Raw genomic sequence first — 51,712 nt, 5'->3', positions numbered from 1 at the left:
TAAAGAAGACTGAATCAGCACTTCAAGGCTGCTTCAACCCGGACTTTTTCAACACAATCGACCCACCCCTGCCGTTCGTGCTTGGATTAAGGAACGGCAGGGTCGAGCCTAAAATGCGACATCCGCCAGCCCTGCAATGAATGGCCGCTTCGCGCCACAATCTCGGCCGTCTGGCGTCTGTCGCCCGGTCTAAGAAGCCGCCGTCCGTTCACGTCGCGGTGGGGTGTGTCGGGAGGCCGGGGGTCGTTCATGCGCACTTCAAAAACCGATTGCAAGATAAGATCAGTTGATATAGCTTACAACCGGTTGCATAATGCAATCATCATCGCGGATGCGCCGCGTGAGGAAAGGAAGTGGCATGGCCGAGCTCGTGTTCGGAATGAACCAGTCCCTGGACGGCTACGTCGACCATATGGCGTTTGAGCCAAGCCCCACGCCCTTTCGCCACTTCATCGGGGACATGCGCGGCTTGGCCGGCAGCGTGCAAAAATGTTGACGGAGATGAAAAAGACGAACGCCTGCGCCTCAATCACCATCACGCCAATCCTCGTTGCCGACCTGCTCGCCGAGGGCGAGCGGATGCCAGTCTACGTGCACGTCATCGACCATCCCGATGCGCGCATACTGGTCGACACCGGCATGACGGAGCTGCACCCGGCGGTGGCCGACCTCGATCCCCGCCTCCATCCACTGAGCAAGCAGGACTTCGACCTCGCCGGCATCGACATCGTCGTCAACACACACATGCACGCCGACCATTGCGGCGGCAACCACCTCTTCGCCGGCAAGCCGATCTACGTCCAGCGTCGGGAGCTCGACGACGCCCACAGCGAGGACGACTACACCATTCGCGAGTGGGTCGATGCGCCCGGCGTGCGGTATGTGCCAGTCGACGGCGAACTCGAGCTGCTTCCCGGGCTCCGGCTCGTCCCGGCGCCGGGCCACACAGCCGGCATGCAGGTCGTGGTCGTCGAGACTGGCGGGCGCCCGGTCGTCGTTGGCGGCGACGTGGCGGTTTGGTTTGGCGAGCTTGACGAGCCGCACACCGAAGGCCAGCTGCGGGTGCGCGCGCTCGACCCTGAACTGGTCTGGCTCGCGCACGAGCACAAGCCGTGGCGACCCCGCACCGTATAAGGCATCGCGCCGGCGCTCCGGGCGGCCGGGACAAGCACATCTGAAATCCATATTGCATTGCGCCTCGATCGCGCGGCGCTTGGGAGGAGAATGAACGTATGGCCAAGCTCGTGTTCGGAATGAACCAGTCCCTCGACGGTTACGTCGACCACATGACGTTGCCGGGCCCTAGCCCGACGCTCTTCCGCCACTTCATCGAGGAGGCCGAGGGACAGGCGGGCAGTATCTATGGCCGCAAGATGTATGAACTCATGCGCTATTGGGACGATGACCATACCGACTGGGAGCCGGAGGGAGCGGCCTTCGCGGCCGCGTGGCGCAAGCAGCCCAAATGGGTCGTCTCGCGGACGTTGAAGGAGGTCGGCCCTAACGCAACGCTCGTCAAGGGCGATCTCGAGAGGGCGATCCGCGAGCTGAAGGCCGAGCGCGCCGGGGAGATCGAAGTTGCTGGCCCGAATTTGGCGCAAAGCCTCACTGAACTTGGCCTGATCGATGAGTATCGAATCTACCTGCACCCCGTCGTGCTTGGTCACGGCAAACCATATTTCGCTGGACCCCAGCCGCCTCTCCGCCTTGTGACTAATGATCGGATTGGCGAGGATGTGATCAGGTTGACCTACGTTCCTGCTTGATTTCGCGACTCGCCGGATGGAAATCGCCGCTGAATTCCGGTCTCGGGTTGGGCCCAAAGCGACGGGAACGGCCCGCTTTGGTGGCGAACCCCGACGAGATGGCGCGTGCATAAAGGGCAGCTATCCCACCAACCCTCCGGAACCTGCCGGTCGGCAGACGGTCGAAATGCTGTCATCCCGGAGCATGCCTCCGACCGGCCGCTTTGTCCGCCTTACGGTCGTTCCGCGTGCCAGCCTTGGGTGACTGCTCACCACCAACCCAGAGCCGACACTGCCAAAACTTCCCCTAGTATGTCTGGTCATTGCAGCGCGCCGCCAGCCCAAAGTGAACAAATCTCGTCCCCGTTCCTGCCCAACCGAAGAAATATCCTTTGCAGATCAAAGGGATGTAAGATTCTTGAAGAATCTTCGCACCCTTGTTTATCCACATCCCCTGCCGCCTCCCGCATACTCCATCCCGGCAGCTTGCTGGTGGGAACGGGTGTGCACGACCGGCATCCAGGCAAGTGTGGCGCCGGAGATGACTCCCGCATGGTCGCGCGGGGCGCTCCGGCCCCGGGTCGCGCTTGTGCGCCCGCGCTCCGTCCCAGAATACCGGGACAGGGCGATGGGCCGGGAGCGGCAAGGGGAGAAAACGCCGGCGGCGCATGGCAGCGCGTCAACTCATTAAATTGATTAGGCGTGGTTGCCATGCGCCGCTTCCCACAATGGCCAGACGCGAGAGCGGGCGTGGCAACGGAGAAGTGCGGGCGGAAAAAGTAATAAACTGTCCCTTGCGGCAAACCGGAAAGGAATGCGTTAACGCCCCCAACACCCGCATACACCGCATTGACGTTCCGCCAGCTTCGTCTAGTTTTCTCAGTCGCGGTGTCCGGCGGCGGCGAGACAATGCGTTGGGAGGTTGTGGCATGATCCTGGTCAGCCTTGCTCTGCTCGCACTTGCGCTTGCCTATGCGGCTTTCGCCCTGCTGCAGAAGCTGCGCCTTGGCCTCACCGTGCATCAGGCGCTGCTCTACGCACCGCTGAAGCTCGCCTATCGCATCGAGGACCAGGCGATGCGCGAGGCCCACAAGGCGCCCCGGCCGGTTATCTATGTGGTGACGCACCAGTCGCGCCTCGACCCGGCGCTGATGCTGGCGCTCCTGCCCGAAAACACGCTGCACATCCTCGACGAATGGTCGGCGAAATCGCCCTGGCTGGAGCCGTGGCGGGAGCTTTCCCGCACCATCGCCTTCAATGCCGAGCATGTTTTCGTCAGCCGCCGGCTCGTGCGCGTCTTGAAGGGCAATGGCAGGCTCGCGGTCTATATCCCCGACAATATCGAGCCGGACGTCAAATCGTTCCGCCTCTACCGCGCGGTGGCGCGCATCGCCATGCAGGCCGACGCCCGGATTGTGCCTGTCTTCGTCGCCGGCGCGCGGCATCTGCCGTTCTCGCTGACGCCAGCCGAAAAAGCGCCGCGCCGGCTGTTTCCGCGCCTCTCTATCACCACGCTGCCGCCGATGACCATCGCCGAACTGACGGTCCGGTCGGGCGCGCAGTCGGCGTCCGCTTCGACCGCGCTTTTCGACCGCGTGGCGGAGGCCCGCTTCGCCGCCGCCGATCTCGACCGCACGCTGTTCCTGGCGATCCGCGACGCCGCCGACCGTTACGGATTGGCCCATCCGATCGTCGAGGACGTGGTCAGCGGCTCGATGAGCTACAAGCGCCTGTTCATTGGCGCGCGTGTGCTCGGCCGCCGCCTTTCCGCTTCCACCGCGCCCGGCGAAGCCGTTGGAATCCTTCTGCCCAACGCCAACGGCGTGGTGCTGTCGCTGCTCGCTTTGACGTCTGCAGGCCGCGTCGCCGCGATGATCAACTATACGGCCGGCCCGGCCAGCGTCACCACGGCGGTGCGCACGGCGCTCATCCGGACCATCGTGTCTTCTCGCGCCTTCATCGACAAGGCCGGGCTTGCCGATATCGTCCAGGCCGCCGAGGCGGGCGGCGCGACATTCGTCTGGCTGGAGGAGTTGCGCGACAGCGCGACGCCGCTTGAGAAACTCACCGCCGCCTTGCAATGGCGGCCGCCGCTCGCCCCGCAGGAGAATTCCGGCAAACCGGCGGTGATCCTGTTTACCTCCGGCTCCGAGGGGGCGCCGAAAGCCGTCGTGCTGTCGCACCGCAATCTGCTCGCCAACGCCGCGCAGGTAGAGGCGCGGATCTCGATTTCGCCGCAGGACAAGCTTCTGAACGTGCTGCCGGTCTTCCACTCGTTCGGGCTGACCGGCGGGACGATCCTGCCGCTCGTCAGCGGCGTAAAACTGTTCCTCTATCCCTCGCCGCTGCACTACAAGCTCATTCCGGAAGTCGCGGCAAAGGCTCGGCCAACCTTCATGTTCGGCACCGACACCTTCCTGTCGGCCTATGCCAGGACCGCCGGCGACGGTGATTTCTCGAGCCTGCGCTTCGCCGTCTCCGGCGCCGAAAGCGTCAGAAGCGAGACCCGCCGCATATGGCGCGAGCGCTTCGGCGCGGAGATCCTTGAGGGCTTCGGGCTGACCGAGGCAGCGCCCGTCGTTGCCGTCAATTCGGCCACGCACAGCCGCGAGGGCACGGTCGGCCGGCTGCTGCCCGGCATGCGCATGCGGCTGGAGCCGGTGAAAGGCGTCGCGGAGGGCGGCCGGCTGTTGCTCAGCGGCCCCAACATCATGCTCGGCTACATGACCGCCGACCGGCCCGGCGAATTGCAGCCGCTGGCAGGCGACTGGCACGACACCGGCGACATCGTCTCCGTCGACCGCGACGGCTACATCACCATTCGCGGCCGCGCCAAGCGCTTCGCCAAGATTGCCGGCGAGATGGTCTCGCTGGGCGCGGTCGAAATGCTGGTGCAGTCGCTGTGGCCGGAGGAGCGGCATGCGGTCGTCTCCGTGCCCGACAAGCGCCGCGGCGAGCGCATCGTGCTGGTCACAACGGCGGGAGACGCCGATCCCAACGCGCTACGTCAATACGGCAAGAAGGCGGGTGCTGCCGAACTGATGGTGCCGCAGGACATCGTCAAGGTCGAGGAAATCCCGGTGCTCGGATCTGGCAAGACCGACTATGCGTCGGCGCGGCATCTGGCGCTCGAGCGGCTGGGGCTCAGCGCCGCGGCATAAGCATGGCCAAAAGGAACGATCACTCCGCCGAAGGCTTGGCGGCCTTCGCCTCTTCGAGCTTCGCCCGCCGCGAATAAGCGCGCGCGCTGAGCGGCAGGAACAGCAGATAGGCGATCACCGAAACCGCCAGCGTCTCCCAGGTATAGGTCGACAACAACAACACGAAGAACACCACGGCCAATATCCCCGGCAGCACCTTGTCGCCGGGAATCCTGAATTTCTTGCCGGAGTAGATCGGCAGCCGGCTGACCAGCAGGATGGCGATGAGGACGGTGAATCCGGAACTGATGAAAGCAACCATGCGACCGGGCTCGATGGCGCCGATGAAGACCAGATAGATTGGAAGAAGCACGACCACCGCCCCCGCAGGAGCCGGCACGCCGACGAAATATTCGGCCTGCCAGGCCGGGCGGCTCAAATCCTCGTCGAGCACATTGAACCGGGCGAGCCTCAGGCCGCAGGCGATGGCGAACAGCAATGCCGCGATCCAGCCCGGCGAGCCGGCCTGATCGAGCAGATAGGCGTAGAGAACCAGCGCTGGGGCCACGCCGAAATTGACGATGTCGGCCAGCGAATCCATCTGCGCGCCGAACTTCGATGTCGCCTTGAGCATCCGCGCGACGCGGCCGTCTATGCCGTCGAGGAAAGCGGCGATCAGCACCATCGCAACCGCCGTCTCGAAGCGGTGCTCGAAGGCCAGCCTGATCCCGGAGAGGCCGGCGCAGATCGCCAGCACTGTGATCAGGTTGGGCAACACCATGCGCAGCGGGATTTCGCGGATGCGCGGGCCGCCCCGGCCATGCGGCTCGAATGGCTGGAAGGGAGCGGCCACCGCTCAGGAAACCCGCACAAGCGGCGTGGCCGCGCCGCCGCCGAACTCAGCGACCACCGTTTCGCCAGCAATTGCGGTCTGCCCGACCGCCACGCGCGGCGTCGCATCGAGCGGCAGGAACACGTCGACGCGCGACCCGAAGCGGATCAGGCCGATGCGCTCGCCGACCGCGACATTGCCGTTCGCCTCGGCGAAGCAGACGATGCGCCGTGCGACCAGCCCGGCGATCTGCACGGCGGCGACGGTGCCGTTGGGGCTTTCGATGACGAGGCCGTTGCGCTCGTTCTCGCTGCTCGCCTTGTCCAGCTCGGCGTTGAGGAACTTGCCCGGCCGATGCTCGATGCGGGTGATGCGGCCACGCACCGGCGAGCGGTTCACATGGCAGGAGAAGACATTCATGAACACGGAAATCCGCGTCATCTCGCCCGTTCCGAGGCCAAGTTCGCGCGGCGGAACCGCCGGGCCTACGGCCGAAACCACGCCGTCGGCGGGGCTGATAACCAACCGGTCGTCGACCGGCGTGACGCGTTCGGGATCCCGGAAGAAGTAGGCGCACCAGCCGGTCAGGATGAGGCCGATCCAGAACAGGCTTGTCGAGAACAGGCCAAGGATCAGCGCTGCGCCCGCGAAAGCGCCGATGAAAGGATAGCCTTCGCGGTGTATCGGCACGAAAACGTTCTTGACGGTGTCGACGAGGCTCATCGCGCGCGGGCGGCTCCGGTTGAATGCGGTCTGCTTAGCCGAAAGCACCGCCCGCCGCAACGCGGCAATCCGGAACCGCTTGTCCGGCGCTCAGAGCTCGGCTGTGCGGCGGCGAACCACCACACCGAACTCGTCGGCTTCCCTGGCGATGCGCAGGCGCTCCTCGGCCTCGGTGGCTTCGCGCTGGCGATCCCACATGGAGGCGTAGAGACCCCTTTGGCGCAGCAAGTCGGCGTGAGTGCCGCGCTCAGCGATCTGCCCGTCCTTGAGCACGATGATCTCGTCCGCGGAAATCACCGTGGACAGGCGGTGGGCGATGACGATGGTCGTGCGCCCGCGGCTGACCATGTCGAGCGCGGCCTGGATCTCCTGCTCGGTATGGGTGTCGAGCGCCGAGGTCGCCTCGTCGAGCATCAGGATCGGCGGCGCCTTGAGGATGGTGCGGGCGATCGCCACACGCTGCTTCTCGCCGCCCGACAGCTTCAGCCCGCGCTCGCCAACCATGGATGCGTAGCCGCCCGGCAGGCTCTCGATAAACCCGCCGATCTGCGCGAGTTCTGCGGCCTTCTGCACCTCTTCGTCGGTCGCGTCGGTTCGGCCGTATCGGACATTGTAGGCGATGGTGTCGTTGAACAGCACCGTATCCTGCGGCACCATGCCGATGGCGGCGCGCAGGCTTTCCTGGGTCACATCGCGAATGTCCTGCCCGTCGATCAGGATCGCACCGCTCTGAATATCGTAGAAGCGGAACAGGAGCCGCGAGACCGTCGACTTGCCCGCCCCGGACGGCCCGACGATGGCGATTGTCTTGCCCGCAGGAACTTCGAAGCTGACACCCTTCAGGATCTGCCGGTTGGCATCGTAGGAGAAATGCACGTCGCGAAACTCGACCTTGCCTTCGCTGACGACAAGCGGCTTTGCTCCCGGCCGGTCGACCACCTCCTGCTTCACGTCCAGAAGGTCGAACATCTGCTCTATGTCAGTCAGGCCCTGGCGGATTTCGCGGTAGATGAAGCCGATGAAGTTGAGCGGCACCGAAAGCTGCATCAGCATGGCGTTGATGAAGACGAAATCGCCGATCGTTTGCGTTCCGGCCATGACTTCGAGGGCGGAAAGGCACATGACAATGACCATGCCGCCGCCGAAGATCACGCCCTGCCCGAAGTTCAGCCAGCCAAGCGAGGTCCAGGTTTTGGTCGCGGCAGTCTCGTAGCGCGCCATGGAGCGGTCGAAGCGCTGCGCTTCCATGTGCTCATTGTTGAAATATTTCACCGTTTCGAAATTGAGCAGCGAGTCGATCGCCTTGGTGTTGGCGTCGGTATCGCTATCGTTCATCTCGCGGCGGATGGCGATGCGCCAGTCGCTCGCCCAGACGGTGAACCAGGTATAGGCCGCCACCGTGACGGCCACGACCAGCACATAGAGCCAGCCATAAGCGAGCGCGAAGATGACCGCCGTCAGCGCGAATTCCAGCACCGTCGGCACGGTGTTGAGGATGGTGAAGCGGACGATGGTCTCGATGCCCTTCGTGCCGCGCTCGATGATCCGCGACAGGCCGCCGGTGCGCCGCTCCAGGTGAAAGCGCAGCGACAGATCGTGCATGTGCACGAAGGTGCGGTAGGCAAGCTGGCGGACGGCGTGCTGGCCGACGCGCGCAAACAGCGCATCGCGCAGCTGGTTCAACCCGACCTGCACGACACGCACGACATTGTAGGCGATGACCAGCGCCACCGGACCGAGCATGAAGTCGGGCAGAGGCGGCGGCGCCTTGGCGTCGCCCGCCAGCGCGTCGGTCGCCCACTTGAAGAAATACGGCACCGCCACGAGCACTAGCTTTGCCACGAACAGGAAAACCGTCGCCCACACCACCCGCGCCTTCAAATCGGGGCGGTCGGTCGGCCACATATAGGGCCACAGGTTGAGCAGGGTGCTGAAGGTCGAGCCTGCGGAAACGGTTTTTGCCACTAAGTCATTGCCTTTGATTTGTCAGCGGGCATGGTCCTGCCGGAAAGTCCGCGACTTTCGGGATTATGCAGGCCGGCTGGAACAGCAGGTGTCGACGAGGCCGGCTACGGAGGCGGAGATGCCAGCCAAAGCCTCGCGGTCGATCTCGTAAAGCGAGCGCTGACGTTCCGCCGAAAACCGCACCAGCCCTGCCTCGACCAGCACCTTCAGATGCTGCGATACGGTCGATTGCGCCAGATCCAGTTGCTGGACGACGTCCTTGCAGCAGCAGGCGCGGTTGCCGGAAAGATGCTTCAGGATTTCAATTCTGGCCGGGTGCGACAGGGCCGCGAGTTTCGCCGCCAGCGCCTTGGCGGACGCGGAACCGCATTCGTTGAAATCGGAGGAAGGAGAAACGTCCATCGTCTATCGACGATAGACGATGGAGCTTTGAACGGCAAGGACCGGAGGTATTATTGGGTAGTGGTCGTGACCGCCTGCTCGCCAACGGCCTTCATGTCGGCTTCTTCGCCTTCGCTGGTCTTTTCCGGAACCTTGAACACCTGACCCGGCCAGATGAGGTCGGGATCGCTGATCTGTTCCTGATTGGCCAGATAAATCGTCGAGTAGCGCACGCCCAACCCATAGACGCGGCGCGAAATCCGCCACAGCGAGTCGCCGCGGCGGATAATGACGGCGCCGGGCGCACTTTCGAGTTTCGGCGCGAGTGGCATCCCTTCGGGCGCGGCCGCGACTTCGGAATTCGTCGCTGGTTTCGCCGTCTCAACCTCTGCGGAAGTAGTCGGCGTCGATTCGGAAGCAGGCGCCGTCGTGCCTCCGGCCGAAGCGGCAGCCGATTCGCCGGGCTGTTCCGTAGGCTGAGTTGACGGTGCATCCGCCTCTGCAGTTGCGGTCGGAGGAGTGGCGGGCTGTGGAGCCTCGGTGCCTGAAGCGGGTGGAGAAGCATCGGCCGTGGCCGGAGGAGTGATTGGCGGCGTTGCGTCTGGAGCGGCCGGCGTATCGGCGGACAGGGATGGCTCGCCGGATGCCGGCGCCTCGGTGGAGGCTTGTGCTTCGGCAGACGGTTTTGCGTCGGGTTCAGCCGACGGCTTGGCCGGCGTCGGAGCGGCGGACTGCGGCGCTGCCGCAGTCGGTGCGGCAGCGGCTGGTCGATCCGCGCCGGTTGCGGGCGGCTCGGCTTGCGGGGCCGACGGAGCAACCGCAGCAAGATTTTCGCCCTCCTCGCGCTCGAAGGGCACGGCCGCGCGCGCGGCGACTTTCACGCCGTCCGGCTCCAGCGCGTCGGCGCGAATGATGTAGTCTCCGACCGGCAGGTCGCGCTCGGTCTCGATCAGGAAGCGGCCGCTCGGCGAGGCATCGGCGTCGCCCAGCAATATGTCGTTCGCATAGACGCGGACCTTGCGGCCCGGATCCGCCACGCCGGCGACGAACACCTTGCGGCCCTCGATCTCGACAGCCTCGACCGTGACCTGCGGCTCGCCGGAAGGCGCGCTCGGCGCGAGTTGGACCGGTTCCTGGTCGGGTTTCGCCGCCGCAGCTTGTTCCGCCGGCTTGCCGGACGCCGCATCGGCCGGCGCCGGTTCGGGCGCTTGCGCTGTAGCCGGCTGCTCGGCCGGCGGCGCTTCCTCAGCGGGCGCTTCCGCCTCGGCCGAAGCGGACGCCTCTGGTTCGCCGCTCGTGGGCTTTTCCTCTGGAGCCGCCGGAGCCGCCCCGGCCGAGGCTGGCGCTTCCGGCGCAGCGGCATCGCCCTTCAACGACGGCGCCGGCTGCGGCTCGGGAACGGTAATCAACTTGCTCGGTTCTCCCGGTTTCTCCACCAGCGCAAGCACCTGTCCGTCCGGCTTCTCGGGAATGGATACGACGGCGGTTTCCAGCGATGTGGCGACAACGTTGTCGGGGGCGGTCGAGCGAAGCACGATCTGGTGTCCGCCGGGTTTCAGCGGCTCGTCGATAACAACGGCGAAGTCGCCGTCAGGCCCGGCTACCGCATTGCCGATGACACGTGCGCCGGTGACGATCTCGACCGTTGCATCCGCTACAGCCTTACCGGCGATGACGATCGAACCATCGCCCTCGACGCGAACCACGTCGAAGGAAGGCGGCAGGACTTCCTGCGCGGGCGTTCCCGCAGCAGGAGCTTCGCCGGCGGGAACATTTGCGCCCGGAGGCTGAGGCAGCCTCGCCATCTTGGGGTTGGCCTGGGATGCTCCGGGAGCCGGCGTTTCGGATGCCTCGGGAGCCGGAGCGGAGGCCATTTTTGCATCGGGGTCTAGGTAAGGATCGAACACGCCCGACACATAGGCCACCCCGCCCGCGGCGGCTGCGCCGCCCGCGAGAAACAGAAGAGCCTTTATCGGTGTCAACGCCATATTGCCTGCCCCTTAGCCGCCTAAGGCGGGTCTAGCCTGTTTTAGCCCAATCGACAAGAAAAAGCCCCTGTTGAGACTTGACCACAGTTGCGTAGGCAATCACCAATCTGAACATGAACACGATTCGATCCGTCTGCGTCTATTGCGGCTCATCGCCGGGCCGCAGCGACGTCTACATGAAGGCGGGACACACGCTCGGGCGCTCTATCGCCGAAGCCGGCCTGCGCCTCGTCTATGGTGGCGGCACCAAGGGTATAATGGGCGCCGTTGCCGATAGCGCGATGCGCGCCGGCGGCAAGGTGACGGGCATCATCCCGCGCTTCCTCGTCAACCGGGAAGCGACCGAACCCGCGCTCGGCAAGCTCGACGAGTTGGTCATCACCGAGGACATGCATCAGCGCAAGCACACGATGTTCGAGAAATCCGACGCCTTTGTGGCGCTGCCCGGCGGCATCGGCACGGTCGAGGAGATCGTCGAGATCATGACCTGGGCCCAGCTCGGCCATCACCGCAAGCCGATCGTGTTCGCCAATATCGAAGGCTTCTGGGATCCGATGATGACCCTTATCGACCACATGCGAGCCGAGGGCTTCGTCCACACGTCGCATCTCGTCAGGCCTTTGGTGATCAGCCGCGCCGAGGCGGTCGTCGCGGCGCTCCTGACCGAAGGCGCGTCGGTCGACGCACCGACCGAAGGCGTACAATCGGTCATAGAGAAGATGTAGGCTGTTCCTGCGGCCAGGGAACCCTGCCCCCGCTCCGGTCGTTGCGCGCTTTCCCAATCCGTAATGAAGGAACGTCCCAATGCCCTATGTCGATGGTTTCGTGCTGGCCGTGCAGACGGACAGGTTGGATGAATACAAGAAGATCGCTAAGACGGCCGGCGAGGTGTGGATGGACCACGGCGCACTGTCCTATGTCGAATGCATCGCCGACGACGTGCCCAATGGCGAACTCACCTCTTTCCCACGGGCTGTACAGCAGAAGGACGGCGAGTCGGTCGTATTCTCCTGGATCACCTATAAATCGCGCGAGCATCGCGATGCGGTCAACGAAAAGGCGATGGCCGATCCGCGGCTGGACCAGATGGACATGTCCAAGGCCCCCTTCGACGGCAAGCGCATGATCTATGGCGGTTTCCAGACGCTGCTGGAGTTTTAACTAGCCGTTTCCGTCCGGCGGAAGAACATCGACCAGGAATAGATCGCAAGAGCGGTCCAGATCATCGCGAACGCGATCGCACGGGTGCTGCTGAACGGTTCGTGGAAGATGAAGATCGCGATCACGAAAATCATCGTCGGCGCGATGTACTGCATGATGCCGATGGTCGACAGCCGAAGCAGCTTCGCGCCGTTCGCATAGAGAATGAGCGGCACCGCCGTGACCAGGCCGCAGCCAAGAAGAAGCCAGATGTCGGCGGCTCCGGTTCGCCCGAAATGGCCTGCGCCCGAGGCTCCCAGCCAGCCGATATAGCCGATGGCCGGTATGCTCAGGACGAGTATTTCGAGGAAGAAGCCCTGAGCAGGCCCGATCGGCAGCGTCTTCTTGAAGAACGCATAAAAACCCCAGCTGAGGGCCAGCGCAATCGACACCCAGGGCAGGCCGCCGGCTTCCCATGTCAGCAGCGCCACCGCCGCCACCGCGAGTGCGATGGCCGCGATCTGGGCGCGGCTCAGCTTCTCGCCAAGAAGCACCGCGCCGAGAAAGACGCTGAACAGCGGATTGATGTAATAGCCGAGTGCGGTTTCCAGCGCCCGGTCGGCGGCAATGGCCCAGACATAGACGCCCCAGTTCACCGTGATCAGCGCAGCGGTAAGCCCGCCCATGGCCAGGGTCCGCGGCGAACGCAGCGCCAGCTTGATATCGGCGGTACGGCCCATCCAGATCAACAGCGCTCCGGCAACCGGCACCGACCAGATGACCCGGTGAGCCACTACTTCGGCCGCCGGAATATGCGCCACAGCCTTCATGTAAAAGGGCAGGAAGCCCCAAAGAAGATAGGCCGACAGCCCGAACAAAAATCCGCGGGTCGCGCTGTCTCTGGCGGTCAGGGTCTCTGTCGTCATCGGGGTCATATGGGCCGCAGCGCGCCGGAGCACCATTTCAATTTTCTGATGCGCTGTGGCGTTTCGCTTATGGATCGCGCCTACTCCGCCGCGACCAGCCCCGCCATGTCGCGGTTCTTCATCAGCTTGAAGACAATAGAGTCCATCAATGCCTGGAAGGATGCGTCGATAATGTTGTCGGACACCCCGACCGTCCACCAGCGCCCGCCTGCGGCGTCGCGCGATTCGATCAGCACGCGGGTGACCGCCTCGGTGCCGCCGTTCAGGATGCGCACCTTGTAGTCGACCAGTTCGAGGTCGCCGATCTCGTGCTGGAACTTGCCGAGATCCTTGCGCAGCGCCAGGTCGAGAGCGTTGACCGGCCCGTGCCCCTCGGCCACCGACATCTTCTCCTCGCCGTCGACCAGCACCTTCACGATCGCTTCCGACACAGTCTTCAGCTGGCCGTTTGCGTCGAACCGCCGCTCGACCATGCAGCGGAACGATGTGACGCGGAAGAATTCCGGCACTGTGTGCAGCATTTTGCGCGCCAGAAGCTCGAAGCTGGCGTCCGCGCCCTCGTAGGCGTAGCCCTCCGCCTCACGCTCCTTGACCAGGCTGATCAGCGCGTCGAGCCGGTGGCCTTCCCGCGGCACTTCGATGCCGCGCCTTTTCAGCTCGGCGACGAAATTGGCCTTGCCGCCCTGGTCGGAGACCATGACCTTGCGCCGGTTGCCGACCGCCTCCGGCGGCACATGCTCGTAGGTGGCGGGGTCCTTGGCCAGCGCCGACGCATGAATGCCGGCCTTGGTGGCGAAGGCGGACATGCCGACATAGGGCGCCTGGGGTTCGGGCGCGCGGTTGAGCAATTCATCGAACGCCCGGGAAAGCCGCGATATTCCCGCGAGCGCCTCGACCGAGATGCCGGTCTCGAAGCGCTCGCAAAAAGCCGGCTTGAGGACCAGCGTTGGGATGATGGAAGTCAGATTGGCGTTGCCGCAGCGCTCGCCGATGCCGTTCAGCGTGCCCTGGACCTGGCGCACACCGGCTTGGACCGCGGCCAGCGAGTTTGCGACCGCCTGACCGGTGTCGTCATGCGCATGGATGCCGAGGTTTTCGCCCGGAATTCCCGTCGCGATCACCTTTGCGACGATGTCGCGCACTTCCGATGGCTGCGTGCCGCCATTGGTGTCGCACAGTACCACCCAGCGCGCGCCGGCGTCACATGCGGCCTTCGCGCAGGCCAGGGCATAGTCTGGATTGGCCTTGAAGCCGTCGAAGAAATGCTCGCAATCGACCAGCGCCTCCTTGCCCGCGGCGATGGCCGCTTCGACCGACGCCGTGATGGATTCCAGGTTCTCCTCGTTGGTGCAGCCCAGCGCCACGCGGACATGATAGTCCCAGCTCTTGGCGACGAAGCAGATCGCGTCGGATTTCGACTGGACCAGCGCGGCGAGACCGGGGTCGTTGGAAGCCGACACCCCTGCCCGCTTGGTCATGCCGAACGCGACGAACTTTGCCGATTGCGTCCGCTGTTCGCCGAAGAATGCGGTGTCGGTCGGGTTCGCACCTGGGTAACCGCCCTCGACATAGTCCACTCTGAACTCGTCGAGCAGTTTTGCGATCGCGATCTTGTCCTCGACGGAAAAATCCACGCCCGGCGTCTGCTGGCCGTCGCGCAGCGTGGTGTCGAACAGGTGGATGCGCTGCTTGGTCATTGCGCGGCTCATCGTCACCGACCCCCCTCTGCCCTGCCGGGCATCTCCCCCTCAAGGGGGGAGATTGGCTGTCGCAGCGATTTTCGCCAATCTTCAGCGTTGAAAGGAACCGCGAGGCATCCAAGCTGCCGATCTCCCCCCTTGAGCCGATCTCCCCCCTTGAGGGGGAGATGGCCGGCAGGCCAGAGGGGGGTCGTCAACGAGTTCACGTCACCTTCCCCGCGAACCTGTCCGTGGCCCGGATCAGTTGGTCGAGAATGCCCGGCTCGGTAAACGCGTGCCCTGCCCCCTCGATCAGATGAAACTCGGCTTCCGGCCAGGCTTTGTGCAGGGCCCACGCATATTTCGCGGGGCACGGCATGTCGTAACGGCCATGCACGATAACGCCCGGAATGTCCCTGAGCCTTCCGGCATCGCGGAGCAACTGCCCGTCCTCTAGCCAGCCGCCATTGACGAAATAGTGGTTCTCGATGCGGGCGAAGGCGACGGCGAAATCGTCCTCGCCGAACTTGCCGCTGGTCTCCGGCTCCGGCAGCAAGGTGATCACCTCGCCCTCGAAAATGCTCCAGGCGCGCGCCGCCTCGACCTGCGCCTGCCTGTCATCACCCACCAGCCGCTTGCGGTAGGCGGCCATCATATCGCCGCGCTCGGCCTCGGGAATGGGCGCAACGAAACGCTCCCATTTATCCGGGAACATTTCCGAGACGCCGAACTGATAGAACCATTCGAGTTCGGGACGGCTGACCATATAGATGCCGCGCACGACGAGTTCGCTGACCCGTTCGGGATGCGTCTCGGCATAGGCGAGCGCCAGCGTCGAACCCCACGAACCGCCGAATACCAGCCATTTGTCGAAGCCGGCCATCTCGCGCAGCCGCTCGATGTCGGCGACCAGATGCCAGGTCGTATTGGCCTCCAGCCCCGCATGTGGCGTCGATTTTCCGCAGCCGCGCTGGTCGAACAGGATCACGTCATAGAGTTTCGGATCGAAGACCCGCCTCTGCTTGGGCGAGGAGCCGCCACCCGGTCCGCCGTGCAGGAACACCGCCGGCTTGGCGCCGCGCGTCCCGATGCGCTCCCAATAGATCGTGTGGCCGTCGCCGACGTCGAGCATTCCGGTCTCGAAGGGCTCGATCTCGGGATAGAATGTGCGGCGTTCAGTCGTCATTTCATTGTCTCTCTTTCGACGGCCAGCTTTCGGTGTCGTGGTCGGGATGCTGATGGTTCTCAACAGAGGCCAGGAACGCATCGCTGGCCGCCTGCTCGTCCGGCGGACGACCGGGCAGCCGGTGTAGTTCATCATAGACGGCCAACTTGTCGGCCGGATTGAGCTGGACGGTGGGCGGCGCGAGGTTCGGATCGTCCAGCGCGCCGATCGCCACGTCGATGCCGCCTTCATATTCGTAGGTCAGCGGCGTGCCACAGGCCGCGCAGAAGCCGCGCCTGGCGACATTGGAGCTCGCGAAACGCTTCGGCTCGCCGCGCGTCCATTCCAGCCCTTTCGCCGTGACCAGCGGGCCGAACAGCCCGCCGAACGCCTTCTGACACATGCGGCAGTGGCAGATCGAGGCGCGGCCGAGGCCGGCAGCTCGAAAACGCACCGCTCCGCACTGGCAGCCGCCGGTGATATTTTCGGCGCTCATGCGCGGTCCTCCGGCGGCCAGGTTTCGGTGTCGTGGTCAGGATGCTGATAGGAGACGAGGTCGGCCAGGTAGGAACTTGCCTCCTCGTCGGTGATGGTCTCCGCGCCGGGCAGCGCGGGGATGCCGTCGGCGTAGGGCAACTTCGCCTCAATCCCCCACTGAATGCGCGGAGCGATCTCGGCCGGTTCATCGAACGCCCCGATGGCAAGCGCCATGCCCTCCGGCGCCTCAAAGGTCAGCTGCGTGCCGCAATCGGGACAGAAGCCGCGAAAGGCATAGTTCGAGGATTGGAAGCGCTTCGGCTGGCCGCGCGTCCATTCGAGCTTCGCGTCGCGCACGGAGACAAGCGCGGCGTAGAAATTGCCGGAGGCCTTCTGGCACATGCGGCAATGGCAGACCGAAGCGTCGCCGAGCGCGCCCTCGACGCGAAAGCGCACCGCGCCGCACTGGCAACCGCCGGTATAGAGCGGCTTGTTGTCGAGGCTCATCATGTCGCCGCTCCCTCTCCCAGCCGGCTGCGAATGCGATTCCGCCGGCGCGCGCATCCGCCTGAAATCGTTTTGTTTTCCGTCACGGCCGGCATGCTATTCGGGCGCATGGCAGACCGCCTCGATGTTGTTGCCGTCCGGGTCGAATACGAAGGCGCCGTAATAGTTCGCATGATAGTGCGGGCGCGGGCCCGGCGCGCCATTGTCCTTGCCGCCGGCTGCAAGCGCCGCGGCATGAAAGGCGTCGACCTCAGCCCTTGAGCGCGCCGTGAACGCATAGTGCCGGCCAGGCCCGGTATTTGCATTCTCATGCAGCCAGAACGTTGGCCGATCGCGGCCATAGCCGCCTACCTTGACGCCGCCGGTGAACTCGGCCGGCACCATATAGAGCAGCGACGCGCCAAGCGGCGCCATCGCCTTGTCGTAAAACGCCTTCGAGGCGTCGAAATTTGAGACGGATATGCCGGTATGATCGATCATGGATGTGCCTCCTGGATAAGCGGAACCGGCACCGGCTGCGCCACGCCGGCGACGATGACAATATGCTGGCAGACATTGTCGATATCGCGAAGGACATCGTCGTTCCAGAAGCGGAGGATGCTCCAGCCGAGGGACTTCAGCGTCTCGTCTCTGGCGGTATCACTCCGAGCGCCGGCTCCGCTCCCATGCTGGGATCCGTCGACTTCAACGATCAGCTTTTTTGAAGGACACGCGAAATCGACGATGTAGCCGGAAATCGGCATTTGCCTGCGAAACGGGAGACCCATCAGCCTGTGCGCGCGAAGCTCATTCCAGAGCTTCAGCTCGGCATCAGTTAGCGCCTTGCGCATCTTTCGCGCATTGCGGCGGTTCACCAGCGGGACCGGGCGGCGCGTCATCTTCAGCGACCCCCCTCTGTCCTGCCGGACATCTCCCCCTCAAGGGGGGAGATCGGCAGCTTCGATCGCTCCGCTGCTCCTGCAACGCCGCCGATTGGCGAAAGCAGCAGCAACAGCACATCTCCCCCCTTGAGGGGGAGATGTCCGGCAGGACAGAGGGGGGTCGTTGAAGGTATCCCATCACCGGCCAAAGCTGCTATCCTCACCGCTTCACCTCCCAAGTCGTCACCCGCTCGCCAGTGACGGGATCCTTGCCGTCCTTCAACTGGATGCCCTGCGCCAGAAGCTCGTCACGGATGCGGTCGGCCTCGGCCCAATTTTTTTCCCGGATGAGAGCGAGGCGCGCAGTTATAAGTGAGGCCACCCGTTGCGCGTCCACCTCTGACGAGCCCTGTAGCCATGCGGCAGGATCCATTGTCAGCAATCCCATGAAACGGGCGGAAGCCAGCGCAGCCGCAGCACTTTCCGGATCATAAAAATCCCAGCCGAGCTCGGATGCACCAGCTTCCAGAACGCCAGCCTCGTGCGACGTAAACGACGAGTACAGAACATCAAGCGCCTCGACGGTGTTGAGGTCATCACTCAGCGCCTCGATCATCTCGGGATGCGGTGAAGATGGCTCGACCGGCCAGGCTTCGGAGAGCATTCGATACCAGCGCGTGAGAAGTCTCTCGGCATTCTCCAGCTTCCGCACACTGAAATCGATCGGCTCGCGATAGTGCGTCATCAGCATTGCCAGGCGCAGCACCTCGCCAGGCCATTTGTGCCCGCCGAACTTCTCCGTTTCCAGCAACTCGTTGATCGTGACGAAATTCCCCTCGCTCTTGGACATTTTGCGGCCCTCGACCTGGAGGAAGCCGTTGTGCATCCAGTAGTTCACCATCACGTCGGTGCCGTGGGCGCAGCGCGATTGCGCGATCTCGTTCTCGTGGTGCGGAAAGATCAGGTCGAGACCGCCTCCGTGAATGTCGAAGACCTCGCCGAGATAGGCCTCCGACATGGCCGAGCATTCTATGTGCCAACCAGGCCGGCCGCGGATCGTCGCCGTACGGCCGCCAGGCAGCGTGAACGACGCGTCCCAGCCCGGCTCCTCGGCGGATGATTCCTTCCAGAGCACAAAATCCTGCGGGTTCTTCTTGTGAGCCTCGACGGCGACGCGCGCGCCGGCCTGCTGCTCGTCGAGATTGCGCTTCGAAAGCTGTCCGTAGTCGGCCATGGACGCCGTGTCGAACAGAATTTCGCCTTTAGCTTCATAGGCATGGCCGCGTTCGATCAGACGCTGAATCAACGTCACCATGTCGGTCTTGCCGTCCGGCCGGGGCAGCACGAACTCGGTGGCGCGCGGCTGGAAAGTCGGCTCCAGGCAGCCGAGCGCCGCTACATCCTGCTGATACTGGTTGTTCGTGGTCTCGGTGACCCTGCGGATCGCCTCGTTGAGCGGCAGGTCGGGGAAATCCCGCGCCGCGCGCGCGTTGATCTTGTCGTCCACGTCGGTGATGTTGCGGACATAGGTAACGTGATCCGGCCCGTAGAGGTGGCGCAGCAGCCGGAAAAGCACGTCGAAGACGATGGCCGGCCGGGCGTTGCCGATATGGGCGAAGTCATAGACCGTCGGGCCGCAGACATACATGCGGATATTCTCCGCATCGATGGGGACAAAGTCCTCCTTCGCGCGGGTCAGCGTGTTGTAGAGTTTCAGGCCCTTTTGTCCGTCCGCCATTCGAAATCCAGTCCGGTTTCACGAAGCCAATCGCTGCGCCAAGCCGCGATTGTGCTCCAGCCTGCTGGCCGGGGCGTTTGTCCTGTCTGTCGAGAGAAAAGGCGAAAACGTCCGGACCAGCGCGAGCGCTAGCCAATAATGCAAATGCCACAAATGGCGCGACACGTTTTCATGGGCAGCTTTATCGCGCCTGGCGGGTGTTGCCGTCAAGTCGCAACTTCGCAGCAAACATGTCGCCTTTCCGATGTCGGAACGAAAACCCAAAGGTTTTATTAAACATGTCTATACAGGAAACCGGGAGACCGGCCGAAACGCAGTCCGGCGTCACGATTTGGACCAAATAGGCCATCATCTGGACGGCCAAACGCAGAATTGACCTTAGGGAAGAGAACCATGTCAGCCTTCAAGAGCGATCAGGAACGCGCTCGCGCCCAATACGCCACCCTGACGCGCCACTATCGCGCGATCGGGCCTGCGGCCATTGTCGCCGCCCTTCTGGCGGCCAAGAAGCGCAAGCCGACGCCGCCCACACCCAGCAAGGCCGCTTAAAAAAGCGTCAGTTGATCGGCTGCCGGCGCTTTCTTCGCCGGCTCTCGCGGGGCTGTGACCGGCTCCACCCTGCGCTGAAGGTCAGGCCCGGTGTTGGCGACCTTGTTGACCAGATCCGATACCGGGATTGCCTCGAAGAAGTCGGCCTGCGCCGGACGCATCAGATCAATGACATCTCGCGGCTCCTGCGTGCGGCAGTCGAGCCAGCGCGAAAAATCCTCCGGCTGGATCACGACCGGCATGCGATCGTGAATGTGGGCGATATCGCCATTGGCGGCCGTGGTCAGAATTGCGCCGGTGTCGATCTCCGATCCGCCCGGCTCGGCATACATCTCCATCAGCGCCGCAAATGCGACAATGCCGCCATGCTTCGGGCGCACCCAATAGGGTTGCGGCCTCTCCTTGCCGTTGCGCCTCCACTCATAAAAGCCGGAGGCCGGAAGGAGCGCCCGGCGATGCCGCATCGCGTTGCGGAAGGCGGCCTTCTCGATGGCGGTTTCGGCGCGGGCGTTGATCAGCAGCGGAAAGGTCTTGGTGTCCTTGGCCCATGCCGGAATGAACCCCCAGCGCACCAGAAGCGAGCGACGGTCCGGCCTGTTGGCGCCCGGCTCCTGCCTTTCGCCGGCCAGCACCATAAGGATGGGCTGCGTCGGCGCGATATTGTAGCGCGGCGGAAACGCGACGACGTCGAGGAGCGCGAACATCGCCTCGATCTCCTCCGGCGTCGCTGTCAGCGCAAATCGTCCGCACATTCGTCATCGATCCCGTTGGCAGCAGCGGGCAATGTGGCCATGGAAAAGCCGCGCCGCAACCGCTATCCAATGTGCGTCCCAAGCTATCCTCAAAAATCAGCGGAGCCGGCGAAGATGACGGAGAAGCGAACGATCGCTGCGGTATCGGTGGCGCTGGTGCGCGGCGAAACGGTGCTGCTGGTCAAGCGCGCGCTGGAGCCGTCACGCGGGCTCTATGCCTTTCCGGGCGGGCGGGTCGAGGCCGGCGAAACCAGCGAGGAGGCTGCCCGGCGCGAACTTCTCGAGGAGACCGGGATGATCGCGGCCGCGCTGTCGCCGCTGCACGAATATCTGATCGACACACAGGTCGACGGCGAGGAGATCACCTACCGGCTCGAAGTGTTTACCGGAGAAGCGGCAAGTGGCGAACCGGCCTGCGCCAGCGACGCCGAGGAAGCCTGCTTTTACTCTCTGGTGGAAATGGAGAAGCTTCCGCTCACCGATTCCATTCTGGACATCTCCCGCGAACTCATTGGCCAGACGGCAATTCGCGGGGATTAGCTGTCCTCCCGGTCTTGCGGCAGACAATTTGTTTCGCCACAAAGGCTTATGGGCCGAGCCTCACTGTTCTTCGTCGCATTTGTCGCCTTCAGCGCGGCGGCTTTTCCGCCGCCGGCGCGTGCGGCGGAAGCCCCGTTCGAGTCCAGCCTGGTGCGGCTCGCCGAAATTCTCGGCTCGCTGCATTTCCTGCGCAATCTCTGCGGTGAACCCGGTGAACAGTGGCGCGGCGAAATGGAGAAGCTGCTGCAGGCCGAAAACCCCGATCCGGCGCGGCGCGCCAAGTTCGTCGCCAGCTTCAATCGCGGCTATCGCTCCTTCGCCGGCACCTACACAAGCTGCACGGCGTCGGCTACCGCGGCGATCAGCCGCTACATGAAAGAGGGCGAAGCGCTTACGCGCGAGGTGGCGGCGCGCTACGGAAATTAAGCGCCGGTTAACTTTTCCGGCAATGCCGGGCGTACAGGCGCGGTTTCGTGTGCTAGGACTCTTAACGGGACATTAAGGGAATAGATCAAGTTGGTCCGAAATCGCCGGATCCGAACTTGGAAGGGTGGTACAAAGTGGCAGTTGAACAGAGTGTTAGCGATCTCGACGCATTGGTCCGTGAAGAAAAGCGCCTGACCGCCGTCGAATGTCATAACGAGGCCTGGGCGGAGGGACTTTCCGCCGGCATCGAGGCTGAAATCATCGCGGAAGCCGCGCTCGCGACGGCATTTGCCGAGATTTTGCGCAATAATGGCGAGGATGAGGCCCTGGCGCTGCTCGACCGCATGCGCGACAAGGTAATCGCGGGCGAGTTCGAACCGGTTCGCGTGCGACATTGACACGTTCCGCCTAGGGCTTTTCATTGTGCGATGGCGTGGGGCGCGATATGGCGGCGCGCCCGGAGAAACTGCGGAATGGATCATCAAACAGGCGAATCGCGCCGCTACGGCGCTGCCGCCGGACTGGTCGCGCGCCTGGCGGCGGGAATCTGCCTCTCGTTCCTGTTTGGAGTCTCCGCCAACACGCCGGCCTTCGCGCTTAGCGAAATCAAGCGCGAGGAATTGCCGGCGCCTACCTCGCCTGCTCCCTCGGGGGACGGCATAGGAAACACCGTGCCATTTCCCGACCCGGTGCAGCCTCCGTCCGCCGACCAGCCAGTCGACCCCGAAAAGACCGGCCCCTCGGGACAGGAAACGCCGGAAGGCGTAGAGCTGCCGGATACCGAAGCCACGGGTCCGCTGCCGGAGGTGATCTACGACGTGGAAAGGCTGCCCCCTGACGTCAAACGCATGCGCGCGCTTCTGATCGAAGCGGCGAAGAGCGGCGATATCGAAAGACTGCGGCCGCTGATCGGGCTCGGCGACGACATGACCCAGCTTTCGCTGGCGGGCATAGAAGGCGATCCGATCGAGCACGTCAAAAGCCTCTCGGGAGACGCTGAAGGCCGCGAAATCCTCGCGATCATGGAAGAGGTGCTGAGCGCAGGCTATGTGCATCTCGATGCCGGCGGCGCGGAAGAACTCTATGTCTGGCCGTACTTCTTCGCCATTCCGCTCGACAGGCTTGATGCGCGTCAGCATGTCGAACTGTTCAAGATCGTGACCGCCGGCGACTACGAGGACATGAAGAATTTCGGCTCGTATATCTTCTATCGCCTCGGCATTACCCCGGACGGCCGCTGGGCGTTCTTCGTCGCCGGCGAATAGTCAAGCGGGCAGTGCCTCGGAGAATTCGACGGCGCTGCCCTTCCAGGCTTCGACGATCTCGGCCTCCCACATCACGCGCTGGCCGCGCACGATCGTTCCGACCGGCCAGCCTGTCACCTGCTTGCCATGATACGGCGTCCAGCCCGCCTTCGAGCCGGCCTGCTCGTTGGTGATGGTCTCGCGGCGCTTCAGGTCGACCACGGTGAAGTCGGCGTCATAGCCGGCGGCAATGCGACCCTTGCGGGCCATCCCGAACAGGCGATGCGGACCGTGGCTGCTCAGGTCGACAAAGCGTTCGAGTGTCAACCGCCCCGCATTCACATGGTCGAGCATGATCGGCACCAGCGTTTGCACGCCGGTCATGCCCGATGGCGAGGCCGGATAGGGTTTTGCCTTTTCCTCAAGCGTATGCGGCGCGTGGTCGGAACCCAGCACGTCGACGATGCCCTGCGAAATGCCTTGCCAGACGCCGTCGCGATGCCGCTTGTCGCGCACCGGCGGGTTCATCTGGAGTAGCGTGCCGAGCCGCGCATAGTCGTCCGCTGACAGCGTCAAATGATGCGGCGTCGCCTCGCAACTCGCCACGTCCTTATGGTCTTGGAGGAACGCGATTTCCTCGGCCGTGGAAATGTGCAGCACGTGGATGCGGGCGCGCACCTGCCGGGCGATGCGCACTAGCCGCTCGGTGCAGCGCAGCGCCGCGATCTCGTCGCGCCAGACCGGATGCGAGGACGGGTCGCCCTCTACGCGTTCGCCCAGGCGCTCGCGCAGCCGGAACTCGTCCTCGGAATGGAAGGCTGCCCGGCGGCGGGTGTTCCTCAGGATCGAGGCTACGCCCTCGTCGTCTTCGACCAGCAGGTCGCCGGTGGACGAGCCCATGAACACCTTGATCCCCGCCGCGCCCGGCAGCCGCTCCAGTTCGGCGACGTCACCGGCGTTCTCCCGCGTGCCGCCGACCCAGAAGGCGAAATCGCAATGCATGCGGTTCGTCGCCCGCTTCACTTTGTCGGCCAGTGTCTCGGCGCTGGTGGTTAGCGGATTGGTGTTGGGCATCTCGAAGACCGCGGTGACGCCTCCCAGCACCGCTGCGCGCGAGCCCGATTCGAGGTCTTCCTTGTGCGCGAGGCCCGGCTCGCGGAAATGGACCTGCGTATCCACCACCCCCGGCAGGATATGCAGCCCGCGGCAATCGACGGTTTCGCCGGCCGAGGCCTGCGCCAGATCGCCGATGGCGGCGACGCGCCCGCCGGTCACGCCAATGTCGCGCAGGCCGGTCCCGTCCTGGTTGACCACCGTGCCGCCCTTCAGGATAAGGTCGAAAGTCGTCGCCATTTGCCCTGCCTCTGGCTCTTGCTCGCGCGTTGCGTGCGGCTTACGTAATGGCCGACCGATTTGCAACATCAGGTACGTTGCCGCCCATGCCCACCGCCCAGTTAGACGATCGCGCGCTCATCTCCGTGTCGGGTGCCGATGCGGAGCACTTCTTGCAAAACATCGTGACCGCCGATCTCGATGCGCTGGCGGCCGGCGAGGCGAAACCAAGCGCGCTTTTGACACCGCAGGGCAAGATACTGTTCGATTTTCTCGTCTCGCGCGACGCCGAAAGCGGCCTCGTCCTCGAATGCCGCGCCGATGTGGCAGGTGATTTCGTCCGCCGTCTGATGCTCTACAGGCTCCGAGCCAAGGTCGATATTTCCGTGCAGGAACAGGCGCTTGTCTCGGTTTCATGGCGGGATGATTCAGAGGCTTCAGCTTCCGATTCAAGTTCTTCGCAAACTGAATCAACCGGATTGCGCGACCTGCGCTTCCCTTCGCCGGCGACGGTAATCAGGCACTACGGACAAATGCTGGGCGGAAACGTTGCCGCGTGGCACGCGTTCCGCATAGCCCACGGCATCGCCGAGAGCGGTGCGGACTACCAACTGGGCGACGCCTTTCCGCACGATGTGCTGCTCGACCAGATGGACGGCGTCGGTTTCCGGAAGGGCTGCTATGTCGGGCAGGAAGTGGTCTCGCGCATGCAGCATCGTGGCACTGCGCGCCGACGCGTGCTGATCGCTTCGGCCGAAAGCGAGCTGCCGGCGTCTGGCGCTGATATCCTTGCCAACGGCAGGTCCATCGGCACACTCGGGTCGGTTTCAGGCAAATCCGCCCTGGCGATCGTACGCATCGACAAGGTCAAGGCGGCAATGGACGACGGTGTGCCGACCCTCGCCGACGGCGCGGCCTTGTTGCTCGCAATACCGGAATGGGCGAAATTCTCGTTTCCCGAGGAGACGGCCGCGGGGGATGACGCCTGATGGCCGACAGGCCCGGAGCGCCGCCGCGCGCCTGGCAGCGCATGCTGTCTGGCCGCCGCCTCGACCTGCTCGACCCCTCGCCGCTCGACATCGAAATTTCCGACATCGCCCACGGGCTCGCCCGCGTGGCGCGCTGGAACGGGCAAACCGCCGGCGACCACGCCTTCTCGGTCGCCCAGCATTCGCTGCTGGTGGAAGCGATCTATTCCCGGCAGGCAAAAGACGCATCGCCCGACCAACAATTGGCGGCCCTGCTCCACGACGCTCCCGAATATGTGATCGGCGACATGATATCGCCCTTCAAATCCGTTGTCGGCGGCGGCTACAAGGCGGTCGAGGAGCGGCTGCAGCGCTCGATCCATATAAGTTTCTGCCTCCCGGCCGAGATTGGCGAGAAGCTGAAGAAAGACATCAAGCGGGCGGACCAGGTCGCCGCCTATTTCGAGGCGACAATGCTGGCCGGCTTCTCCGAAGCGGAAGCGACCCAGTTTTTCGGAAGGCCGCGCGGGATTTCCGCCGACGGGCTCGACATCCTGCCGGTCTCGACGAAGACCGTGCAGAAGGCGTTTCTGAAACGCTTCGAGGCGATACAGAAATCGCGCGGCAGATGATCCGGCTGCAATCGCCAGGCTGAAGCGATCACCGCAGCGCCGGCTTTAAAGTGCACCCAGTTCCACCTGCAAAGCCGGCGGAACTGGTGCGCCCCGCCGGCCGGCAGATGCGGATTTCAAGCTCAGCGCGAGTAAACGATCACGCTTCCATCCGCGTTCAGCGACGCGGCCACAACCGAAGAAACATCGACGTTCGAGGCGGCCAAAGCCTCTGAAATCGCGGCGTTCGCCGCAATCTGGCTTTGGAGCGCGCTCGCCGCCTCCCCATTGTCCGAAAGTGCGTTTTCGACCGCAGTCTCGTTTTGGCCTTTTGCGAGCGCATCGATACTCACAACGCTGACTTTCGACGCGTCGGTCACCGAGGACAAGTTCGCTTCCGATTTCGCGGTAGAGCGAATGGACGATACGGCATCGCCAAATTTCGGGCCGGCGCCTGTCGATGCGTCTGCGCCCGCCGCAGCATTGACGCCCACGTCAGCCTTGCCCTGCGCGCCTCCCGGCGACGCGCCATCCGCGGCAGCTTTGCCGCTCCCACCAAGGCCGACGCTCGCTCCACCGTCGGCGCCTGCGCCGACACTTGCCCCGGCGCCGACATCGCCGGATACGCTCAAGCCGCCTGCCAAGGCGATGGAGGGAGCCGCCAGCATGGAAGCGGCGACGAGAGCAGCGGTCGTGATTGAAAGGACGGTTTTCATCATGTTTCCTCTTCCTGTTCGAACAAACTCCGGCGGCGCAGGTGGCAACCGCCAGCATGTCGGAGCCTATTGCCCCGTTTGTTCGTGCAGTGGCAGGAACGTGACGGTTGGAAGGCGCGGCCTCACGTTTACCGCGTCGCTGTCGTCACATGTGAATGCCCGCGCAACGGGTTTGCCGCCGAATCCGGCCTGTCCAGGCAGGCAGCCCTTCGTTGCCAGCTACCGCCCCTGCCGGTCCAGCCGGTCGAGAAACCACTGCGTCAGCCGCACCCAGACCTCATCCTTTTCGCCCGAATCCTCCCAGCCATGATCGAGATTGGGGTTGTCGTTCACTTCGATGACGAAGACGCCGTCGGCGGTTTCCTTCAGGTCGACGCCGTAGAGCCCGTCGCCGATGCAGCGTGCGGCGCTCACCGCCGTCTCTACGACGTGCGTCGGGGCCTCCTTCAGGGTGAAGGTGCGGATGCCGCCCTGGTCCGGCTTGCCGGAACGCTCGTGATTGACGATCTGCCAGTGCTTCTTCGCCATAAGGTAATGCACGGCGAAGAGCGGCTGGCCGCCAAGCACGCCTATGCGCCAGTCATATTCGGTCGGGATGAATTTCTGGGCGATCAAAAGGTCTGAATCCTCCAGCCAGAGCGTCGCCAGCGTCCTCAGCTCCTCGAAATTCGACGCCTTCTTCACGCCGCGCGAAAACGAGCTGTCGGGGATTTTCAGGATCAGCGGAAAACCCAGCGTCTGCGCCGCGACTTCCAGATCGGACGGGCCGGCAATCATCACCGTTGGCGGCACCGGCACCTTGTTGTAGCTCATCAACTCGTTGAGATAGACTTTGTTGGTGCAGCGGATCATCGACAGCGGATCGTCGATCACCGGCATTCCCTCCTGCTGCGCACGCCGCGCGAAGCGGTAAGTGTGGTTGGAGATAGATGTCGTCTCGCGGATGAACAGCGCGTCGTAATTTGCGAGCTTTGCCAGATCCTTCTTCGTGATCGGCTCGACCTCAACGCCCATCTTTTCGGCGATCTTGGCCCAATAGCGCAGCGAGGAAATCTCGGAGGGCGGCAGATCCTCGTTCGGATTGACCAGCGTGGCGAAGGAATAACGCGCAGGCGTGCGGGTCTTGGTATCGCGCCATTCGCGGTTGGTGTAGGCGGCCAGGCTCTCCAGGAAACGCGGCTTTTCCTCGGGGCTCATGCGCGTCAGCGAATAAAAGCCGATCTTGTGGATCGAAGCCCATTGCCGGTTGTCTTTGATGGAAACTTCCAGGGCCGGCGCGCGAAACCAGTCGAACAGCAGCTTGGCGAAACGGTCCCATGCCTTTGATGGGCCGATGCCGAAGAAGAAGGTCACCTTTGCCGGGAAGGAGCCGCCCAGCTCCTTGCGGCACTTGTTGAGCGCCTGCTCCAGTTCCGGCAGCGCGTGTTCATAAAGCTTGTGCTCGGACAGGTCGATCATCGTCTCGACGGTCGGGATGACCTTGTGGCCGCGCGAACTCGCCAGCAGCGAGGCATAATAGCCGCGGCTCTGATAGGCATAGTTGCTCGAAAGGTTGATGACCTTCGGGCGCTGGCCGCGAAACAGCGCCGGGTGCGCGAGGTAGTCGCGGTTGGTTATGATCTTGTGCGGCGTCGCAACCTGGTCGAGATCGCTTTGCCGGCCGGTAAGTATGACCCAGGTCATTGTCGTTCACGCTTTCGGGTGGATGGCGGCCGGTTCGGCCAAGTGAAGCGGCTTTTCGTACAGCAGGGCGGCAGCGCCGTCGGCATAGTAGCCCGGCTTGCGCCCGAATCGGCGGTAGCCGCTTTTCTCGTAAAGCCCTATCGCCCGGCCGTTGTCTTCGCGCACTTCCAGGCGCAGTTCCTCGCAGCCACGGACGGCTGCCGTGTCTTCGGCAGCCGCAAGCAGCGTCCGGCCGATGCCGCTGCCGCAAGCGGCCCCGAGCGAGTAGAGGCGCGCTTTGCGGCTGCCGGCGCGAAACAGCACGGCGCAATAGCCGGCGACGACGCCTTGCGCGACCGCCACCAGGACGGTGGCTGAAGCGCTATCGACCATGTTCCGAAATGATTTTCGGGAAATGCGGTCCGCCTCGAAAACCGCGTTTTCGAGCGCTGCCAGGGCATCGACGTCAGACGCGCGGGCCAGGCGGATTTCAGCAGGCATGCGGACCGGAAAACCTCAATCGGCGGGTGAAGATCAGGCTGGTCGAAGGCGTCCCTGCCCGGCCGTCGGCGGAGGCATCGGATGCGAATCGCTCCTCGATTCGGGCTGAATTGTGACTCGTCTTTTCCGATCTGTCTGCTGGCCGTATTTGGTGCATCAGGCGCGTTTCGGTGGCCCAAGCGAACCGGGAAACCGCGGCTGTCAGCCCTTCATGCCCTGCAGCAGTTGGCGGTAGGCGGTATTTGCGACCTTGAGCAGCACCTCTTCCGGCAAATTGCCGGCCACCGCGCAGCCATAGCCGTCGTCCAGCCAGTACAGCGCGCGCGTGTCGCCTTCTTCGAGCAGGCGGAAGCCGGTTTCGGTGTTGGAGCTGTCGCGCGCCACATAAAGCGAAATGCGGTTGCCGGTACGGTCCTGGTACATGAACTGCGCGGCGGTCTTTGTTGCCGCCGCCGGCAGCAAGCGCCCGCCGATCAGTTCGAAGCCCTCGGCCGAAAGGTCGGGCGCCACCAACGTCACGCCGATCCGTTTGGACAGCCAGCCGACCAGATGCTCCTTCTGGTCTGCGCCGACTTCCACGACATGCAGCTTTTCGGCGGCATAGATGGCATGGGCGGCGATTGCGCCGTCGGCCAGTTGGATTGCTGTCCCGTTCACCGGCCGCCAGCCGGAAGCCCCCAGAAAATACCCGCCCAAACCACCAGCCGCGAAGATCAGCGCCGCAGCCGCCATCCGCCAGCGCGGGGCTGAATTGCGTGATGCGGGCTGAGTTTCACCGGCCACGATTTTTGCAAGACGATCCGGCACGGGCTCGTCGAGCACACCTGCTACCGCCCCGCGCAGCAGGTCGCGATCCGCCTCATAGCGCCGGTTCTTCGCTTGCATGTCCGGGTGGGTTTCCAGCCACCGTTCATAGGCCGCGCGTTCGTCCTGCGGCAGTTCGCTGTCGAGCGCCAGGTGGATGTCGCGTTCGCTGAATTCGCGCATGGTCATGGCTCGACCACCCTTATCGTCCGCCGCCGCGCGCCATCGTCGAGCAGGCCGCGCAATTCGTCGCGCCCGCGCGCGATCCGCGACATCAGCGTGCCGGCCGGCACGCCCAGCACGTTGGCGGCTTCGGCATAGGAAAACCCTTCGACCGCAACCATCAGTATGGCGGCGCGGCGATCCGGACTGATGGCCTGCAGCGCATCGAGTATCTCGCGGGAAGCGACATCCTCGGCCTGGTGCGCGGGCAGCGACATCGCTTCGCTCGCCTCGATCTGCAGCATGGATGCCTCGCCGCGCCTTTTCACCTTGCGCATCTGATCGACGAAGAGGTGGTGCATGATGGTGAACAGCCAGCGGCGCGGACTGTCGCCGGTGCGCCAATTGTCGAGGCGGACAAGCGCGCGTTCCAGGCTGTCCTGGACGAGATCGTCGGCGGCGTCGCGGTCACGCAGCAAGGCTCGCGCGTAGCGGCGCAAGCGCGGTATTTCCGCAAGTATTGCTGCCTTCCGGTCGTCCATCGCGGTGTTTATCCCCTTCTCTCTGATTCCAGATAGAACTCCCGATCGCAAGCGCGAACAGGCAGCATATCGCCAACGTCCCAGCGCGCCGGATTCGTCCCGGCGGCGCTATCGCATCAAGGATTTTGAAGCATCGCCCACAACCATTCATTTGCGCTACAGAAAGCCGTTCGGCTAAAACTCCGATCCCTGATGGAGACAAGGCAATGGCGATGACGGCGAACGCGAAGGCCCCGGCGAAGAGTGTTCCGTGGCTGATCATCATTTGCGGCTGCTTGATCGCCGCGCTGACCTTCGGCCCGCGCTCGGCCATGGGCTTCTTCCAGCTGCCGATGCTGGCTGAAAAGGGCTGGGACCGGACGACGTTCGGCCTCGCCATGGCGCTGCAGAACCTGTTCTGGGGCCTCGGCCTCCCCTTCTTCGGCGCCATCGCCGACCGCTACGGCACCTGGCGCGTGCTGGCGCTCGGCGGCGTCATCTACGCCGCCGGTCTCTACATGATGGCGACGGCCTCCTCCATCGCGGCGCTGCATATTGGCGGCGGCGTGCTCGTCGGCCTCGGCGTCGCGGCCGGATCGTTCTCCATCGTTCTCGCCGCCTTCGCCCGCCACACGCCGCCCGAAAAGCGCTCGGTCGTCTTCGGCATCGGCACCGCGGCCGGCTCCGCCGGCATGTTCATTTTCGCCCCGATCAGCCAGGGCATGATCGACGCCTATGGCTGGTCCGACACGCTGATCTACATGAGCGCGGCGATGTTGATCATCCCGGTGCTGGCGATGCCGCTCTACGGCAGCTCGCACAATGCCCTTGCCGCGCAAAAGGCGGCGCAGCAGTCGGTCAGCCATGCGCTGCGCGAAGCTTTCGCGCACAAAAGCTATGTGCTTCTCGTCTCCGGCTTCTTCGTCTGCGGTTTCCAGGTGGCGTTCATCACCGCGCATTTCCCCGCCTACATCGGCGATATCGGCATAGACGCGCGCTACGCGGTCATCGCGCTGGCGCTGATCGGCTTCTTCAACATCATCGGCTCGCTTGCTTCAGGCGCGATCGGCCAGAGATATTCCAAGCCGATCTTCCTCGCCTGGATCTATATCGGGCGGTCGATCGCGGTGACGGCATTCCTGCTCCTGCCGCAGACGCCGGCGAGCGTCGTCGTTTTTGCGATCGTGATGGGTCTCTTGTGGCTCTCGACGGTTCCGCCGACCAATGCGCTCGTCGCCATCATGTTCGGCACGCGCCATCTCGGACTCTTAGGCGGCCTCGTATTCCTGTCGCACCAGATCGGCTCGTTTCTCGGCGTCTGGCTCGGCGGCTATCTCTACGACCGCTTCGGCACCTACGACCCGGTGTGGTGGCTCGGCGTCGCGCTCGGCCTGTTCGCAGCCGTGGTCCACTGGCCGATCAAGGAACGGCCGGTCGAGCGGATGCAGTTGGCGGCGGCTGAGTAGGTTTATCTCGCCTACTGCGCCTTCGCGGGCTCGTCCGTCTGGGCCGCCCGCGTCAGCAGTCGCTGGTAGAACAGACCGATGCCGATCAGAACGGCGCCGAGGCCGATGAAGGATAGCGCGCGCAGCACGCCTTCAAGTTCCGACATGTCGAACAGGAACACCTTGGCGACGGCGATGGCGATCAGCACGCCCGAAGCGATGCGCAGAATGTACGACTTCTGCCAGACGCCGGCGATCAGCAGGCCGACGCCCATGGCCAGCCAGAGCGCCGAATAGGAGTAGGTCTCGAGCTGGCCGAGCCCGCTCCAGAAGCCGATGAACTCGCCCTTGAACAGCCGCCGCACCGACAGCGTCGCGTAGGCGAAGGCGAGTGTCGCTCCGACCAGCGCCAGCATCGCCGAATACCAGCGCGGGCGTTTGCCGCGCGCATAGAGCGCCAACGCCCCGGCGGCGATTGCCGGCAGAAGATAAGCCAGCAACAACAGATTGAAGAAGGGGATTCTTCCGGTCGACTCGTCGGTAAACAGCGGATTCAGGACGAAGAAGTGGTTCGCGACGATGAGGATGGCGGACACGCACCCGGCTGCAATCGAGCCGTAGCGCAGCACGGGACTCGGCGAACGCATGTCGAGCGCGATGAGGATCGCCCCTGCCCCGAGCGCGAGCAGCGTATAGATGGCCTGTTCGGCAAGCGTCGGGGCGCCGGAGTCTATCACGCCGCCATGCATGGCGTGGCGCACCAGCATTGCGACCGTCAGCAACGAAAACAGCGCGGCCGCCGCTTCCATGACCAGACGCGGCCGGCCGGCGGTGGTTCGGGCCAATTGCCAGGCGGCGAAACCGAACGCGAGCGCCGGGATGCCATAGCCGGGCAGGAGCGCGTTGAACACCGGGGTCCTGCCGAGGAATTCCTGGCCGACGATCGTTGGATCGACCGCGATCCGCATTATCACGACGATCGCCGCTCCGACGCAGAGCCAGCCCAGCACGGGATAGCCACGCTGCCGTGTCGCCAGTGCGGGCAGCGCAGCGGCTGCGCCGACAAGAACCGTCGTCAGGCCTGGCCCGAACGCCATGTGCAGCATCAGCACGAAAGCGACGCCCGCCCCCGCCAGCGCGAAGGACACGGACAGGGCGCCGGTGAGCGGCGGATTTTCGGCCCTGGCGATCGCCTCGCCGCCGGCCGCCAGGATCGCGCCGAGCAGCAGCGCAACAGCCGCGAGGCCGTAGTCGCGGTCGGGATTGCCGGAAATTATCCAGACCGCCGCGAGTATGGCGAGCGGCGTGGCGGCGGCCCACGCGGCCCAATGCGCGCCGCGAATTGGCGCTGATGCCGCCAGGTTTCTTGCGCTCCAAAGGCCCGTGGCCAGGAAGAGCGCGCCGAGCACGGCCCCGATATAGGGCATGGACGCAGGGAACGGAGCAGCGGGAAAACCCTCGACGACGAGGCTGCCGCCGGCAAAATCGAACGCGAAGGAACCGCTCAGCGCCGCACGGGCGTAGGCGGCGACAGACGCCACACCCGCGGCGTGGAGAAGCGCGGGCGCCCCCGGGCGATAGAGCGCTATAGCGACCATCGCCGCGATCAGAACGGCGCCGTAGAGCGCGCCGCCCGCGGCCTGATAGTCCGGGTTGATCAGCAGCGATAGCGCCGCAAGCGCAACCGATAATGCCGGAATGGCTGTCGGCCAGTCGAATGCAACCGGCGCTTCCTCGCCGCCGGCGCGCCCGCCAAGCCAGATGAAAGCCAGCGACAGCAGGATGACCAGGTTGATGAAAAGCACGACGGTGAAGTCGACGGTGCCCGATCCGGCCATATAGACTAGGCACCAGAGCCCTGTTCCGGCGAAGGCCGCGCCGGCAAGCAAGCGCCAGTCGCGCAGCCTGGCAATCGCGGCCGTGGCCACCAGCACGATCGCCAGATAGCCGAACAGCGCCCAGGCGTTCGGGGCTTCGGAAGCGACGAGCAGCGGCGTGACAAGCGAGCCGAGCAGGCCGAATCCGGCCAACGCCTGCCCGTGCAGGAGGGCGGCGGCGATTGCGCCGACGCCGATTATCCCCATCAGCACGAAGGCGAAAGCCGGACCGATGAAGCCATAGACGCCGTGCGCTGCGTAGACCGCCCCGAACAGGGTGAAGGCGCCGGCGGCGGTCAATATGCCAGGGATGTAAGCGTTGTTGCCACCGTTCAGCGGTATCTCGAAGCCGGTGCGGCGGATGAACTCGCCTGCGCCGACGAGCGCCAGGCCGAGCAGCGCCGCCATTGTCAGGCGCACGCCAGGGCCAAAGATGCCAGCCTCGATCGAATAGCGGATCAGGAACACGCCGCCGAGCGCCAGCGCTATGCCGCCGACCCAGACTGCCCAGCGCGTGCCGAGCGCTGTTTCTATATCGGCCCTCGCAGCGGCCGGCCTGGCAGTTGGGGCAGGCGCGGGTTCAACGCTTGCCGCATCCCTCCCCTCACGCGTTCCCCATGGTCCCGCCGGTCCGGCAGGCTCACCGGCAGCTTCCTCCGCGGCCTCGGAAACTGCACTATCCACGATGGGTTCGCCGGTCCGCTCGATAGCGGCAGCGGGCGCTTGTTCTTCCGCCGCGGCCGTGGTTGCGGCAGCCGGCGGCATGGAGAGGACGCGGGAGCGCAGCGCGCCAAGCTCGCGCTCGACCAATCTCAGCCGCGTATTCAGGCGAATGACGATCACGACAAGCGCCACAAGGCCGAGCGTGCCCAGCAGCCCGAAGCTGTCGAAAAACATGGCCGTTCCCCCGAATTCAGCCGTGGCAGTCCTTACTTGCTATATAGCACAATCCCGAAAAGTTGCAGACTTTCGGACAAGATCATGCGTCCAATCAATAAGTTAGAGCCGAATTCGATCTCATCGGGATGGAGCAGGCTTTAGCGCGCCGCCAGATTGGCTACCGGAAAGATCGAACAGGTTTCGGTACCGAAAGCGAGCAGTTTTCCTTGGCCGTCCTTCAGTGTGGCTTCCGAAACGGCGAGCGTGCGGCCCTTGTGCACGACACGGCCCTCGCAGACGACCTCGCCAGTTTTCGGCGTGATCGGCCGGATCAAATTCACCTTGAACTCGGCCGTTGTGTAGGCCTCGCCCTTCTCCAGAAGCGTCTGGACCGAGCAGGCCAGCGCCGAATCCATGATGGTGGCGGCCCAGCCGCCATGGACGCCGCCCAGCGGGTTCAGATGGCGCTCGCCGGGCAAGCCGCGAAACACCGCCCGCCCTTCTGAGACTTCGGTCAGGGCGAAATTCAGAAGCGCCGATATGGGCGGAGCGGCGTATTCCCGGTCAATGATCCGCTGCAGAAGCTCGATGCCGGAAAATCTGGCTATGTCTTCGAAAGGGATTGTGCCTAGGCCGAGTGGGGAGACGTAACCCGGGAACAGTTCGACCTCGCTCATGCGGCATGTTCTCCGGTGGTATGCGGTTCGTTAGGGCGGTGCTTTCGAAGCGCCGCGAGAAATCCTGCCCTCGCATCGGGCGCCTCGATGCCACGCGGCTCGTAGACATGGCGCGCGAAGAAGAAACCGGTGAGCCGGAAGGCGTCCTCAATCGACGCGCGGTCGGCGCGCAGGCCGGAATTGCCGAGCAAGAAGGCCGGCAACGGCAGCATTTTCGCACTCCACGGCGCACCGGCGGCGCGCGACACCGCGCGGCCAGTCTTCGGCGACACATAGGCCAGATCGCTGCGCGCGCCGGTGGCGGCGCATTGCGTCAGATCGAGCCCGAAACCGAGTTCGTCGAGCACAAGCAGTTCGAAGCGCACGACGAGTTCGCCGGCGGTGTCCGGATCGTCGAGATGCTCGATCATCAGGACCAGCATCTCATAAAGCCCAGCGTGCGGATCGCGCTCGGGAAGCAGGCGCAAATGCGCGGCAAGCGTCTGCAGCCCATAAACAGCGACGGCGCTGTCGAACAGCCGCGCCGCATTGAGTTCCAGCGGTTCAGCCTGGAACGTGCCGAGATGCTCGTCGAGCCGCGCCCGCCAGATCAGGTCGACACGGTTGCCGGCCTGTAGCAGGGGCTGCTGCTTGCGCGAGCGCCCGCCACGCACAAGCCCGAGATGGCGGCCATGCGCGCGCGTCATCACCTCAAGTATGACGCTGGTTTCGCCATGCTTGCGGGCGCCGAGTATGATTCCTTCGTCGCGCCATTCCATCGCCGGAGAGTTTACTCCTCAGCGCGGGAATTCAAGCCCCATCTCGCGGTAGCGCTCAGGGTCGTCGCCCCAGTTTTCGCGCACCTTCACGAACAGGAAGAGATGCACCTTCTGCTCGAGGATCTCGCCGATATCCTTGCGGGCCGCCTGCCCGATCGAGCGGATCGTCTCGCCCTTGTGGCCGAGCACGATCTTCTTCTGGCTGTCGCGCTCGACATAGATCACCTGCTCGATGCGCACCGAGCCGTCCGGCTTCTCTTCCCATTTCTCCGTCTCGACATGCGACGAATAGGGCAGTTCCTGGTGCAGGCGAAGATAGAGTTTTTCGCGCGTGATTTCTGCGGCGAGCTGGCGCATCGGCAGATCGGAGATCTGGTCCTCGGGATAAAACCATGGACCCACCGGCAGCGTTTCGGCGAGATGGTCGAGGATCGCATCGCATCCCGCGCCGGTGAGCGCCGAAACCATGAAGGTGCGCTGGAAATCGACGCGCTCATTGGCGGTCGCGGCTAGCGCTAGCAGGCTTTCCGGCTTGACCCGGTCGAGCTTGTTCAGAACCAGGATCTTCGGCTGGCGGACATCGGCCAGGTTGGTCAGCATGGCGTCGGCGTCGCCCTTGATGCCGCGTTCGGCGTCGATCAGCACCAGCACCACGTCGGCGTCCTTCGCGCCGCCCCAGGCGGTGGTCACCATCGCCTGGTCGAGACGCCGCCGCGGGCGGAAGATGCCCGGCGTATCGACAAAGACGATCTGCGCGTTCTTGTGGGTGGCGATGCCGCGGACGATGGCGCGCGTCGTCTGCACCTTGTGCGTGACGATCGACACTTTCGCGCCGACAAGCTGATTGACGAGGGTCGATTTGCCGGCATTGGGCGCGCCGATCAGGGCGACGAAGCCGGAACGCGTCTCAGGCAGGCTTCCGGGCTCGGTCACGACGACTTTCCTTCTTCTTCCCAGACGCCTTCGCGGATCAGGAAGGCCGCTGCAGCTGCCTGCTCGGCCGCTTGCCTGGAGGGGCCTGCGCCGCTGATGGCCGGAAAGCCCTCGGCCGCCACTGACACCGTGAAGATCGGCTCGTGGTCTGGTCCTTCGCGGCTGATGATGGAATAGATCGGCCTCAGCCCGTCATGTCGCGCCAGCCATTCCTGAAGCTCGGTCTTGGCGCTGCGCAGCAGTTTTGCCACCGTTTCCGCGCGGTGCTCCCAATGGCGGGCGATAAATGCGCGGGCCGGTTCGAGACCGCCGTCCAGATAGATCGCGGCGATGAGCGCCTCGACCGCGTCGGCGAGCGCGTTCCCAACCCTCCGGCCCTTCGCGGCCTTCGCCACCGGGTCGGCGTGGATCAGTTTGTCCAGCCCGATCTCGATGGCGATCACGCCGCAGCTTTCGCCGCTCACCAGCGCATTCAGCCGAACCGCGAGCTCGCCCTGGCGGGCATCGGGATAACGGCGAAACAGCATTTCCGCGATGACGAGGCCCAGCACCCGGTCGCCCAGGAACTCCAGCCTTTCATTGTCCGCGCCGTCGGAGCCCCTTTTGCTCGCATGGGTCAGCGCCCGCCGCAGCATCGCGGTGTCACGGAAGACGTATCCGGTCCGCTCCCCGATCGCCTCCGCGAGTTCATGTTCGGAAAGGCGCTTGGCGGCCATTTTCTTGGTCAGCGGACGAAATCGAACAGGCGCGACGGACGCATCTGCGTCGGCCATTTCCAGATTTCCAGCGGGCTTGCACCCTCGGCAATCGAGAAGAAGATAATGTTGGCGCGGCCGACCAGGTTCTCCTCCGGCACGAAGCCCACCGAGAAGCGGCTGTCGGTTGAATTGTCGCGGTTGTCGCCCATCATGAAATAATGGCCCTCGGGAACGATGAATTCGCGCGTGTCGTCGCCGATCGAATTCGGCGTGAGATCGAGCGTATCGTAGCTGACGCCGTTGGGCAGCGTTTCGCGATAGACGTCGACCGGACCGCTGACTTCGGTGATGTCGGGATTGTCGATCTGGCCGACCTTTTCGCGCGGAACGGCCTGGTCGTTGATGAACAACTGGCCGTCCCTGACCTGTATCCGGTCGCCGGGCAGGCCGATGACGCGCTTGATATAGTCGAGCGAAGGGTTCGGCGGCAGCTTGAATACGGCAACGTCGCCGCGCTCGGGCGCGTTGCCGAAGATGCGGCCGGAAAAGATGTTCGGCGAGAACGGCAGCGAGTGGCGCGAATAGCCGTAGGCCCATTTGGTGACGAAGAGGTAATCGCCTTCGAGCAGCGTCGGCCGCATCGAACCCGAGGGAATGGAGAAGGGCTGAAACAGGAAAGTCCGAATGACCAACGCCAGGATCAGCGCCTGCACGATGACGCTGACGGTCTCGCCAAGCCCGCCGCTTTTCTTCCCGGTTTTTTCAGCCACGCTCATGAAGTCCTCGTTTCGTCGGTTGGGTATAAGGGCTCGACGCGCGCTGGGCAACGTCCATGCCGGCGGCAAAAGCGCCAAGAAGATGGCCGTTATTCGACCGGGAGCGCCTCGACGATCACGAACGCTTGCGCCAGCGGAAAGTCGTCCGTGATCGTCAGGTGGATCGCCGCCCGGTGGCCGGATGGCAGCATTTTTTCCAGCCGCGCCGCCGCCCCACCGGTCAGATGCATCGTCGGCTTGCCTCCCGGCAAATTGACCACACCCATGTCGCGCCAGAACACACCCTGCGACAAGCCCGTGCCAAGCGCCTTGGCGCAGGCTTCCTTGGCGGCGAAGCGCTTGGCGTAGGAGGCGGCGCGCTCCCTGCGGCGGTCCGATTTCGCCTGCTCGATCTCCGTGAAGATGCGGGCGGTGAAGCGCTCGCCATAGCGGTCGAGCGATTTCGCGATGCGGCGAATGTCGATCAGGTCGCTGCCGATACCGATGATCATTGGTCAGATATTCCGGCTGCCGGGTTTGACCGCGGGGATGGCGGCGAGTTCCGGCGGCAACTGGTCAACCGGATAGGCCGGCACCTCGTATTCGGCGAGCGCGATCAGCGGCACTCCAACGTCGGTCTTGCCCGCGGAGCGGTCGATGATGCAGGCGGCCGCGGCTACCTCCGCGCCGATCTCGCGCAGGCAGTCGATCGTCTCGCGTATCGACAGCCCGGTGGTGACGATGTCTTCGACGATCACGACGCGCGCACCCTTCTCGATCTCGAAACGGCGCAGCCGGAACTTGCCGTCCTCACGTTCGACCCAGATCGCCGGCGCGCCGAGATGGCGCGAGGTCTCGTAGGCCGGAATGAGCCCGCCGATCGCCGGCCCGACGACATAGTCGATTTTGCCCGGAACTTCGGCGCGAATCTTGTCGGCAAGCGCGCGGCAGAGTTTTTCCGTTTTGTCGGCATGCATGAAGACGCGCGCCTTCTGCAGGAATATCGGGCTCCTGAGGCCCGAAGTCAGGATGAAGTGCCCCTCGAGCACCGCGCCCGCCTCGCGAAAGATTTCCAGAACTTCGGTCGTATTCATCGTCATTCCGATGCCTTAGCCATTAACACGCCGCGCTTCGCTGACGCTCGAATTGTCCTTGAGCTGCGACAGCAGCCGGTTCAGATGCTTCAGGTCCCACACTTCGAGATCGATCAGCATTTCGGTGAAGTCCGGCGCCGTGCGCACCATCGAAAGCGTATGGATGTTGGCGTCGTTGACCGCGACCACCTGCGCGATTTCGGCCAGCGAGCCCGGCGCGTTGATCGCCGTAACCGACACCCTGGCCGGAAAGCGCTCCTTGGTCGCCTCGTCAATGTCCCAGCGCACGTCGATCCAGCGTTCCGGCTGATCGTCAAAATCTTTTAGCGAGGGCGACTGGATCGGGTAGATGGTGATGCCCGATCCCGGCTGGACGATGCCGACAATGCGGTCGCCCGGCACTGCGCCTTCCGGGGCGAAGCGCACCGGCAGGTCGCCGCTGATACCCCTGATCGGAACACCGTTATCCTTAGCCTCGCGCTTCTCCTTGCGCGATGCCCGACCGGGGATCTGGAACAGCATGCCGGCGGCGTTGCGAATCTTCGACCAGCCCTCTTCGCGCAGCTTCGGCGCCGGCGTGATGCGCTCGTCCTTGTAGTCGGGATAGACGGCCTTCATCACGTCGTTGGATGACAGTTCGCCGCGCCCCACTGCGGTCACCACGTCGTCGACGTCCTTGCGGGCCAGACGATGCAAAATCGGCTTCAGGCTGTCCTTGGAGAACTGCTTGCCGGCGCGTTCGAAGGCGCGTTCGAGGATGCGGATGCCAAGGCCGGAATATTGCTTGCGGATAGCATTCTTGGTGGCGCGGCGGATGGCTGCGCGCGCCTTTCCCGTCACGACGATCGATTCCCAGGCAGCGGGCGGAACCTGCGCCTTGGAACGGATGATCTCGACCTCGTCGCCATTCTTGAGCTCGGTCATCAGCGGCATGATGCGGCCATTGACCTTGGCGCCCACGCAGGTGTCGCCGACGTCGGTGTGGACGGCATAGGCGAAATCGATAGGCGTCGCGCCGCGCGGCAGCGCGATCAGCATGCCCTTCGGCGTGAAGCAGAACACCTGATCCTGGAACAGTTCCAGCTTGGTGTTTTCGAGGAAATCCTCCGGATTGTCGCCCTCGGCGAGCTGCTCGATAGTGCGCCGCAGCCACGCATAGGCGTTGGTTTCCTTGGAAATGGCGTGGCTGGCGCCATTTACCTTGCCGCCCGTATCCTTGTAGAGCGCATGCACGGCGACGCCGTATTCGGCGACCTTGTTCATCTCGCGCGTGCGGATCTGCAGCTCGATACGCTGGCGCGACGGGCCGACGATCGTGGTGTGGATCGAGCGGTAGTCGTTCTGCTTGGGCGTCGAGATGTAGTCCTTGAAACGCCCCGGAACCATCGACCAGGTCGTATGGATGGCGCCCAGCGCGCGGTAGCAGTCCTCGACCGTGCCGACGACGACGCGGAAGCCGAAAATGTCGGAAAGCTGCTCGAAGGAAAGCGCCTTCGCCTCCATCTTGCGGAAAACCGACCACGGCTTCTTCTGCCGGCTTTTGACGACTGCCTCGATCGCATGCTTCTCGAACAGGGCCGACAGCGACTTCTCGATCTCTTCGACCACGCCGCGGTTGCGCTTGAAAATATCGGCGAGCCGCTCCGTCACCGTGCGGTAGGCTTCCGGATTGATATAGCGGAACGCCAGTTCCTCCAGCTCCTCGCGCATGCCCTGCATGCCCATGCGTCCGGCAAGCGGCGCATAGATCTCCATGGTTTCCTCGGCGATGCGCAGGCGCTTCGCTTCCGGAACATGGTCGAGCGTGCGCATATTGTGCAGCCGGTCGGCGAGCTTCACCAGAAGAACGCGCACATCCTCCGAAATCGCGAGCAGCAGCTTGCGCAGATTCTCGGCCTGCTCGGCCTTTTTGGAGACGAGGTCCAGCTTCTTGAGCTTGGTCAGCCCTTCGACCAGCTTGCCGAGATCGGGGCCGAACAGCTCATCGATCTCCTGGCGGGTGGCCGTCGTATCCTCGATCGTGTCATGCAGCAGCGCGACCGCGATCGTCGCTTCGTCCATGTGCATTTCGGTGAGGATGGCGGCGACTTCGAGCGGATGCGAGAAATAGGGATCGCCCGAGGCGCGCCGCTGGTGCCCATGTTTCTGCATCGCATAGACATAGGCTTTGTTGAGCAGCGCCTCGTTCACGTCGGGCTTGTAGCGCTGGACGCGCTCGACAAGCTCATACTGACGCATCATGGGCTAAGTCCCGGACAATAAAAGAGATCATGCGCCGCATCGGACGATACGGCGCATGCCATAGATAACCACCAAACCGCCGGTGCGAAAGTACCGGCTCGCGTCAGAGTCTGTTTCGAAACTCGCTATGGCCGGCAGATGACCGCCAGAGTAGAGTTTCCAGACAGGCTCTTAGTAGTCGTCGCTCTTTTCAGGAGCGACAAGACCTTCGATGCCGGCAAGCAAGTCCTCTTCCGTCATGCGGTCGAAGGTGATGTTTTCTTCCGCTTCGTCGGTATCAGCCGCAATTGCCGCGGCGTCGGTCTGGTCAGCCAGTTCCTGGCCATCGCTCTCGGGCTCGTCGACCTCGACGTGCTTCTGCAGCGAGTGGATCAGATCTTCCTTGAGATCGCCGGGCGACAGCGTCTCTTCGGCGATTTCGCGCAGGGCAACGACGGGGTTCTTGTCGTTGTCGCGCGGCACGGTGATCTGGGCGCCCTGCGAGATCTGGCGGGCGCGGTGGCCGGCCAGGAGCACCAGTTCAAACCGGTTGTCGACCTTGTCGATGCAATCTTCAACGGTTACGCGGGCCATGGATTGCCCCTTTCATACGATGATGTAGTGGAAAACAGGCGCGGTCCATAACCCGAACGCGCGCCAAACACAAGCTTGAAGGCTTTTGAGCGGCCGCGCGGGCGGCCAACCCAACGCCGAGATCACATTTTCTTGCTCCCGCCCGTCAAGCCTTGGAATGGGCCGGGGCAAACTCTAATTTCATTGTCAGGCGGCCGGAACGTATTTCCCGTGCAACCGAGGGGCCAGCGCCCGCGTTTTTAAAGTGATTGCTATTTTGTAGGGATATTACGGCCATGTTTGATCCTCGCGAAAAGATCGCCCTTTTTATCGACGGCGCCAATCTCTACGCCACCTCGCGCTCGCTCGGCTTCGACATCGACTATCGCAAGCTCCTATCGAGCTTCCAGAAGCGCGGCTATCTGCTGCGCGCTTACTACTACACCGCGCTGGTGGAAGATCAGGAATATTCGTCGATCCGTCCGCTGATCGACTGGCTTGACTACAATGGCTTCAAGGTGGTCACCAAGCCGGCGAAGGAATTCACCGATTCCACCGGCCGCCGCAAGATCAAGGGCAATATGGACATCGAACTCACCGTCGACGCGTTGGAGCTTGCCGAAGTCGTCGATCACTACGTGATCTTTTCCGGCGACGGTGATTTCCGCACGTTGGTCGAGGCCTTGCAAAGGCGCGGCCGCAAGGTCAGCATAGTGTCCACCATGGCCTCGCAGCCGCCGATGATATCGGACGATCTGCGCCGCCAGGCCGATCATTTCATCGACCTGGTGACGCTCAGAAGCGAGATCGGACGCGATCCTTCGGAGCGGCCGGTGCGGCGCGCCGAGCCTGCCGAAGCCGAGGAAAGCGAATTTTGATCGCGTGACCCGTCAGCTTTTCGCCGAGCCCTCGCACGACTGTCCACTCTGCCCGCGTCTCGCCGACTTCAGGACGGCGTGGCGCGTTCGCGAGCCCGGCTGGTTCAACGGACCGGTGCCGACCTTCCTGCCGCCGGAAGGCGAGGACGCCGTGCGCTTCCTGATCGTCGGCCTGGCGCCCGGCCTGCGCGGCGCCAACCGGACCGGCCGTCCCTTCACTGGCGATTACGCCGGCGAGCTGCTTTACGACACGCTCATCCGTTTCGGCTTCGCCCGTGGCCGCTTCGAGGCGCGTCCGGACGACAGCCTCGAGCTGATCGGCACCGCGATCACCAATGCGGTGCGCTGCGTCCCGCCCGAAAACAAGCCCGTCGGCCTGGAGATCGCGACCTGCCGCGCTTTTCTCACGCCGACCATCGCACGCTTCCAAAATCTCGAAGCAATCCTGACGCTGGGCACGATCGCCCACCAGTCGACCGTCCGGGCGCTTGGAAAGCGCATCGCCGACTATCCGTTCAGGCATGGCGCCAGCCAAAGCGTCGGCGCAGTCAGGCTTTTTTCGAGCTACCACTGCTCACGCTACAACACCAATACCGGGCGCCTGACGACGGAGATGTTCGTGGGGGTGTTCGAGGAAGTGGCGAGGTTCTTGGCGCGGCAACATGCCGAAATGTCATAGCCATTTGCCCCGCTCACTGGACTTTCATGTATATCATGGTAATATACATATGTGATCGATTGGGCGAAAATCGAGGGTTTCGACTGGGACGAAGGCAACAGCCGCAAGAACGTCGAAAAGCATGCCGTCGGGCAGGCCGAAGCAGAACAGGTGTTCTTCAACGAACCGCTTCTCATTGTAGCGGACGAGAGGCACAGCGCGCAGGAGCCAAGATACCACGCGCTAGGTCATGCTGAAGGCGGCCGACGCCTGCACATAACCTTCACCCTTCGCCGAGAGGCGAGCCTGATACGCATTATATCCGCACGGGATATGCATCGCAGGGAGCGAACCGTTTATGAAAAAGCACGCTAAACCGGTGCCCGCTTTTGGGAGCGAGGCAGATGAACGTCGTTTCTGGGAAACACATGACTCGGCCGACTATATCGACTGGAATAAAGCCGAGCCAACTCGGCTACCCAATCTCAAACCATCGACGACATCAATTTCACTGCGCTTGCCAGTGACGCTGTTGGAGCGCATCAAGATTGCAGCGAACAAGCGGGATATGCCTTACCAGTCGCTGATCAAGGCCTGGTTGGCCGAAAAAGCTGACGTCCGATAGCTTCGGCGCCACATTATGACGATGACGGCTGGACAGGGTTAGCATCCACCAGCCGCAGCCTTACCCCCTCTCCTTGAGCAGCCGGCCCTTCTCACGGTTCCAGTCACGCTGCTTTTCGGTCTCGCGCTTGTCGTGCAGTTTCTTGCCCTTGGCGACGGCGAGCAGCAGTTTTGCCCGGCCCTTGTCGTTGAAGTAGATCTTCAACGGAACCATGGTCATGCCTTCGCGCTCGACGCTTTGCGCCAGTCGCGCCATTTCGCGCTTGTTGAGCAGGAGCTTGCGGCGGCGCCGCGGCTCGTGGTTGAAGCGGTTGGCCTGCAGATATTCCGGCAGATAAGAGTTGATCAGCCAGATCTCGCCGCCTTCGACCGAAGCATAGGAATCCTGGATGTTGGCCTGCCCCTGGCGCAGCGACTTGACCTCGGTGCCGGTCAGCGCAAGGCCGGCCTCGACCGTGTCGAGCACCTCGTAGGAAAAGCGCGCCTTGCGGTTTTCCGCGACGGTCTTGTTGTTCGGGTCGGCTTTCTTCTGGTTCATGACGTCATTACTTTAGGTGCGTCCTTCGAGGCTCGCTATCGCTCGCACCTCAGGATGAGGAAGTTTTGCGCGGTTGAGCGTCAAATCCGGAAGCGATTGCCTGCCGACAGGACGGCCGCACAACGCCCCTCATCCTGAGGTGCGAGCGATAGCGAGCCTCGAAGGACGCACAACAAGGGAACCATCACATGGCGGCGGCGATCGGCTTTGGCAAGAGCCGGCTTAATTGATCAACCCGGCATGCTTCATGGCCGCGTCGATCTTTTCGGCGGTGGCGTCCTCGACCGTCACCAGCGGTGAGCGCACGGCATTCTCGATCTTTCCGAGCCGTGACAGCGCATATTTCGATCCGGAGACGCCTGGTTCAATGAAGATCGCCTTGTGCAGCGGCATCAGCCGATCCTGCAATTCCAGCGCCTTCTCCCTCTCGCCGTTCAGCGTTGCTTCCTGGAACTCGGCGCAAAGGCGGGGCGCCACATTCGACGTGACGGAAATCGCGCCGACGCCGCCATGCGCGTTGAAGCCGAGCGCCGACGCATCCTCGCCGGAAAGCTGGATGAAGTCCTTGCCGCATGTCATGCGCTGCTCCGACACGCGCTCCACCTTGCCGGTGGCGTCCTTCACGCCGACGATGTTCTTGAAGTCGAGCGCCAGCCTGCCCATCGTTTCCGGCATCATGTCGATCACCGAGCGCGGCGGAATGTTGTAGATCAGGATCGGCAGGCTGGTCGACTTGGCGACCGCCGCGAAATGCGCGTAGAGCCCGCGCTGGGTCGGCTTGTTGTAATAGGGCGTCACCACGAGAACCGCATCGGCGCCGACCTCTTCGGCATAGCGCACCAGACCGATCGCCTCTTCCGTGTTGTTGGAGCCGGCTCCGGCAATGACCGGCACGCGGCCCCTCGCCGTTTCCACACAGGCTTTCACCACCTGGCGGTGTTCGTCATGCGAGAGCGTCGGCGACTCGCCCGTGGTGCCTACCGGGACCAAGCCTTTGGTGCCCTCGGCGATCTGCCATTCGACCAAGGCGCGAAAGGCTTTCTCGTCGAACCCGCCACTCTTTTCGAATGGTGTCACGAGCGCAGTCATCGAGCCTCTCAGCATTACGTCCAACTCCCTGCAACCTTGCGGTTGGCCAGTCCTTTTCGAATGTCGCGGCTTTCTATCCGAAAGCGAAGCCGCGCACCATAGTCTTGCCACTGATGGGCGGCAAGGGTGTGTTGGGCCACGATTTTTGAGGCATTCGGCGCTCGCGCTGGCGATGGGGTTCACCTGCGGAATCTGAGCTTTTTGCGGACCTGCCTCTTAGTGTCGTGCAAGAACAGGGACAAAGAACACCATGCCATTTGATTGGCCGACCCGTTTTGCGCTTGCGGGAGTACTCGCAGCATTCGGCCCGGCCGCGGCATTCGGCCAATCGGGCGAGTTGCCCTACGCGCCGATCCCGCAGCCGCGTCCGCAAGCCGCGATCGAGAAGAATTTCGGGCCTGGAGCGTCGAAGGCCTCCGTTGCGATCCGGCCGGATATTTTCATTGGCCGGGATGGCTCGGTCGGCGATACCGCGAAGCTGGAATCCGGCCTTGACGCGCTTTCGGATGGAGAAATCGGGGAAGCTCGCGAAGTGCGCGACAGCCTTCCGGCGCAGTCGCTCGACCGTCACATCCTGACTTGGGCAATCGCCGTCAAAGGCGGCGGACTGGTGCCGAGCAGCGACATCGCCGCAGCGCAGGCGCTGCCGGACTGGCCGGGAAAGGCGACGCTGCGCCGCAACGGTGAAATTGCGCTTTATCATGAAAGCCCTGATCCGCGGACCGTTGTCGAGACGTTCAGCAAAACTCCGCCGCAAACGCCGGCAGGCGTGATCGTCCTTGCGCGGTCGCACATCAAGCTCGGCGACCGCGAAGCGGCGCGCGCCGTGCTGTCGCCGTTCTGGCGCAAGGAAAAACTCGCGCCGAGGGACGAGGCGGCGATCATCAGGGAGTTCGGCGGGATCATTGCGACCGCCGACCACCGCGCGCGCATGGAGCGGATGCTCTATGCGGAGCGGGTCAATTCGGCCAAGCGCGTCGCTGGGCTCGCCGGGGCGCAATCACTGGCCGACGCCTGGGCAGGGGTGATCCGGGGCGACGACAATTCAGGCAAGCTCATGGACAAAATGCCGGCGGACCAGCGCTCGGCCGGCTGGTTTTTTGCCAAGGCCAAGTCTTTGCGCCGTGGCGGAAAGTTCGCCGAGGCGGCGGAAGTGATGCTCAAGGCGCCCACGGATGGCGCCGCTCTCGCCGATCCCGACGCATGGTGGGTCGAACGCCGGGTGCTTTCGCGCGAGCTCGTCGATCAGGGCGACATGAAGACCGCCTACAAGATCGCCGCCGCTCATGCGGCGGAAAATCCGACAAACGTGGCCGACGCCGAGTTCCATGCCGGCTGGTACGCGTTTCGCGGTTTGGGCGACGCCAAGACCGGTGCGCGGCATTTTTCCCGTATCGCCGAAATCGCCGAAGGCCCGATTTCGCTTTCGCGCGCCTATTACTGGCTAGGCCGCGCAGTCGAAGCCGCCGCGCCGGGCGACGCCAGAGCCCATTTCGAGCGCGCTAGCGCCTATGGCACCACGTTCTATGGCCAACTCGCGGCCCAGCGCATCGGGCTCGACAGGGTCAGGGTCGGCTACCCGCACCCGTCAATAGCCGACCACGAAAAGTTCGTGCGCCGCGAACCCGTGAGGGCGATCAAGCGTCTTGAGGCCGCCGGCCACGAAAGCCTCGCCGATACGCTTTACCGCGAACTCGCCGCGGAACTCATCAGTCCCGGCGAACTGACGCTGCTCGCCGTCATGGCGGAAAACCGCGGCGATCATTTCCTGGCGCTGAAGGTCGGCAAGATCGCGTCTTCGCGCGGCATCAACATCGGCTCGCTTTCGCATCCGATGGGCGCCATCCCCTCGTCGGCTAACATCTCGGGTTCAGGCAAGGCGCTCGCTTATGCGATCGCCCGCCAGGAGAGCGAGTTCAATGTCGCTGCGGTGTCCGGCGCGGGCGCGCGGGGCCTGTTGCAACTGCTGCCAGGCACGGCCAGGGAAGTGGCGAAGAAGGCCGGCATGACCTATTCGAAGGCGCGGCTGACGACCGACGGCGGCTACAACGCCACGCTGGGCGCCGCTTTTCTCGGCGAGCAACTCAGCCGCTTCGACGGCTCCTACGTGCTGACTTTCGTCGGCTACAATGCAGGGCCGCGCCGCGCCCGCGACTGGATCAAGCGTTATGGAGACCCACGCGGCCAGGACATAGACGCTGTGGTGGACTGGATCGAGAGCATCCCGTTCACCGAAACGCGAAGCTATGTCCAGCGCGTGATGGAGAACTACCAGGTCTACAAAATGCGTCTGTCGGGAAAATTCGACATCGTCGGCGATCTGATCAACGGCCGCTGAAAAGAGGCCGGCGTCGATGGCAGCCGGCAGCGTTCGCCATTTGACCCGGCAATCCCGCGCCTGTACCTCCTGAAGGACACAGGCAGGGAACTGGCGATGGCGGACGAAGGCTTCAGCGACCACTACCACTCTTCGACTGACGGGCTGAAGCTCCATGCCAGGATCTATGGCGACGGCGCGAATGGCGCGCTTCCAGTTGTCTGCCTGCCCGGGCTGACCCGCAACGCGCGCGATTTTCATGAACTCGCGCTGCATCTCTCGCGCGACGCGAAGACGCCGCGCAACGTGGTGGCCTTCGATTATCGCGGTCGCGGCGGTTCCGCCTACGACAAGGAGTGGCAGAACTACAATATCGGCGTCGAAGCTGGTGATATTGTCGCCGGCCTGATCACGCTTGGCATCGAACATGCGGCGTTCATCGGCACGTCGCGCGGCGGGCTGATCATCCATGTGCTGGCGGCAACGCGCCCCGGTGCGCTCAAGGCGGTTGTGCTCAACGATATCGGCCCGGTCGTCGAAGGCGAAGGCTTCGCCCATATCCGCGCCTATCTCGAGCGCGCGCCGAAGCCGGCGAGCTTTGCCGAAGCCGTCGCCTTCCAGCGCAGTGTACATGGCCAGGCGTTTTCGGCCCTCACCGATCGAGACTGGCAGCGGATGGTGCGAGCGCTCTACAGGGACGAGGGCGGAAAGCCGGTCGCCGACTTCGATCCGGCGCTCTTGAAAACCGTCGCCGGCCTGGATTTGAGCCAGCCGCTGCCGGCCCTTTGGGCGCAATTCCAGGGCCTCACCGGCGTGCCGATGCTGGCGATCAGGGGCGAAAACTCAAAGCTGCTGTCGGCAAGGACGCTGGAAGAAATGGCGCGGCGCCACCCTTCCATCGAGACCATCACCGTCGAGGGCCAGGGCCACGCCCCGATGCTGGAGACTGGCCCGCTTCCCGCCCGGATCGAGGCGTTTCTGGACCGGGCGGATTCAAATTCCGCCTGATTTCCAACGACTACGGCCGATCAAGACACAGCCCGGACGAAAAAGACCCGGCGGTTGCCCGCCGGGTCTTTTTCGTTCAGCTATGCCGGTTTGTCAGAACGAGCGCTGGATACGCAGGTAACCGCCAATCTCGTCGCCATCGTCCTCATCATTGTCGTCGCCGAGATTGTCGAAATAAGCGACCTCGGGCGTGACGCGCAGGCCCGGAACCAGTTCGTAGGCGACGTTGGCCACCGCCGCGAAGGCTTCCGATTCGTCATAGGACAGCTGAACGTTGACGGTCGCCTTTTCCGAGACTTCCATCGAGGCGCCGCCCCAGACAGCCCAGTCGCCGTCCCAGGTCGCGTAGTAGCTGCCGGTATCGGTCGAGCTGTAGCCGGCGAGGATGAAGGCGGTGATCCGGTCCGTCGCGTTCACGTCGAGACGCACCTTGCCGGCCCATTCGTCCCACACGGAGTCGTAGCCGACCGCCGCGGAGACGCCGCCCCAGCCCTGCGTCAGCGAGGCGCCCGCGACGACATGCGGAACGTAGCTGTCGATCGTGTAGGCGTTGGAGATGTCGGTGACGCCGTCGCCGTCTATGTCGATGCTGCCGCCATCGCCCTCTTCCAACGCAACCGCGGCCTGGAAGCCATTGGCGCCAGTAAAGGTGTAGGAGATCTGGTGGGTGCGGTCCGGCTCGTAATCGACGAGGTCGTCATTGATCACGCCGCCGGCAAAGCCGGTCATGGTGACGAACAGGGAATCGGTCTTGCCGACGCGGAAGCCGCCGAGTTCGATGTAGGCATGCTCGATTTCGAACGCGTCGCTCGCATCGGTGATGCCGCCGTCGTCGTCGGTCGTATATTGGAAGTTGATATGCGCGTAGGTGCGCAAAGTCCCGAGTTCCGTCTCGGAACGGGCGTCGATCTGCAAAGCGGCGCGGGCGCGCTTGTAGTAGGTGTCGTTCTCGTCTTCGATGCCGTTCGCCAGATCTTCCTTGTCGAAGACGTCCTCGTGCCCGAGGAAGCCGATGCCGATGTCGTAGCGGAGATAACCGCCGACGCGCAGGCAGGTCTCGGTGCCGGGTATGTAGAAGAATCCGGTGCCGTAGGTGTCGCAGACGCGCACATATTCCATCGGCTCCGGCTCGGCGATAACGACCGCATCGGCCGCACGGGCCCCGGTTACAGCAGCCAAGGCCGCGGCAGAGCCGAGAAGCAGGGTTTTGAAGTTCATGGTAGCTCCTTAGGATTAGGGCGAGGCCAAGCTGTACCAATGGTTTGTGACATGCTTAGCCCGGCGGAATCAGTTGCCCCCTCCCGGACGGCCCTCTCTGCCCTGACTTCAAAATTTGTTCAATGGTGAACCATTATTTTAGCGATTGCGCATCTGCCACCAGAGCAGGATTGCGTTGGCTCGCAACCGCAGCATTCGCACGGACTTCGCCGGCTGGGCATCGCCGGGAAGCGATCGTCTGTCCCAATGAAAAACCCGGCGGTGGCCCGCCGAGCCGGCAGGCGTTCTGGTCCGTGCAATCTCCATCCATTTGTCCGCCCGCCTAACCCGGGCAGACGCGCAACAAAAAAACCCGGCGGTTGCCCGCCGGGTTTTCTCAGATCGACTTGCAGGTCGATTTAGAACGTGCGCTGGAAGCGGAGGTAGCCGCCGATCTCGTCTTCATCATCGTCGTCGAAGTCGTCGCTGAAGTTGTCGACATAGACGATTTCAGGCGTGATCACGAAACCCGGAACGAGTTCGTAGTTCACGTTTGCGACGGCAGCGAAGTTTTCCAGATCATCATAGGAGAGCTGGACGTTGATCTTGGTCTGCTCGGAAACGGTGAAGGTGCCACCGCCCCAGACAGCCCACTCGCCGCCCCAGTTGCCGTAGAAGTTCGGGCCATCGTCGATAGCGAAACCGTCCGAGTCGACGAAAATTTCATCCTTCGACGCATAGCCGCCCATGATGAAGAGCGAGAGCTGTTCGGTCGCGTTCACGTCCAGGCGAACCTTGGCGGCCCACTCTTCCCAGTTGGCGTCGTAACCAGCAACGGCCGAGATGCCGCCCCAGGCCTGCGTCCAGGCAACGCCGCCGGTAACATGCGGGACGTAGCTGTCCAGCGTGTAAAGGTCGCTGATGAACGCAGGGGCGGTCAGCGGATCGCCATCGTCGTCGAAGAAAGCAGAACCGCCGTCGCCTTCTTCGAGAGCGATCGCGGCCGAGAAGCCGTTGCCGCCGGTGAAGGTGTAGGCGATCTGGTGCGTGCCGAACGGGCCGTAGCCGATCAGGTCGTCCTGGATCACGCCGCCGGCATAACCGGTGAAGGTCGAGAACAGCGAGTCGGTCTTGCCGATGCGGAAGCCGCCGAGCTCGATATAGGCATGTTCAATGCCGAATTCGTCGTTAGCTGCGGTGAAGTTGTCGGCGTTGGTGTCCGCGTCCCACTGGAAGTTAAACGCCCCATAAACGCGCAGCGTGCCGAGCTCGGTTTCCGAGCGGCTGTCGACGCGCAGCTGGAAGCGGGCACGCTTGAAGTAGGCGTCGTTCTCGTCCTCAATACCCTCGGAGAAGTCTTTCTTGTCGAACACGTCCTGGTTACCAAGGATGCCGACGCCGATGTCGTAGCGGAGATAGCCGCCGACGCGCAGGCAGGTC

53 protein-coding genes and 1 pseudogene are annotated in these 51,712 nt (G+C 63.7%); 20 read left to right on the top strand and 34 right to left on the bottom strand.

The features are described 5' to 3' along the window. Positions 1–358: 358 nt before the first annotated feature. The 4 genes and pseudogenes from G6N73_RS23085 to G6N73_RS23070 all read left to right on the top strand — a co-directional run. Positions 359–484: pseudogene (locus tag G6N73_RS23085) on the top strand (dihydrofolate reductase family protein); the annotation flags it as partial. Positions 485–501: 17 nt separating this feature from the next. Beyond that, a complete protein-coding gene (locus G6N73_RS23080) occupies positions 502–1,134 on the top strand; it encodes an MBL fold metallo-hydrolase (RefSeq protein ID WP_165031909.1) in 633 nt (210 codons plus the stop codon). 98 nt (positions 1,135–1,232) lie between these two features. Continuing rightward, complete coding sequence (locus tag G6N73_RS23075; protein WP_165031907.1) at positions 1,233–1,766, top strand: dihydrofolate reductase family protein; 534 nt, start codon at positions 1,233–1,235, stop codon at positions 1,764–1,766. Between the two features lie 911 nt (positions 1,767–2,677). Continuing rightward, positions 2,678–4,906, top strand: a complete 2,229-nt coding sequence (locus G6N73_RS23070) for an AMP-binding protein (protein WP_165031917.1) — start codon at positions 2,678–2,680, stop codon at positions 4,904–4,906. 19 nt (positions 4,907–4,925) lie between these two features. Here G6N73_RS23070 and pssA read toward each other — a convergent pair whose 3' ends face one another. The 5 genes from pssA to G6N73_RS23045 all read right to left on the bottom strand — a co-directional run bounded on the left by pssA (position 4,926) and on the right by G6N73_RS23045 (position 10,774). Next, positions 4,926–5,738 carry a CDP-diacylglycerol--serine O-phosphatidyltransferase gene (gene pssA / locus G6N73_RS23065; RefSeq protein ID WP_165031904.1) on the bottom strand — a complete coding sequence of 271 codons (813 nt, stop codon included), beginning with the start codon at positions 5,736–5,738 and terminating at the stop codon, positions 4,926–4,928. 3 nt (positions 5,739–5,741) lie between these two features. Further along, the gene (locus tag G6N73_RS23060; protein ID WP_343044711.1) at positions 5,742–6,488 is read right to left on the bottom strand and encodes a phosphatidylserine decarboxylase; all 747 of its coding nucleotides are present in this window, start codon (positions 6,486–6,488) and stop codon (positions 5,742–5,744) included. A gap of 42 nt (positions 6,489–6,530) precedes the next feature. Further along, complete coding sequence (locus G6N73_RS23055) at positions 6,531–8,405, bottom strand: ABC transporter transmembrane domain-containing protein (protein ID WP_165031900.1); 1,875 nt, start codon at positions 8,403–8,405, stop codon at positions 6,531–6,533. 63 nt (positions 8,406–8,468) lie between these two features. Next, entirely contained in the window at positions 8,469–8,807 is a 339-nt protein-coding gene (locus G6N73_RS23050) for an ArsR/SmtB family transcription factor (protein ID WP_165031898.1), read from the bottom strand. A 50-nt stretch (positions 8,808–8,857) separates the two neighbouring features. Continuing rightward, positions 8,858–10,774: a LysM peptidoglycan-binding domain-containing protein gene (locus G6N73_RS23045; protein WP_165031896.1), complete on the bottom strand. Its 1,917-nt coding sequence runs from the start codon at positions 10,772–10,774 to the stop codon at positions 8,858–8,860. A 113-nt stretch (positions 10,775–10,887) separates the two neighbouring features. Between G6N73_RS23045 and G6N73_RS23040 the strand changes: the two genes are divergently transcribed. Beyond that, on the top strand, positions 10,888–11,499 hold the full coding sequence (locus G6N73_RS23040; RefSeq protein WP_165031894.1) for an LOG family protein: 612 nt from the start codon (positions 10,888–10,890) through the stop codon (positions 11,497–11,499). A 79-nt stretch (positions 11,500–11,578) separates the two neighbouring features. Then, complete coding sequence (locus G6N73_RS23035) at positions 11,579–11,935, top strand: DUF1428 domain-containing protein (RefSeq protein ID WP_165031892.1); 357 nt, start codon at positions 11,579–11,581, stop codon at positions 11,933–11,935. Here G6N73_RS23035 and rarD read toward each other — a convergent pair. The 8 genes from rarD to cysS form a co-directional block, all read right to left on the bottom strand. Next, entirely contained in the window at positions 11,932–12,840 is a 909-nt protein-coding gene (gene rarD / locus G6N73_RS23030; RefSeq protein WP_165031915.1) for an EamA family transporter RarD, read from the bottom strand. The two genes, G6N73_RS23035 and rarD, sit on opposite strands and share 4 nt — an antisense overlap. Before the next feature lie 80 nt (positions 12,841–12,920). Further along, entirely contained in the window at positions 12,921–14,537 is a 1,617-nt protein-coding gene (cimA, locus tag G6N73_RS23025; protein WP_165031890.1) for a citramalate synthase, read from the bottom strand. Positions 14,538–14,742: 205 nt separating this feature from the next. Further along, complete coding sequence (pip, locus tag G6N73_RS23020; RefSeq protein ID WP_165031888.1) at positions 14,743–15,705, bottom strand: prolyl aminopeptidase; 963 nt, start codon at positions 15,703–15,705, stop codon at positions 14,743–14,745. A 1-nt stretch (position 15,706) separates the two neighbouring features. Further along, positions 15,707–16,180, bottom strand: a complete 474-nt coding sequence (locus G6N73_RS23015; RefSeq protein ID WP_165031886.1) for a GFA family protein — start codon at positions 16,178–16,180, stop codon at positions 15,707–15,709. After that, complete coding sequence (locus G6N73_RS23010; RefSeq protein WP_165031913.1) at positions 16,177–16,668, bottom strand: GFA family protein; 492 nt, start codon at positions 16,666–16,668, stop codon at positions 16,177–16,179. Before G6N73_RS23010 ends, G6N73_RS23015 begins: the two co-directional genes overlap by 4 nt. 96 nt (positions 16,669–16,764) lie before the next feature. After that, a complete protein-coding gene (locus G6N73_RS23005; protein ID WP_165031884.1) occupies positions 16,765–17,148 on the bottom strand; it encodes a VOC family protein in 384 nt (127 codons plus the stop codon). Further along, positions 17,145–17,546, bottom strand: coding sequence for an endonuclease domain-containing protein (locus tag G6N73_RS23000; RefSeq protein WP_165031882.1), 402 nt, complete (start codon positions 17,544–17,546; stop codon positions 17,145–17,147). The genes G6N73_RS23005 and G6N73_RS23000 overlap by 4 nt, the downstream gene beginning before the upstream one ends. Before the next feature lie 202 nt (positions 17,547–17,748). Next, positions 17,749–19,266, bottom strand: a complete 1,518-nt coding sequence (cysS, locus tag G6N73_RS22995; RefSeq protein WP_165031880.1) for a cysteine--tRNA ligase — start codon at positions 19,264–19,266, stop codon at positions 17,749–17,751. Positions 19,267–19,659: 393 nt separating this feature from the next. Between cysS and G6N73_RS22990 the strand changes: the two genes are divergently transcribed. Next, positions 19,660–19,815, top strand: a complete 156-nt coding sequence (locus tag G6N73_RS22990) for a transcriptional regulator (RefSeq protein WP_165031878.1) — start codon at positions 19,660–19,662, stop codon at positions 19,813–19,815. On the opposite strand, the gene G6N73_RS22985 is transcribed toward G6N73_RS22990, so the two are convergent. Next, positions 19,812–20,567: an SOS response-associated peptidase gene (locus G6N73_RS22985; RefSeq protein WP_165031876.1), complete on the bottom strand. Its 756-nt coding sequence runs from the start codon at positions 20,565–20,567 to the stop codon at positions 19,812–19,814. The two genes, G6N73_RS22990 and G6N73_RS22985, sit on opposite strands and share 4 nt — an antisense overlap. Positions 20,568–20,681: 114 nt before the next feature. Here G6N73_RS22985 and G6N73_RS22980 point away from each other — a divergent pair, with 114 nt between their 5' ends. The 4 genes from G6N73_RS22980 to G6N73_RS22965 all read left to right on the top strand — a co-directional run bounded on the left by G6N73_RS22980 (position 20,682) and on the right by G6N73_RS22965 (position 22,798). Further along, entirely contained in the window at positions 20,682–21,107 is a 426-nt protein-coding gene (locus G6N73_RS22980; protein WP_165031874.1) for an NUDIX hydrolase, read from the top strand. Between the two features lie 48 nt (positions 21,108–21,155). Beyond that, positions 21,156–21,533, top strand: coding sequence for a TIGR02301 family protein (locus G6N73_RS22975; RefSeq protein ID WP_165031872.1), 378 nt, complete (start codon positions 21,156–21,158; stop codon positions 21,531–21,533). 134 nt (positions 21,534–21,667) lie between these two features. Next, on the top strand, positions 21,668–21,931 hold the full coding sequence (locus tag G6N73_RS22970) for a hypothetical protein (RefSeq protein ID WP_165031870.1): 264 nt from the start codon (positions 21,668–21,670) through the stop codon (positions 21,929–21,931). 75 nt (positions 21,932–22,006) lie between these two features. Continuing rightward, on the top strand, positions 22,007–22,798 hold the full coding sequence (locus G6N73_RS22965; protein WP_165031868.1) for a hypothetical protein: 792 nt from the start codon (positions 22,007–22,009) through the stop codon (positions 22,796–22,798). Here G6N73_RS22965 and G6N73_RS22960 read toward each other — a convergent pair whose 3' ends face one another. Continuing rightward, positions 22,799–24,130, bottom strand: a complete 1,332-nt coding sequence (locus G6N73_RS22960; protein WP_165031866.1) for a dihydroorotase — start codon at positions 24,128–24,130, stop codon at positions 22,799–22,801. A gap of 86 nt (positions 24,131–24,216) precedes the next feature. Between G6N73_RS22960 and ygfZ the strand changes: the two genes are divergently transcribed. Together ygfZ and G6N73_RS22950 are read left to right on the top strand one after the other, a co-directional pair. Continuing rightward, positions 24,217–25,098 (top strand): CAF17-like 4Fe-4S cluster assembly/insertion protein YgfZ, encoded by an 882-nt coding sequence (gene ygfZ / locus G6N73_RS22955; protein ID WP_165031864.1) that lies wholly within the window; start codon positions 24,217–24,219, stop codon positions 25,096–25,098. Continuing rightward, complete coding sequence (locus G6N73_RS22950; RefSeq protein WP_165031862.1) at positions 25,098–25,709, top strand: YfbR-like 5'-deoxynucleotidase; 612 nt, start codon at positions 25,098–25,100, stop codon at positions 25,707–25,709. Before ygfZ ends, G6N73_RS22950 begins: the two co-directional genes overlap by 1 nt. Before the next feature lie 122 nt (positions 25,710–25,831). Here the strand turns inward: G6N73_RS22950 and G6N73_RS22945 are convergent, their stop codons facing one another. From G6N73_RS22945 to G6N73_RS22925, 5 genes are all read right to left on the bottom strand, one after another. Beyond that, positions 25,832–26,407 (bottom strand): hypothetical protein, encoded by a 576-nt coding sequence (locus G6N73_RS22945; RefSeq protein WP_165031860.1) that lies wholly within the window; start codon positions 26,405–26,407, stop codon positions 25,832–25,834. Positions 26,408–26,623: 216 nt separating this feature from the next. After that, positions 26,624–28,087, bottom strand: coding sequence for a RimK family protein (locus tag G6N73_RS22940; protein WP_165031858.1), 1,464 nt, complete (start codon positions 28,085–28,087; stop codon positions 26,624–26,626). A 6-nt stretch (positions 28,088–28,093) separates the two neighbouring features. Continuing rightward, positions 28,094–28,567, bottom strand: coding sequence for a GNAT family N-acetyltransferase (locus G6N73_RS22935; protein WP_165031856.1), 474 nt, complete (start codon positions 28,565–28,567; stop codon positions 28,094–28,096). Positions 28,568–28,768: 201 nt separating this feature from the next. Beyond that, entirely contained in the window at positions 28,769–29,560 is a 792-nt protein-coding gene (locus tag G6N73_RS22930; protein ID WP_165031854.1) for an anti-sigma factor family protein, read from the bottom strand. Further along, entirely contained in the window at positions 29,557–30,075 is a 519-nt protein-coding gene (locus tag G6N73_RS22925) for an RNA polymerase sigma factor (RefSeq protein ID WP_165031852.1), read from the bottom strand. The genes G6N73_RS22930 and G6N73_RS22925 overlap by 4 nt, the downstream gene beginning before the upstream one ends. Positions 30,076–30,281: 206 nt before the next feature. Here G6N73_RS22925 and G6N73_RS22920 point away from each other — a divergent pair, with 206 nt between their 5' ends. Beyond that, complete coding sequence (locus G6N73_RS22920) at positions 30,282–31,520, top strand: MFS transporter (protein WP_165031850.1); 1,239 nt, start codon at positions 30,282–30,284, stop codon at positions 31,518–31,520. A gap of 11 nt (positions 31,521–31,531) precedes the next feature. On the opposite strand, the gene G6N73_RS22915 is transcribed toward G6N73_RS22920, so the two are convergent. The 10 genes from G6N73_RS22915 to rpoZ form a co-directional block, all read right to left on the bottom strand. Beyond that, positions 31,532–34,273, bottom strand: coding sequence for a DUF2339 domain-containing protein (locus G6N73_RS22915; protein ID WP_165031848.1), 2,742 nt, complete (start codon positions 34,271–34,273; stop codon positions 31,532–31,534). 140 nt (positions 34,274–34,413) lie between these two features. Then, entirely contained in the window at positions 34,414–34,932 is a 519-nt protein-coding gene (locus tag G6N73_RS22910; protein ID WP_165031846.1) for a PaaI family thioesterase, read from the bottom strand. Further along, positions 34,929–35,690 carry a DNA repair protein RecO gene (gene recO, locus G6N73_RS22905; RefSeq protein WP_165031844.1) on the bottom strand — a complete coding sequence of 254 codons (762 nt, stop codon included), beginning with the start codon at positions 35,688–35,690 and terminating at the stop codon, positions 34,929–34,931. Before recO ends, G6N73_RS22910 begins: the two co-directional genes overlap by 4 nt. A gap of 18 nt (positions 35,691–35,708) precedes the next feature. Next, the gene (era, locus tag G6N73_RS22900) at positions 35,709–36,623 is read right to left on the bottom strand and encodes a GTPase Era (RefSeq protein WP_165031842.1); all 915 of its coding nucleotides are present in this window, start codon (positions 36,621–36,623) and stop codon (positions 35,709–35,711) included. After that, on the bottom strand, positions 36,620–37,339 hold the full coding sequence (rnc, locus tag G6N73_RS22895) for a ribonuclease III (protein WP_165031911.1): 720 nt from the start codon (positions 37,337–37,339) through the stop codon (positions 36,620–36,622). The genes era and rnc overlap by 4 nt, the downstream gene beginning before the upstream one ends. Positions 37,340–37,347: 8 nt before the next feature. Then, positions 37,348–38,097, bottom strand: coding sequence for a signal peptidase I (lepB, locus tag G6N73_RS22890; RefSeq protein WP_165031840.1), 750 nt, complete (start codon positions 38,095–38,097; stop codon positions 37,348–37,350). 89 nt (positions 38,098–38,186) lie between these two features. Continuing rightward, a complete protein-coding gene (gene acpS, locus G6N73_RS22885) occupies positions 38,187–38,588 on the bottom strand; it encodes a holo-ACP synthase (RefSeq protein ID WP_165031838.1) in 402 nt (133 codons plus the stop codon). A gap of 3 nt (positions 38,589–38,591) precedes the next feature. Continuing rightward, positions 38,592–39,170 carry an orotate phosphoribosyltransferase gene (gene pyrE / locus G6N73_RS22880; RefSeq protein WP_165031836.1) on the bottom strand — a complete coding sequence of 193 codons (579 nt, stop codon included), beginning with the start codon at positions 39,168–39,170 and terminating at the stop codon, positions 38,592–38,594. Positions 39,171–39,185: 15 nt separating this feature from the next. Then, positions 39,186–41,411, bottom strand: coding sequence for a RelA/SpoT family protein (locus G6N73_RS22875; protein ID WP_165031834.1), 2,226 nt, complete (start codon positions 41,409–41,411; stop codon positions 39,186–39,188). Positions 41,412–41,582: 171 nt separating this feature from the next. Beyond that, entirely contained in the window at positions 41,583–41,984 is a 402-nt protein-coding gene (rpoZ, locus tag G6N73_RS22870; protein WP_165031832.1) for a DNA-directed RNA polymerase subunit omega, read from the bottom strand. A gap of 275 nt (positions 41,985–42,259) precedes the next feature. Between rpoZ and G6N73_RS22865 the strand changes: the two genes are divergently transcribed. The 4 genes from G6N73_RS22865 to G6N73_RS22850 are packed head-to-tail and all read left to right on the top strand — an operon-like array spanning position 42,260 to position 44,124. Then, on the top strand, positions 42,260–42,841 hold the full coding sequence (locus G6N73_RS22865; protein ID WP_165031830.1) for a LabA-like NYN domain-containing protein: 582 nt from the start codon (positions 42,260–42,262) through the stop codon (positions 42,839–42,841). 4 nt (positions 42,842–42,845) lie between these two features. Beyond that, positions 42,846–43,520, top strand: coding sequence for a uracil-DNA glycosylase family protein (locus G6N73_RS22860; RefSeq protein WP_165031828.1), 675 nt, complete (start codon positions 42,846–42,848; stop codon positions 43,518–43,520). 51 nt (positions 43,521–43,571) lie between these two features. Beyond that, positions 43,572–43,874, top strand: coding sequence for a BrnT family toxin (locus G6N73_RS22855; protein WP_165031826.1), 303 nt, complete (start codon positions 43,572–43,574; stop codon positions 43,872–43,874). Next, the gene (locus G6N73_RS22850) at positions 43,858–44,124 is read left to right on the top strand and encodes a BrnA antitoxin family protein (RefSeq protein ID WP_165031824.1); all 267 of its coding nucleotides are present in this window, start codon (positions 43,858–43,860) and stop codon (positions 44,122–44,124) included. Before G6N73_RS22855 ends, G6N73_RS22850 begins: the two co-directional genes overlap by 17 nt. A 60-nt stretch (positions 44,125–44,184) precedes the next feature. Here the strand turns inward: G6N73_RS22850 and smpB are convergent, their stop codons facing one another. Both smpB and dapA read right to left on the bottom strand, forming a co-directional pair. Beyond that, entirely contained in the window at positions 44,185–44,661 is a 477-nt protein-coding gene (gene smpB, locus G6N73_RS22845) for an SsrA-binding protein SmpB (protein WP_165031822.1), read from the bottom strand. Between the two features lie 222 nt (positions 44,662–44,883). Then, positions 44,884–45,765: a 4-hydroxy-tetrahydrodipicolinate synthase gene (gene dapA / locus G6N73_RS22840; protein ID WP_165031820.1), complete on the bottom strand. Its 882-nt coding sequence runs from the start codon at positions 45,763–45,765 to the stop codon at positions 44,884–44,886. Positions 45,766–46,000: 235 nt separating this feature from the next. Here dapA and G6N73_RS22835 point away from each other — a divergent pair, with 235 nt between their 5' ends. Both G6N73_RS22835 and G6N73_RS22830 read left to right on the top strand, forming a co-directional pair. Further along, complete coding sequence (locus G6N73_RS22835) at positions 46,001–48,088, top strand: lytic transglycosylase domain-containing protein (RefSeq protein WP_165031818.1); 2,088 nt, start codon at positions 46,001–46,003, stop codon at positions 48,086–48,088. 96 nt (positions 48,089–48,184) lie between these two features. Continuing rightward, positions 48,185–49,075 carry an alpha/beta fold hydrolase gene (locus G6N73_RS22830; RefSeq protein WP_165031816.1) on the top strand — a complete coding sequence of 297 codons (891 nt, stop codon included), beginning with the start codon at positions 48,185–48,187 and terminating at the stop codon, positions 49,073–49,075. Positions 49,076–49,168: 93 nt separating this feature from the next. Here the strand turns inward: G6N73_RS22830 and G6N73_RS22825 are convergent, their stop codons facing one another. Both G6N73_RS22825 and G6N73_RS22820 read right to left on the bottom strand, forming a co-directional pair. After that, positions 49,169–50,293, bottom strand: coding sequence for a porin (locus G6N73_RS22825; protein WP_165031814.1), 1,125 nt, complete (start codon positions 50,291–50,293; stop codon positions 49,169–49,171). A gap of 398 nt (positions 50,294–50,691) precedes the next feature. Continuing rightward, positions 50,692–51,712 (bottom strand): porin (locus G6N73_RS22820; protein ID WP_165031812.1); only part of this gene is annotated, 1,021 nt, incomplete at its 5' end.

This window comes from Allomesorhizobium camelthorni (assembly GCF_011045125.1).
GTDB lineage: Bacteria > Pseudomonadota > Alphaproteobacteria > Rhizobiales > Rhizobiaceae > Allomesorhizobium > Allomesorhizobium camelthorni.
The sequence above is the reverse complement of the archived record's forward strand: the minus strand, read 5'-3'. Positions and strand labels throughout refer to the sequence as shown.

Excerpts from the sequence above, each read along its gene's own strand:
- ygfZ (WP_165031864.1), top strand. The coding sequence starts at position 24,217 with ATGCCCACCGCCCAGTTAGACGATCGCGCGCTCATCTCCGTGTCGGGT.
- G6N73_RS22825 (WP_165031814.1), bottom strand. The coding sequence starts at position 50,293 with ATGAACTTCAAAACCCTGCTTCTCGGCTCTGCCGCGGCCTTGGCTGCT.
- G6N73_RS22925 (WP_165031852.1), bottom strand. The coding sequence starts at position 30,075 with ATGGACGACCGGAAGGCAGCAATACTTGCGGAAATACCGCGCTTGCGC.
- G6N73_RS22945 (WP_165031860.1), bottom strand. The coding sequence starts at position 26,407 with ATGATGAAAACCGTCCTTTCAATCACGACCGCTGCTCTCGTCGCCGCT.
- G6N73_RS22940 (WP_165031858.1), bottom strand. The coding sequence starts at position 28,087 with ATGACCTGGGTCATACTTACCGGCCGGCAAAGCGATCTCGACCAGGTT.
- G6N73_RS22950 (WP_165031862.1), top strand. The coding sequence starts at position 25,098 with ATGGCCGACAGGCCCGGAGCGCCGCCGCGCGCCTGGCAGCGCATGCTG.
- pip (WP_165031888.1), bottom strand. The coding sequence starts at position 15,705 with ATGACGACTGAACGCCGCACATTCTATCCCGAGATCGAGCCCTTCGAG.
- G6N73_RS22835 (WP_165031818.1), top strand. The coding sequence starts at position 46,001 with ATGCCATTTGATTGGCCGACCCGTTTTGCGCTTGCGGGAGTACTCGCA.
- G6N73_RS22920 (WP_165031850.1), top strand. The coding sequence starts at position 30,282 with ATGGCGATGACGGCGAACGCGAAGGCCCCGGCGAAGAGTGTTCCGTGG.
- G6N73_RS23000 (WP_165031882.1), bottom strand. The coding sequence starts at position 17,546 with ATGACGCGCCGCCCGGTCCCGCTGGTGAACCGCCGCAATGCGCGAAAG.
- G6N73_RS22965 (WP_165031868.1), top strand. The coding sequence starts at position 22,007 with ATGGATCATCAAACAGGCGAATCGCGCCGCTACGGCGCTGCCGCCGGA.
- G6N73_RS22875 (WP_165031834.1), bottom strand. The coding sequence starts at position 41,411 with ATGATGCGTCAGTATGAGCTTGTCGAGCGCGTCCAGCGCTACAAGCCC.
- G6N73_RS23075 (WP_165031907.1), top strand. The coding sequence starts at position 1,233 with ATGGCCAAGCTCGTGTTCGGAATGAACCAGTCCCTCGACGGTTACGTC.
- rarD (WP_165031915.1), bottom strand. The coding sequence starts at position 12,840 with ATGACGACAGAGACCCTGACCGCCAGAGACAGCGCGACCCGCGGATTT.
- G6N73_RS22930 (WP_165031854.1), bottom strand. The coding sequence starts at position 29,560 with ATGACCATGCGCGAATTCAGCGAACGCGACATCCACCTGGCGCTCGAC.
- recO (WP_165031844.1), bottom strand. The coding sequence starts at position 35,690 with ATGGAATGGCGCGACGAAGGAATCATACTCGGCGCCCGCAAGCATGGC.
- G6N73_RS23035 (WP_165031892.1), top strand. The coding sequence starts at position 11,579 with ATGCCCTATGTCGATGGTTTCGTGCTGGCCGTGCAGACGGACAGGTTG.
- G6N73_RS23080 (WP_165031909.1), top strand. The coding sequence starts at position 502 with ATGAAAAAGACGAACGCCTGCGCCTCAATCACCATCACGCCAATCCTC.
- acpS (WP_165031838.1), bottom strand. The coding sequence starts at position 38,588 with ATGATCATCGGTATCGGCAGCGACCTGATCGACATTCGCCGCATCGCG.
- G6N73_RS22850 (WP_165031824.1), top strand. The coding sequence starts at position 43,858 with ATGAAAAAGCACGCTAAACCGGTGCCCGCTTTTGGGAGCGAGGCAGAT.
- G6N73_RS23045 (WP_165031896.1), bottom strand. The coding sequence starts at position 10,774 with ATGGCGTTGACACCGATAAAGGCTCTTCTGTTTCTCGCGGGCGGCGCA.
- G6N73_RS22865 (WP_165031830.1), top strand. The coding sequence starts at position 42,260 with ATGTTTGATCCTCGCGAAAAGATCGCCCTTTTTATCGACGGCGCCAAT.
- lepB (WP_165031840.1), bottom strand. The coding sequence starts at position 38,097 with ATGAGCGTGGCTGAAAAAACCGGGAAGAAAAGCGGCGGGCTTGGCGAG.
- G6N73_RS22980 (WP_165031874.1), top strand. The coding sequence starts at position 20,682 with ATGACGGAGAAGCGAACGATCGCTGCGGTATCGGTGGCGCTGGTGCGC.
- G6N73_RS22830 (WP_165031816.1), top strand. The coding sequence starts at position 48,185 with ATGGCGGACGAAGGCTTCAGCGACCACTACCACTCTTCGACTGACGGG.
- cysS (WP_165031880.1), bottom strand. The coding sequence starts at position 19,266 with ATGGCGGACGGACAAAAGGGCCTGAAACTCTACAACACGCTGACCCGC.
- G6N73_RS23010 (WP_165031913.1), bottom strand. The coding sequence starts at position 16,668 with ATGAGCCTCGACAACAAGCCGCTCTATACCGGCGGTTGCCAGTGCGGC.
- G6N73_RS22935 (WP_165031856.1), bottom strand. The coding sequence starts at position 28,567 with ATGCCTGCTGAAATCCGCCTGGCCCGCGCGTCTGACGTCGATGCCCTG.
- G6N73_RS23040 (WP_165031894.1), top strand. The coding sequence starts at position 10,888 with ATGAACACGATTCGATCCGTCTGCGTCTATTGCGGCTCATCGCCGGGC.
- G6N73_RS23050 (WP_165031898.1), bottom strand. The coding sequence starts at position 8,807 with ATGGACGTTTCTCCTTCCTCCGATTTCAACGAATGCGGTTCCGCGTCC.
- G6N73_RS22985 (WP_165031876.1), bottom strand. The coding sequence starts at position 20,567 with ATGTGCGGACGATTTGCGCTGACAGCGACGCCGGAGGAGATCGAGGCG.
- smpB (WP_165031822.1), bottom strand. The coding sequence starts at position 44,661 with ATGAACCAGAAGAAAGCCGACCCGAACAACAAGACCGTCGCGGAAAAC.
- pyrE (WP_165031836.1), bottom strand. The coding sequence starts at position 39,170 with ATGAATACGACCGAAGTTCTGGAAATCTTTCGCGAGGCGGGCGCGGTG.
- G6N73_RS22975 (WP_165031872.1), top strand. The coding sequence starts at position 21,156 with ATGGGCCGAGCCTCACTGTTCTTCGTCGCATTTGTCGCCTTCAGCGCG.
- cimA (WP_165031890.1), bottom strand. The coding sequence starts at position 14,537 with ATGACCAAGCAGCGCATCCACCTGTTCGACACCACGCTGCGCGACGGC.
- G6N73_RS22915 (WP_165031848.1), bottom strand. The coding sequence starts at position 34,273 with ATGTTTTTCGACAGCTTCGGGCTGCTGGGCACGCTCGGCCTTGTGGCG.
- dapA (WP_165031820.1), bottom strand. The coding sequence starts at position 45,765 with ATGCTGAGAGGCTCGATGACTGCGCTCGTGACACCATTCGAAAAGAGT.
- G6N73_RS22910 (WP_165031846.1), bottom strand. The coding sequence starts at position 34,932 with ATGAGCGAGGTCGAACTGTTCCCGGGTTACGTCTCCCCACTCGGCCTA.
- G6N73_RS23015 (WP_165031886.1), bottom strand. The coding sequence starts at position 16,180 with ATGAGCGCCGAAAATATCACCGGCGGCTGCCAGTGCGGAGCGGTGCGT.
- G6N73_RS22990 (WP_165031878.1), top strand. The coding sequence starts at position 19,660 with ATGTCAGCCTTCAAGAGCGATCAGGAACGCGCTCGCGCCCAATACGCC.
- G6N73_RS22960 (WP_165031866.1), bottom strand. The coding sequence starts at position 24,130 with ATGGCGACGACTTTCGACCTTATCCTGAAGGGCGGCACGGTGGTCAAC.
- rpoZ (WP_165031832.1), bottom strand. The coding sequence starts at position 41,984 with ATGGCCCGCGTAACCGTTGAAGATTGCATCGACAAGGTCGACAACCGG.
- rnc (WP_165031911.1), bottom strand. The coding sequence starts at position 37,339 with ATGGCCGCCAAGCGCCTTTCCGAACATGAACTCGCGGAGGCGATCGGG.
- G6N73_RS23005 (WP_165031884.1), bottom strand. The coding sequence starts at position 17,148 with ATGATCGATCATACCGGCATATCCGTCTCAAATTTCGACGCCTCGAAG.